This window comes from Acinetobacter rongchengensis, assembly GCF_003611475.1.
Lineage (GTDB): Bacteria > Pseudomonadota > Gammaproteobacteria > Pseudomonadales > Moraxellaceae > Acinetobacter > Acinetobacter rongchengensis.
In genome coordinates, this window is record NZ_RAXT01000003.1 from 115,344 (window position 1) to 173,014 (window position 57,671).

At 37.3% G+C, this 57,671-nt stretch carries 58 protein-coding genes (2 of these 58 cut by a window edge); 22 read left to right on the forward strand and 36 right to left on the reverse strand.

Annotated features, from left to right (window positions below):
* Positions 1 to 808, reverse strand: the 5' portion of a protein-coding gene (gene cysD / locus D7V20_RS02985) for a sulfate adenylyltransferase subunit CysD (RefSeq protein WP_029574630.1). 101 nt of this gene lie to the left of the window's left edge; 808 of the gene's 909 nt are visible here — the first part of the coding sequence; the start codon lies at positions 806 to 808; its stop codon lies off the left edge, out of view.
* 146 nt (positions 809 to 954) lie between these two features.
* On the opposite strand from cysD, the gene D7V20_RS02990 reads away from it, so the two are divergent.
* A complete protein-coding gene (locus D7V20_RS02990) occupies positions 955 to 1,398 on the forward strand; it encodes a GNAT family N-acetyltransferase (protein ID WP_120382854.1) in 444 nt (147 codons plus the stop codon).
* 481 nt (positions 1,399 to 1,879) lie between these two features.
* Here the strand turns inward: D7V20_RS02990 and D7V20_RS02995 are convergent, their stop codons facing one another.
* Positions 1,880 to 3,337, reverse strand: a complete 1,458-nt coding sequence (locus D7V20_RS02995) for a capsule assembly Wzi family protein (RefSeq protein ID WP_120382855.1) — start codon at positions 3,335 to 3,337, stop codon at positions 1,880 to 1,882.
* 291 nt (positions 3,338 to 3,628) lie between these two features.
* Complete coding sequence (lysS, locus tag D7V20_RS03000; protein ID WP_120382941.1) at positions 3,629 to 5,155, reverse strand: lysine--tRNA ligase; 1,527 nt, start codon at positions 5,153 to 5,155, stop codon at positions 3,629 to 3,631.
* Positions 5,156 to 5,352: 197 nt separating this feature from the next.
* Between lysS and D7V20_RS03005 the strand changes: the two genes are divergently transcribed.
* A complete protein-coding gene (locus D7V20_RS03005; protein ID WP_235831583.1) occupies positions 5,353 to 5,961 on the forward strand; it encodes a hypothetical protein in 609 nt (202 codons plus the stop codon).
* Between the two features lie 79 nt (positions 5,962 to 6,040).
* On the opposite strand, the gene D7V20_RS03010 is transcribed toward D7V20_RS03005, so the two are convergent.
* Positions 6,041 to 6,481, reverse strand: a complete 441-nt coding sequence (locus D7V20_RS03010) for an SRPBCC family protein (protein ID WP_120382857.1) — start codon at positions 6,479 to 6,481, stop codon at positions 6,041 to 6,043.
* A 298-nt stretch (positions 6,482 to 6,779) separates the two neighbouring features.
* Between D7V20_RS03010 and D7V20_RS03015 the strand changes: the two genes are divergently transcribed.
* Entirely contained in the window at positions 6,780 to 7,286 is a 507-nt protein-coding gene (locus tag D7V20_RS03015) for a YqiA/YcfP family alpha/beta fold hydrolase (RefSeq protein WP_120382858.1), read from the forward strand.
* Between the two features lie 127 nt (positions 7,287 to 7,413).
* On the opposite strand, the gene D7V20_RS03020 is transcribed toward D7V20_RS03015, so the two are convergent.
* Positions 7,414 to 7,959, reverse strand: coding sequence for an adenine phosphoribosyltransferase (locus D7V20_RS03020; RefSeq protein ID WP_120382859.1), 546 nt, complete (start codon positions 7,957 to 7,959; stop codon positions 7,414 to 7,416).
* 512 nt (positions 7,960 to 8,471) lie between these two features.
* Here D7V20_RS03020 and rubA point away from each other — a divergent pair.
* The 4 genes from rubA (at position 8,472) to oxyR (ending at position 11,965) form a co-directional block, all read left to right on the forward strand.
* Positions 8,472 to 8,636, forward strand: coding sequence for a rubredoxin RubA (gene rubA / locus D7V20_RS03025; protein WP_010116534.1), 165 nt, complete (start codon positions 8,472 to 8,474; stop codon positions 8,634 to 8,636).
* 211 nt (positions 8,637 to 8,847) lie between these two features.
* A complete protein-coding gene (locus D7V20_RS03030; RefSeq protein ID WP_120382860.1) occupies positions 8,848 to 10,038 on the forward strand; it encodes an NAD(P)/FAD-dependent oxidoreductase in 1,191 nt (396 codons plus the stop codon).
* Positions 10,039 to 10,101: 63 nt separating this feature from the next.
* Positions 10,102 to 11,040: an esterase EstB gene (estB, locus tag D7V20_RS03035; protein ID WP_120382861.1), complete on the forward strand. Its 939-nt coding sequence runs from the start codon at positions 10,102 to 10,104 to the stop codon at positions 11,038 to 11,040.
* Between the two features lie 13 nt (positions 11,041 to 11,053).
* Positions 11,054 to 11,965, forward strand: coding sequence for a LysR family transcriptional regulator OxyR (oxyR, locus tag D7V20_RS03040; protein ID WP_120382862.1), 912 nt, complete (start codon positions 11,054 to 11,056; stop codon positions 11,963 to 11,965).
* Between the two features lie 78 nt (positions 11,966 to 12,043).
* Here the strand turns inward: oxyR and ppk1 are convergent, their stop codons facing one another.
* Both ppk1 and mtgA read right to left on the reverse strand, forming a co-directional pair.
* Positions 12,044 to 14,122: a polyphosphate kinase 1 gene (gene ppk1 / locus D7V20_RS03045; protein ID WP_120382863.1), complete on the reverse strand. Its 2,079-nt coding sequence runs from the start codon at positions 14,120 to 14,122 to the stop codon at positions 12,044 to 12,046.
* A 127-nt stretch (positions 14,123 to 14,249) separates the two neighbouring features.
* On the reverse strand, positions 14,250 to 14,924 hold the full coding sequence (gene mtgA, locus D7V20_RS03050) for a monofunctional biosynthetic peptidoglycan transglycosylase (RefSeq protein WP_120382864.1): 675 nt from the start codon (positions 14,922 to 14,924) through the stop codon (positions 14,250 to 14,252).
* Between the two features lie 73 nt (positions 14,925 to 14,997).
* Between mtgA and D7V20_RS03055 the strand changes: the two genes are divergently transcribed.
* Complete coding sequence (locus D7V20_RS03055; RefSeq protein WP_120382865.1) at positions 14,998 to 15,810, forward strand: rhomboid family intramembrane serine protease; 813 nt, start codon at positions 14,998 to 15,000, stop codon at positions 15,808 to 15,810.
* Between the two features lie 256 nt (positions 15,811 to 16,066).
* Here D7V20_RS03055 and D7V20_RS03060 read toward each other — a convergent pair whose 3' ends face one another.
* The 4 genes from D7V20_RS03060 to D7V20_RS03075 all read right to left on the reverse strand — a co-directional run bounded on the left by D7V20_RS03060 (position 16,067) and on the right by D7V20_RS03075 (position 20,178).
* Positions 16,067 to 16,330 (reverse strand): Txe/YoeB family addiction module toxin, encoded by a 264-nt coding sequence (locus D7V20_RS03060; protein WP_120382866.1) that lies wholly within the window; start codon positions 16,328 to 16,330, stop codon positions 16,067 to 16,069.
* Positions 16,314 to 16,577 (reverse strand): type II toxin-antitoxin system Phd/YefM family antitoxin, encoded by a 264-nt coding sequence (locus tag D7V20_RS03065; protein WP_120382867.1) that lies wholly within the window; start codon positions 16,575 to 16,577, stop codon positions 16,314 to 16,316. The genes D7V20_RS03060 and D7V20_RS03065 overlap by 17 nt, the downstream gene beginning before the upstream one ends.
* A gap of 251 nt (positions 16,578 to 16,828) precedes the next feature.
* Complete coding sequence (locus D7V20_RS03070) at positions 16,829 to 19,420, reverse strand: ABC transporter permease (protein WP_120382868.1); 2,592 nt, start codon at positions 19,418 to 19,420, stop codon at positions 16,829 to 16,831.
* Positions 19,420 to 20,178: an ABC transporter ATP-binding protein gene (locus tag D7V20_RS03075; protein ID WP_120382869.1), complete on the reverse strand. Its 759-nt coding sequence runs from the start codon at positions 20,176 to 20,178 to the stop codon at positions 19,420 to 19,422. The genes D7V20_RS03070 and D7V20_RS03075 overlap by 1 nt, the downstream gene beginning before the upstream one ends.
* A 46-nt stretch (positions 20,179 to 20,224) precedes the next feature.
* Between D7V20_RS03075 and D7V20_RS03080 the strand changes: the two genes are divergently transcribed.
* Positions 20,225 to 20,839 carry an arylesterase gene (locus D7V20_RS03080; protein ID WP_120382942.1) on the forward strand — a complete coding sequence of 205 codons (615 nt, stop codon included), beginning with the start codon at positions 20,225 to 20,227 and terminating at the stop codon, positions 20,837 to 20,839.
* 94 nt (positions 20,840 to 20,933) lie between these two features.
* Here D7V20_RS03080 and thrH read toward each other — a convergent pair whose 3' ends face one another.
* A complete protein-coding gene (gene thrH / locus D7V20_RS03085; protein WP_010116018.1) occupies positions 20,934 to 21,551 on the reverse strand; it encodes a bifunctional phosphoserine phosphatase/homoserine phosphotransferase ThrH in 618 nt (205 codons plus the stop codon).
* A gap of 405 nt (positions 21,552 to 21,956) precedes the next feature.
* On the opposite strand from thrH, the gene D7V20_RS03090 reads away from it, so the two are divergent.
* Positions 21,957 to 22,688, forward strand: coding sequence for a phosphoadenylyl-sulfate reductase (locus D7V20_RS03090; protein ID WP_120382870.1), 732 nt, complete (start codon positions 21,957 to 21,959; stop codon positions 22,686 to 22,688).
* Positions 22,689 to 22,874: 186 nt separating this feature from the next.
* On the forward strand, positions 22,875 to 24,338 hold the full coding sequence (locus D7V20_RS03095) for a WS/DGAT/MGAT family O-acyltransferase (protein WP_120382871.1): 1,464 nt from the start codon (positions 22,875 to 22,877) through the stop codon (positions 24,336 to 24,338).
* A gap of 191 nt (positions 24,339 to 24,529) precedes the next feature.
* Here the strand turns inward: D7V20_RS03095 and D7V20_RS19825 are convergent, their stop codons facing one another.
* From D7V20_RS19825 to D7V20_RS03120, 6 genes are all read right to left on the reverse strand, one after another.
* Positions 24,530 to 24,703, reverse strand: coding sequence for a PA1571 family protein (locus D7V20_RS19825; RefSeq protein ID WP_171407744.1), 174 nt, complete (start codon positions 24,701 to 24,703; stop codon positions 24,530 to 24,532).
* Positions 24,704 to 24,834: 131 nt separating this feature from the next.
* Entirely contained in the window at positions 24,835 to 26,289 is a 1,455-nt protein-coding gene (rng, locus tag D7V20_RS03100) for a ribonuclease G (RefSeq protein WP_120382872.1), read from the reverse strand.
* 51 nt (positions 26,290 to 26,340) lie between these two features.
* Positions 26,341 to 26,907, reverse strand: coding sequence for a Maf family nucleotide pyrophosphatase (locus tag D7V20_RS03105; protein ID WP_120382873.1), 567 nt, complete (start codon positions 26,905 to 26,907; stop codon positions 26,341 to 26,343).
* A complete protein-coding gene (gene mreD / locus D7V20_RS03110) occupies positions 26,895 to 27,392 on the reverse strand; it encodes a rod shape-determining protein MreD (RefSeq protein ID WP_120382874.1) in 498 nt (165 codons plus the stop codon). The genes D7V20_RS03105 and mreD overlap by 13 nt, the downstream gene beginning before the upstream one ends.
* Positions 27,379 to 28,236, reverse strand: coding sequence for a rod shape-determining protein MreC (mreC, locus tag D7V20_RS03115; RefSeq protein ID WP_120382875.1), 858 nt, complete (start codon positions 28,234 to 28,236; stop codon positions 27,379 to 27,381). Before mreC ends, mreD begins: the two co-directional genes overlap by 14 nt.
* 29 nt (positions 28,237 to 28,265) lie before the next feature.
* The gene (locus D7V20_RS03120) at positions 28,266 to 29,306 is read right to left on the reverse strand and encodes a rod shape-determining protein (protein ID WP_120382876.1); all 1,041 of its coding nucleotides are present in this window, start codon (positions 29,304 to 29,306) and stop codon (positions 28,266 to 28,268) included.
* Between the two features lie 134 nt (positions 29,307 to 29,440).
* On the opposite strand from D7V20_RS03120, the gene gatC reads away from it, so the two are divergent.
* Genes gatC through gatB form a run of 3 tightly spaced genes read left to right on the forward strand, consistent with a single transcriptional unit; the run spans position 29,441 to position 32,764 of the window.
* Complete coding sequence (gene gatC / locus D7V20_RS03125; protein ID WP_120382877.1) at positions 29,441 to 29,755, forward strand: Asp-tRNA(Asn)/Glu-tRNA(Gln) amidotransferase subunit GatC; 315 nt, start codon at positions 29,441 to 29,443, stop codon at positions 29,753 to 29,755.
* A gap of 52 nt (positions 29,756 to 29,807) precedes the next feature.
* Positions 29,808 to 31,286, forward strand: a complete 1,479-nt coding sequence (gene gatA, locus D7V20_RS03130) for an Asp-tRNA(Asn)/Glu-tRNA(Gln) amidotransferase subunit GatA (RefSeq protein ID WP_120382878.1) — start codon at positions 29,808 to 29,810, stop codon at positions 31,284 to 31,286.
* Positions 31,286 to 32,764, forward strand: a complete 1,479-nt coding sequence (gene gatB, locus D7V20_RS03135) for an Asp-tRNA(Asn)/Glu-tRNA(Gln) amidotransferase subunit GatB (protein ID WP_120382879.1) — start codon at positions 31,286 to 31,288, stop codon at positions 32,762 to 32,764. The genes gatA and gatB overlap by 1 nt, the downstream gene beginning before the upstream one ends.
* 430 nt (positions 32,765 to 33,194) lie before the next feature.
* Here the strand turns inward: gatB and D7V20_RS03145 are convergent, their stop codons facing one another.
* Positions 33,195 to 34,658, reverse strand: a complete 1,464-nt coding sequence (locus D7V20_RS03145) for a DUF1254 domain-containing protein (protein WP_235831584.1) — start codon at positions 34,656 to 34,658, stop codon at positions 33,195 to 33,197.
* A gap of 529 nt (positions 34,659 to 35,187) precedes the next feature.
* Between D7V20_RS03145 and D7V20_RS03150 the strand changes: the two genes are divergently transcribed.
* Positions 35,188 to 35,649 carry a hypothetical protein gene (locus D7V20_RS03150; RefSeq protein ID WP_120382881.1) on the forward strand — a complete coding sequence of 154 codons (462 nt, stop codon included), beginning with the start codon at positions 35,188 to 35,190 and terminating at the stop codon, positions 35,647 to 35,649.
* Positions 35,650 to 35,833: 184 nt separating this feature from the next.
* Positions 35,834 to 36,625 carry a DUF4850 domain-containing protein gene (locus D7V20_RS03155; RefSeq protein ID WP_120382882.1) on the forward strand — a complete coding sequence of 264 codons (792 nt, stop codon included), beginning with the start codon at positions 35,834 to 35,836 and terminating at the stop codon, positions 36,623 to 36,625.
* A 59-nt stretch (positions 36,626 to 36,684) separates the two neighbouring features.
* Here the strand turns inward: D7V20_RS03155 and D7V20_RS03160 are convergent, their stop codons facing one another.
* The 4 genes from D7V20_RS03160 to D7V20_RS03175 all read right to left on the reverse strand — a co-directional run bounded on the left by D7V20_RS03160 (position 36,685) and on the right by D7V20_RS03175 (position 41,897).
* A complete protein-coding gene (locus tag D7V20_RS03160) occupies positions 36,685 to 37,203 on the reverse strand; it encodes a hypothetical protein (RefSeq protein ID WP_120382883.1) in 519 nt (172 codons plus the stop codon).
* Between the two features lie 191 nt (positions 37,204 to 37,394).
* A complete protein-coding gene (locus D7V20_RS03165) occupies positions 37,395 to 38,366 on the reverse strand; it encodes a hypothetical protein (protein ID WP_120382884.1) in 972 nt (323 codons plus the stop codon).
* A gap of 295 nt (positions 38,367 to 38,661) precedes the next feature.
* Entirely contained in the window at positions 38,662 to 40,734 is a 2,073-nt protein-coding gene (locus D7V20_RS03170; RefSeq protein ID WP_120382885.1) for a M13 family metallopeptidase, read from the reverse strand.
* Between the two features lie 278 nt (positions 40,735 to 41,012).
* Positions 41,013 to 41,897, reverse strand: a complete 885-nt coding sequence (locus tag D7V20_RS03175; protein ID WP_120382886.1) for a LysR family transcriptional regulator — start codon at positions 41,895 to 41,897, stop codon at positions 41,013 to 41,015.
* Between the two features lie 121 nt (positions 41,898 to 42,018).
* Between D7V20_RS03175 and D7V20_RS03180 the strand changes: the two genes are divergently transcribed.
* The 3 genes from D7V20_RS03180 to D7V20_RS03190 all read left to right on the forward strand — a co-directional run bounded on the left by D7V20_RS03180 (position 42,019) and on the right by D7V20_RS03190 (position 43,690).
* Complete coding sequence (locus tag D7V20_RS03180; protein WP_120382887.1) at positions 42,019 to 42,600, forward strand: chromate transporter; 582 nt, start codon at positions 42,019 to 42,021, stop codon at positions 42,598 to 42,600.
* A gap of 6 nt (positions 42,601 to 42,606) precedes the next feature.
* Positions 42,607 to 43,125 carry a chromate transporter gene (locus D7V20_RS03185; protein ID WP_120382888.1) on the forward strand — a complete coding sequence of 173 codons (519 nt, stop codon included), beginning with the start codon at positions 42,607 to 42,609 and terminating at the stop codon, positions 43,123 to 43,125.
* Positions 43,126 to 43,507: 382 nt separating this feature from the next.
* On the forward strand, positions 43,508 to 43,690 hold the full coding sequence (locus D7V20_RS03190; protein WP_235831585.1) for a hypothetical protein: 183 nt from the start codon (positions 43,508 to 43,510) through the stop codon (positions 43,688 to 43,690).
* Between the two features lie 95 nt (positions 43,691 to 43,785).
* Here D7V20_RS03190 and D7V20_RS03195 read toward each other — a convergent pair whose 3' ends face one another.
* The 4 genes from D7V20_RS03195 to pnuC form a co-directional block, all read right to left on the reverse strand.
* Positions 43,786 to 44,898, reverse strand: coding sequence for a GGDEF domain-containing protein (locus D7V20_RS03195; protein WP_235831586.1), 1,113 nt, complete (start codon positions 44,896 to 44,898; stop codon positions 43,786 to 43,788).
* Between the two features lie 700 nt (positions 44,899 to 45,598).
* Complete coding sequence (locus D7V20_RS03200; protein WP_120382889.1) at positions 45,599 to 46,102, reverse strand: DUF2505 family protein; 504 nt, start codon at positions 46,100 to 46,102, stop codon at positions 45,599 to 45,601.
* 124 nt (positions 46,103 to 46,226) lie between these two features.
* Positions 46,227 to 46,496: a hypothetical protein gene (locus D7V20_RS03205; RefSeq protein WP_120382890.1), complete on the reverse strand. Its 270-nt coding sequence runs from the start codon at positions 46,494 to 46,496 to the stop codon at positions 46,227 to 46,229.
* 20 nt (positions 46,497 to 46,516) lie between these two features.
* Complete coding sequence (gene pnuC, locus D7V20_RS03210; RefSeq protein WP_120382891.1) at positions 46,517 to 47,101, reverse strand: nicotinamide riboside transporter PnuC; 585 nt, start codon at positions 47,099 to 47,101, stop codon at positions 46,517 to 46,519.
* A 383-nt stretch (positions 47,102 to 47,484) separates the two neighbouring features.
* On the opposite strand from pnuC, the gene D7V20_RS03215 reads away from it, so the two are divergent.
* Genes D7V20_RS03215 through D7V20_RS03225 form a run of 3 tightly spaced genes read left to right on the forward strand, consistent with a single transcriptional unit; the run spans position 47,485 to position 49,810 of the window.
* Entirely contained in the window at positions 47,485 to 48,273 is a 789-nt protein-coding gene (locus D7V20_RS03215; RefSeq protein WP_120382892.1) for a crotonase/enoyl-CoA hydratase family protein, read from the forward strand.
* Between the two features lie 46 nt (positions 48,274 to 48,319).
* On the forward strand, positions 48,320 to 49,228 hold the full coding sequence (locus tag D7V20_RS03220; protein WP_120382893.1) for an alpha/beta hydrolase family protein: 909 nt from the start codon (positions 48,320 to 48,322) through the stop codon (positions 49,226 to 49,228).
* A gap of 18 nt (positions 49,229 to 49,246) precedes the next feature.
* Complete coding sequence (locus D7V20_RS03225; RefSeq protein ID WP_120382894.1) at positions 49,247 to 49,810, forward strand: TetR/AcrR family transcriptional regulator; 564 nt, start codon at positions 49,247 to 49,249, stop codon at positions 49,808 to 49,810.
* Positions 49,811 to 49,892: 82 nt separating this feature from the next.
* Here the strand turns inward: D7V20_RS03225 and D7V20_RS03230 are convergent, their stop codons facing one another.
* From D7V20_RS03230 to D7V20_RS03275, 9 genes are all read right to left on the reverse strand, one after another.
* The gene (locus D7V20_RS03230; protein WP_120382895.1) at positions 49,893 to 50,438 is read right to left on the reverse strand and encodes a hypothetical protein; all 546 of its coding nucleotides are present in this window, start codon (positions 50,436 to 50,438) and stop codon (positions 49,893 to 49,895) included.
* Between the two features lie 35 nt (positions 50,439 to 50,473).
* Positions 50,474 to 50,944: a hypothetical protein gene (locus D7V20_RS03235; RefSeq protein WP_120382896.1), complete on the reverse strand. Its 471-nt coding sequence runs from the start codon at positions 50,942 to 50,944 to the stop codon at positions 50,474 to 50,476.
* Positions 50,945 to 51,099: 155 nt separating this feature from the next.
* Complete coding sequence (locus tag D7V20_RS03240) at positions 51,100 to 52,239, reverse strand: acyltransferase family protein (protein WP_120382897.1); 1,140 nt, start codon at positions 52,237 to 52,239, stop codon at positions 51,100 to 51,102.
* A 56-nt stretch (positions 52,240 to 52,295) separates the two neighbouring features.
* On the reverse strand, positions 52,296 to 52,709 hold the full coding sequence (gene pgaD / locus D7V20_RS03245) for a poly-beta-1,6-N-acetyl-D-glucosamine biosynthesis protein PgaD (RefSeq protein WP_120382898.1): 414 nt from the start codon (positions 52,707 to 52,709) through the stop codon (positions 52,296 to 52,298).
* A gap of 26 nt (positions 52,710 to 52,735) precedes the next feature.
* Positions 52,736 to 54,001 carry a poly-beta-1,6-N-acetyl-D-glucosamine synthase gene (gene pgaC / locus D7V20_RS03250; RefSeq protein ID WP_120382899.1) on the reverse strand — a complete coding sequence of 422 codons (1,266 nt, stop codon included), beginning with the start codon at positions 53,999 to 54,001 and terminating at the stop codon, positions 52,736 to 52,738.
* A 7-nt stretch (positions 54,002 to 54,008) separates the two neighbouring features.
* On the reverse strand, positions 54,009 to 56,042 hold the full coding sequence (gene pgaB / locus D7V20_RS03255) for a poly-beta-1,6-N-acetyl-D-glucosamine N-deacetylase PgaB (protein WP_120382946.1): 2,034 nt from the start codon (positions 56,040 to 56,042) through the stop codon (positions 54,009 to 54,011).
* A gap of 503 nt (positions 56,043 to 56,545) precedes the next feature.
* Positions 56,546 to 56,884, reverse strand: a complete 339-nt coding sequence (locus D7V20_RS03265; RefSeq protein WP_120382901.1) for an FKBP-type peptidyl-prolyl cis-trans isomerase — start codon at positions 56,882 to 56,884, stop codon at positions 56,546 to 56,548.
* A 158-nt stretch (positions 56,885 to 57,042) separates the two neighbouring features.
* Positions 57,043 to 57,573, reverse strand: a complete 531-nt coding sequence (locus D7V20_RS03270) for a YaeQ family protein (RefSeq protein ID WP_120382902.1) — start codon at positions 57,571 to 57,573, stop codon at positions 57,043 to 57,045.
* Positions 57,574 to 57,633: 60 nt separating this feature from the next.
* Positions 57,634 to 57,671 carry the 3' portion of a CobW family GTP-binding protein gene (locus D7V20_RS03275; protein ID WP_120382903.1) on the reverse strand. 976 nt of this gene lie beyond the right edge of the window, so 38 of the gene's 1,014 nt are visible here — the last part of the coding sequence; the start codon falls outside the window, past its right edge — the gene reads right to left on this strand; its stop codon occupies positions 57,634 to 57,636.

A 57,671-nucleotide genomic window follows, 5' to 3' on the forward strand; every position in this document is an offset into this window, starting at 1 on the left:
GGATAATTTCAGGCAATGTTGTTGCAGTAGATTCCACCGCACCTGTCAATGGATAACAGCCTAAAGTACGGAAACGTACCGATTTCATTTGCGGAACTTCGCCTTCTTTTAAACGCATACGCTCATCATCCACCATGATCAGTGTACCGCTACGCTCAACCACTGGACGCTCAGCAGCTAAATATAAAGGAACCAAAGGAATACTTTCTTGGTAAATATATTGCCAAATGTCTAATTCAGTCCAGTTTGACAATGGGAATACACGAATACTTTCACCTTTATTCACTTTACCATTATAAAGATTCCACAATTCTGGACGTTGGTTTTTAGGATCCCAACGGTGTTTAGAATCACGGAAAGAATAAACGCGCTCTTTAGCACGTGATTTTTCTTCATCACGACGTGCACCACCAAATGCAGCATCAAACTGATACTTGTCCAAAGCCTGTTTTAAACCTTGGGTTTTCATGATGTCGGTATATTTAGAACTACCATAATCGAATGGGTTTACACCTGCATCACGACCTTCTTTATTTTGATGCACAATCAGATCAAAACCATGTTCTTTTGCCATGTTGTCACGGAATGTGATCATGTCTTTAAACTTCCAACCTGTGTCGACATGCAACAGTGGGAAAGGAAGTTTTGCAGGATAAAATGCTTTTAAAGCAAGATGCAGCATCACTGCTGAGTCTTTCCCGATAGAGTAAAGCATCACTGGATTTTCAAATTCAGCGGCAACTTCACGGATAATATGAATACTCTCAGCTTCAAGCTGTTTTAGATGAGTAAGTCTTTCCTCAGATATAGACATTGACAGCACCAGCTCACAAAAAAGTGTACTTATTACACATATTAAAATTTATATTCATTATAGTGATTTAACGAGAATTCTTTTGCTTGTTTTTTTATATTGATATATAAAAACATCATAAACAAAATTTAGAATTTGCAATGAACACACAAATTTTCGCATTAGAAGACATTACTTTTGAACAATGGCTTCCACTTTGGCAAGCTTACTTAACTTTTTATAAAACACAATTGAGTGACGAGCAAATAAGATTATCTTGGAAGAGAATCACAAATCCTGAACAAACCGATATCTTTGGTTTTGCAATAAAAATTGATGAGAATGTGGTTGGATTTGTCCATCTAAATTCACATATAAGCACATGGACAAAGTTACCTTATTGTTATTTACAAGATTTATATGTTGATGAACAGTTTAGAAATCAAGGATTAGCACGAAAACTGATTGAATATTGCTATGAATTTTGTACTGGTAAATTTGATCGAGTGTATTGGTTAACCCATGAAACAAATACCGCCGCACAATATCTTTATGACCGTATTGCAAGTAAAACAGGGTTTATTCATTACAAGAAAACCTTGTAATCCTTTATTGATATAGCGTTAAACAACATAAATAAATCATAGACAAAAAAAAAGCTTACTCTCTCAAGTAAGCGATCAATCGCACATAAAGCACAAAGTGGAGGTCTTGTACTTAAAGTTGGAGTACCCTTCTTTATTCTAATTAAAGTCATACTAAAGAAGTTGTTTAATCATAGTTAAAAAATTCATGAAAAAACATCCCTAGAATTGGGTATTTTTTTATAAAAAAATTGCATTAAAATAGTAAGTTTTATCTTTCAACTAAAACAAACTGCACATTTTAAAATTAATTTTTAACAATAAAAAAAGACTTATTTTATTCAAAATAAGTCTATAAAAGTTCAAAGCAAGTCTTGTAAAACAATTCAAGCTTTGAGGGTAGGAATAACTTCTTTAATTAAGGTTGATTAAAGAAGTCAATTCATCCTAAGCTTTGAATAGCATCGTGTATATACCTACAATTAGGTATTTTTTTACTTACTTAATAACCAATTAATGATTTATCTAAAGGGATTTCAACACCCACAGAAACACCACCATCATTTCCATGTACATCGGAATCACTCACCCAACCATTAATTTTCAAAGGAAGTGTTGGCTTGATATAATGCGTCCAAGTCACATCAAGTGCTTTAATTTTGTCATTTTCAGGAAATGCTAAATTAATTTGATCCGCACCAAATTGGCTTGAAGATTGGTTTACTTTGGCATACATCATACGACCTGATAAACGGTTCATTAAGTCAAAGCGAATATCTCCACCGACTGAAACCATTTCACCATCCCCCCCGATTGCATGTCCTAGTGGAAAGCCATGTTGGTAGTATCCATCTTGATAAATATAATGATTATATGAAACACCTTTTACATCACCATTGGTCGTTGTATCTGCCCATTCTGCATAAAGTTGGTACGGTAAATTTTTAAAACTTGAAGAATAATCTACACCAGCCAAATACATTTTTTTCGATGGTAATAATCCTGCTTCATCCTCACCGACATATTGCCCATAAAAACTAACAGGGATATTTAGTAGTTGCTGAAGATTTAATCGTGCATCAAAGCCAGCGATTTGATTTGATTTATCTAAATCACCATTTTCAAAATTATCATTACCTTTAATCGCATTCCACAGTGAATCTAAACTCTCAGAGCGGCCTTCTCCCCCCCACTGTAAGACCCGAGATGCGCCCAACTCAAGATATTCTAAAGGTTGGGCTGTTAAACGGAAACCTAATAATTTTGTATCAGGCACGGCTGTATAATCATCCAACTGACCACCAAAAGCTTGATATTGCCAAGGGCCAATCCAAGATAACCACGGTGTTTCAAATGCTTTTTGCTCAGCACGTTGTACAGTGAATCCATAGACAGGGCGACTCGCATCACCACGGATTAAACTGCCATCATGTCCTGGCCCCCAATAGGTAGGGATTTGACCTGCGATCACCCATTGATTCCAAAGCTTACCCGCAATGTATGAACCCTCAACATTGACATCATGACCATTGTCAATTAATGGGTCTTTTTCACCATTTACACGAAGCTTAGCGTCCCAATTCGTACCGCCTGCATTGAACTCTAAAGAACCCACATATTGCGCCTTGGTATCATCACCAAATGCTTGGGGAATATTTTTTTGATCAGACTCTGCAAATAAACCTAACTTTGCAGTTTGATTATCCGTTTTTAATGCATTTTGAATCGAATCTATGACTTTTTGTTGTGTGTTATTAGCAACTTTTGCTTGAGATAAAGCACGTTGAATTTCATCACCACTCATTGGCCAAGTCGATGTGCTGATTTGAATCACACCTTGCTGATTTAACCAATTTAAATCTGTACGAATGTCTTCATTATTCAGCACAATACCTTGCGCAAAAACAGGAAGAGACATTCCCAATAATACAGCGGCGTAAAGTGATTTTCTTAAATACATGCACTTATTTCTCAAATTTAATTAACCGTGACACATTAATTTCTTTACACACATTTTGCAATGAAGAAATTGTGTTCTTATTTCCTTCATCAAGACTTTGAATGACGAAAATCAGCCTCTTTTTATTTTGAATGTTTAAAGACGAAAGCCGTTAAGCTAAAGAATGAAAATGACTAGAGGAAAACTGTATTTATGAATAACTACACACTAAATACAAGCAATAAAAAACCGAGTCCATGAATGAACTCGGTTTTATATATATATGAATCTATTTTTAAAAATAGAAAAATATTAATTTTTATGACGCATATGCGGGAACAAAATAACATCACGAATACTTGGTGCATTGGCAAATAACATCACCAAACGATCAATACCAATACCTTCACCCGCTGTCGGTGGTAAGCCATATTCTAAAGCTTCAACAAAGTCTGCATCATAATGCATCGCTTCATCATCACCTGCATCTTTTTCTTCAACCTGAGCTTGGAAACGCTCTGCTTGGTCAATTGGATCGTTTAACTCTGAGAAGCCATTGGCAAGTTCACGACCACCAATGAAGAACTCAAAACGATCTGTAATATGTGGATTGTTATCATTACGACGCGCCAATGGAGAAGTTTCCGCTGGGTATTCAGTAATAAATGTTGGCTGACGCAGTTTAGTTTCAACTGTTTCTTCAAAGACGATAGTTTGAAGTTTACCCAAGCCAAAACCTGGTTTGACCTGTTCTTTCAATTCTTCTTTAACAAACTTTGCCAAGAATTCACGATCTGAAACATTTTCAGGTGTAAAGCTTGGGTTATTTTCAAGAATTGCATCAAACATTGAAATTTTCTTATATGGCCCTTTGAAGCTATACACTTCATCACCATACGGCACATCTGTAGAACCTAAAATATCCACAGCCAATTTCTCAAGCATGCTTTCAGTTAAAGCCATTAAGTCTTTATAGTCAGCATAAGCTTGGTAGAATTCAATCATAGTGAATTCTGGGTTATGACGAGTTGAAACACCTTCATTTCGGAAGTTACGGTTAATTTCAAAAACACGTTCAAAGCCACCCACCACTAAGCGTTTTAAGTAAAGCTCAGGTGCGATACGTAAGAACAATGGCATATCTAATGCATTATGATGCGTCTCAAACGGACGCGCAGAAGCCCCACCTGGAATCACATGCATCATTGGTGTTTCCACTTCCATAAAACGTTCATTGCTTAAATATGCACGAATACCAGACACCACTTTTGCACGAATCTCAAAAGTTTTACGTGTTTCTTCATTCACAATTAAATCTAAATAACGTTTACGATATTTCACTTCAGTATCATTCAAACCGTGGAATTTATCTGGAAGTGGGCGTAAGGATTTAGTTAACAATTCAAAATGTTCAATATGCACATAAAGATCGCCTTTGCCTGAACGGCCAAGATAACCTTGAACAGCAATAATATCACCAAGGTCTAAACCTTTAATCGTTTCAAGCACTTCAGGAGCAAGTTCTTTACGTGGAACATACAACTGAATACGGCCTGTCATGTCTTGGATCACGATAAATGAACCACGGTTCAACATCACACGACCCGCGACGGAAACATGAACTTGTTCACCAGCTTCAATTTCTTCTTTAGATTTATCAGCAAACTGTTCTTGTAAATCTTGCGCATAATGCTCGCGCTTAAAGGTGTTTGGCCATGGGCTAACACCGGTTTGTTTGGCTTGATCTTGTATTTGCTTGAGCTTGGCATGACGCTGCGCAATTAAATCGTTTTCGGAAATGTGTTGTTCAGAAGTCGATTGAGCGTTACTTTGCGCCATCTCTGCCTCGATTAAATTAAAAAACGGAAGTTGCATAGCATAGCAGATTTACAACATAATGCGTATGCATATAACACAACGATCAATGTAAAAATTAAAAAATCATGAATAAATACTGGCAAGGATTCGCTCAAAGTATCATTTTCACTCATATTTTTTTGTTTTCCACAGCAAGTACTGCGGAGAAACGTATCGTCATGAGTAATACTCGAACAGACTTACCCACTCAAATAGAAACCACCAATATTAAAAATCAGGGTTATATTTGGCAATTGGAGATCACGCCAAATCAGAACTCTCGACAAGTACATGTCAAATTGATGAACCCTAATTCTAAGATAGATATTCTGAATACCAGAGCATTGGAAATTGCTAAAAAAATAAACTTAGAAAACTTACCTCTTGTCACCGATGATTTTAAGAACAAATCCTTGAATCTAGATGAAGAACAAATCGCTTTAACAAAATATTATTATGGTAAATACATACTTTTTATAAAATTTCCAGAAACAGTACTCTATGCGGTCAAGCCTAATTTTTCACAGTTACAAAGCGAATTAGAACCCTTTTGTTTACAAAAAAATGAAGCACAATTGGAAGCTCCAGAAAATATCAGCATTCATGCTCATTTTTCAGTCGATTTTAATGGCAATATCCAAAGCATTCGCTATTCCCCTACGATCAATAGCAAAATGCGCCCAATCTTAGAGCCCTTATTGAAAAAAATTCGTTTTTATCCTCGAAATGAGAATGGGAAACCTAAATCATTTTCAATAGAACAGCCAATTATCATCCAATGCCAATAAGTTGATCATCTTTTTTAACCAAAGACCCACTTTTAATATTTACCTATGTTAATTCGTCCGTTAAAACTCGAAAAAATTCTTATTTTTCTTCCGCCAATTGCTTAATCACTGCAAAACCTTGCTGAAAACCTTGATCCATAATCGTTTTATATTGCTCTGAAGTATCAACTTGAGCGAATAAATGTGTCACACCATTATGTTCACTTAAAAAATATTGTTCTAAACTACCACAGCACTGTTGCGCATCCTCACTGCTACGATCAACAACACCATTCTTTAACATGCCTTGATGCTGAAATACCACCTTTTTGAACTGCTCTAATTCAGTGATCGTTGCAAGCATGCCATCACCACTTGCATCTTGAAACAAGGTTTCACCACCAATTTTCCAGTCAGATTGCATACGAGAACTGGGTGAGAAGAAGCGCGTCCATTGTGAATAAGTATGTGTATCCCACATCACATTCCACACTTTTTGCGCATTTGCATCAATATCAATTTCATATTGTAGCGTGATCATCAATTCACCTATGAATAATACTGCTGTAGTTATCGAGATTAACCTATTCGGTATACAGATTGATTATTTTTTGTTAAAACAAGATAAAAAGAGTTGATAAAATTAAAAAATATCAAATTAAATTAGATACTTAAAATATAAATAGAAATACTTAGACCAAAAGCTAAGTTATAAAAAGCTCATAGCTCAGTACAATAAGCTGAGAACAAAATAGTTGAAATGTAAAGTTTTTCACATTTCTTAAAGGTGACTATTTCACTCTTGACGTAATAAATAAAGACACTATGAAAGCGATAAAATGATGAGTAGCCATTCAAAGATTTTATTTTTACATGGATTAGATTCTTCCAAAGAATCTACCAAGTTCCATGCCATAGATGCTGAAAAAAAGTATTGTATAGAAGTCGATTATCGAAACCTGAATTTTAAAACTGTTGAAGATTTTTACCATGACACGATCGACAAAATAAAACCTGACTTGCTGATTGGGCATAGCTTAGGCGGCTATTGGGCATTGAGAATGTCTCAGTCTCATCGTATTCCAACCATTATCGCCAATCCAAGTTTAAGTCCAGATTTTCGGGCAGATTATCCAGCCATCAATGAGCATGATTTAGAACATGACATTCCACAAATTGCTTATATTGAACTGGGTGATGAAATTCTAGATATGTATGCAGCAACTTCACTACTTGAAACATATATGCAAATCGACGCAGTTGAAGGTGGACATCACCGTTTGGCACAGCCAGAAAATTTAAATCGGCTGATTGAATATATGGAACAAACCTTTATTTCACGATAAAATTACATGATAACTAAGTTCTTTTGAAAATCACTTCCTATAAATAAAAAACCACTTAATATGCTCGATATAAGTGGTTCTTCATTAAAAAATCTATTTTCAAACGATTAATCAAATATGAAGCGTTTTAAGCAACAGCTTGCGCTACAGGTTTAGAATTTTCATCTAAAACTGACCAAACGTTCATACCTAAATCTTGATGTAAATCAGGTAAATCTAGAAAAATACTTGCACCAAGTACGGTATGTTCACATTTGTGCATCAACTGATTGACAGCTTTTAAAGTACCGCCTGTCGCCAAGACATCATCCACAATAATAACTTTTTGTGGCTGAATATCCGCCGATATTTCTAAACGATCCATACCATATTCTAAACTATAACCAACACCAATCACTGGCGGTGGCAACTTGCCTGCCTTACGTACCAACAGTAAGCCTTTACCTGTGCGTTGCGCGAGTAAGCTTGCCAAAACAAAACCACGTGCTTCAACTGCAACAAAACTTTCGACTTCAGCTAATTGTTCTGCTGGTATGCTTGCAATTAAGGCATCAGTCAATTCAACAAGATTGTTCATAAACAAAGGTGTTAAATCATAAAAACAAATACCAGGTTTTGGGAAATCTTGGACAGTACGAATACCTGACCACAATAAAGTAGACATTTTCATCATTAAGGGAGATTGGAAGAGAAAGATAATATGTGAATTTTAACGCTTTCCCAGTTAAAAAAACAGCAACTCTTTTAACAGAGCTTTCATGAAATGATTTAAGTACTTGAAAATTCATGACACATTTTTAGATAAAATAATGGGTATATAAAGTATGCATTCAAAAATCTATTTTCAATTCGCTGAGGTAGAAATCATCTTTTTGAAAATGTTTTAAAATCAAATCATTTATCATAGAGCTTTAATCTTTTTCACTCAAAGAAGATCAAGTATCAGATAATTGTCAGACAATTATTTGCAAAATTAGCCCAAACAACACAGCTTTTGTCCTTCTGAGCCATTCAGCTTTGCGCTTAGTGAGATAAACTCCGATATTTACTTTACTTTAGACACATAACTGCGTAAAAATTTAGAAAAATATGTACACCTATGAATTGCATATTATTTGAGTCAAGCAGTAGATGGAATTTTACTGGCAGAATAAACAAATTACCTGTCAGATATCGGAGAGTCAGATGAAAAAATATCAGTGCATCGTTTGTGGTTGGATCTATGACGAAGCAGCAGGTTGGCCACAAGATGGCATCGCAGCAGGTACCAAATGGGAAGACATCCCAGATGACTGGACTTGTCCCGACTGTGGCGTTTCTAAAGCCGATTTTGAAATGATAGAAGTCTAAAAAATGAATTTGAGACCATGTTTACATGGTCTTTTTTTACGAGTCATTCTAAATTCATTTTTTATTCACCCCTCAAGACTTCTTTGCTTGAAATAGATTGAACAGCCGATCTGATAAGATCATCCGCGATTAAATTCTATTTAAAATATTTTTGTGAATATAAAGCGAAGAAGTCAATCATAATAACCATTTAATCCGCATGGAGAAAAATATGAAACCGATCATCATCGTAGGCTCTGGCATGGCAGGCTATACCCTCGCAAGAGAATTTCGTAAATTAGACGCTGAACAAGAATTGGTGATGATTTGCGCTGATGATGCGGTGAATTATGCTAAACCAACTTTATCCAATGCATTAGTGGGAAAAAAAGCACCTGAACATATTGGTTTAGGTGATGCTGAAAAAATGAGTACGCAATTAAATATGCGTATTGAAAAAGATACATGGGTAAAATCTATTGATGCAACCAACCACCAATTGGTTATAGAACAACAAGGTCAAAGTTCAACACAAGAATATTCAAAATTAATCCTTGCTGTAGGTGCAAATCCAATTCGTTTGGCCATCGCAGGCGATGGGAGTGATGATATACATGTCGTCAACTCGTTGATGGACTATCGTGCATTTAGAGAAACGTTAGACAATTGTACTACGGGTGAATGTGATGATAAACGTGTGGTCATCCTCGGTGCAGGTTTGATCGGTTGTGAGTTTGCCAATGACTTACAAAATACAGGTCATCAAGTGACAGTCATCGATTTAGCACCACAACCTTTAGGTCGATTACTACCAAACCATGTTGCTCAAGCCTTTCAAGAAAATTTAGAAGAATCTGGGATTAAATTTGTATTGGGTACAACTGTAGAAAAAGTCTCTAAATCTGATCGTGGCTATATTGTTTCGCTGGCAAGTGGTCAATCTTTACAGGCAGATGTGGTGCTATCTGCAATTGGTTTACAACCCAACACGGCATTGGCAAAGCAAGCAAATATAAAAACCAGTCGTGGTGTGATTACCAATACTTTATTGGAAACCAATCAAACTGATATTTTTGCAATTGGGGATTGTGCAGAAGTGAATGGAACATTGTTGCCATTTGTGATGCCTATTATGCAACAAGCACGTGCTTTGGCAAAAACATTAACTGGTCAAACCACCAATGTACACTACCCTGCTATGCCTGTTGCTGTGAAAACACCTGCTGCCCCACTAACCGTTCTTCCCGCACCAATCGATGTTGAAGTGACTTGGGAAAATGAAGAATTTGATGATGGTATGCTATCTAAAGCAATTGATGCAGACGGTACGCTACGTGGCTTTGTACTTTTAGGTGCAACCGCCGCTAAACAACGCTTAGCGTTGACTAAACTCGTTCCTGACTTGATTCCTGCATCAATTTAAGGTTTAAATAGGAAAGGATATTTTTTAAACAAAATATAATCCTTGTTGAATAGGAAAATAACAATGAATAGCGCGCTTCAATTTCAAAGCTCACCGTATACCGCATTTATGCAAGAATCCACGGTGGATTTAGGTAACGGTATTCAATTACACATTGAAGCAGGTGGTAATCCAGATCATCCAACAGTGATCTTGATTATGGGATTGGGTGCGCAAATGTTATTTTGGCCAGATTTTTTTTGTAAATCGCTAATCGATCATGGTTTTCGTGTCATTCGTTTTGATAATCGTGATATTGGATTATCATCAAAAGTTAGGCACAAAGGTCCTCGCCTAAATGCTGTTAAATTGATGGGTCGTTTTGCCTTAGGTTTACCTAATGATGGTGCACCTTATAATCTATATGACATGGCCGATGATGTTGCACTACTGATTGACCGCTTGGGAATAGAAAAAGCACATATTCTCGGTGCTTCGATGGGCGGTATGATTTCACAAATTCTTGCAGCAAAGTATCCTGAAAAAATTGAGAAACTCGGTTTATTATTTACCAGTAATAACCAGCCTTTACTCCCCCCTCCTTTTCCAAAACAACTGTTTAGCCTGATTGGCAAGCCCGAATCACGAGATGAAGATGGAATTGTGAACCATTCATTAAAGGTATTTCGCCTGATTGGTTCGCCAGGTTATATCAACCAAGTCGATGCAATTCAGACGGCGCGTAAATTATATCGTCGTAGTTATCATCCAGCGGGTGTACTTCAACAGTTTTTAGCAATATTATGTACAGGTTCCTTACTTAAATTGGATAAGCAAATCGAAAAACCTACTTTAGTGTTACATGGCTCTAAAGATCGATTACTCCCTCCAAGCCATGGTAAGGCAGTAGCAAAAGCAATTTCAGGTGCTAAATTTGAATTAATTGAAGGAATGGGGCATGATATGCCACCGCATTTTATTCCTCAAATTAGCGGATTATTTGCACATCACTTTAAATCATAAGCATTAGGACACTATGGCTGCATTACCATCCCTAAGACAGCTGTCATATTTGGTGACATTGTCTGAGACGTTGCACTTTACTGAAGCAGCGCGCCGTTCGTTTGTCACTCAATCCACTTTATCGGGTGGAATTATGGAGTTAGAACGTTTATTGGGTGGCGTACTCGTTGAACGTGATCGCCAAAATGTACGCTTAACACCGTTAGGTGAACAAGTTGTTGCCCGAGCCCGTGTTCTACTCGCCGATGCACAAGACTTAATGCGCTTAAGTCGTGAAATGAGTGAACCCCTCACTGGTGATTTACACTTAGGTATTATTCCAACGATTGCGCCGTTTCTTTTGTCTAGACTTTTGGAAGAAGTGCATAAGCAATTGCCTAAAATTCAATTGCATTTACATGAAGCTCAAAGTGAGAAAATTGTAGAAAAGTTAGAGCATGGTAATCTTGATATGATCATGCTTGCACTACCCTTCGACACACGTGGTTTAAAAGTTGCTGATATTGCAAAAGAGCATTTATTTTTAGTGTGTAATAAAGCAGATCAAAATGCTGTCAATGCAAAAAGCTTAGATGATCTTGATTTGTCACATCTAATGTTGCTTGAAGAAGGACATTGTTTACGTGATCATACTTTAAGTGTTTGCCCAATTGGTGAACGTAAAAACGATCATCGTTTAAAGGCAAGTTCTTTGCCAACACTTGTGGAAATGGTGAGTTCTAACTTAGGTTATACCTTACTTCCTGAAATTGCTTTACATGCACATATGCTCAAAAGTAATGATCAGTTGGTCATTAAATCTATTGAAAATGCGCCAACACGTACTTTAGCTTTAGTGACACGTAAAAGTACACCACTACAAAGTGAGTTTGATGTACTGGTACAAATTCTGCAAAAAATTACTGCAAAATTGGGTCAATACTAAGCTTTGCATGCAATAAAAAAAAGGAGTCGCGATTGACTCCTTTTTTATTTTAAATCAAATACTTGATTTCTGAATGTATTATTTATAATACTCAATCAACGTTTGTTGTGCATTATGCGCAACTTCTCCATCTTTTAACTGAGCACGTACCCAAGTGCCATCCCCTTGCAACAACCAAGCTTGGGTATTATCTTTTAAATAATTCACGAGACCTTGCTGATAAATTCGCTTCTTCAACGCAGGATCTTCAATCGGGAAGCAAACCTCAACACGATTAAATAAATTACGATCCATCCAGTCTGCACTTGAACAATAAATACGTGAATTACCATTATTTGCAAAATAGTAAACACGCGTATGCTCTAAAAAACGCCCAACGATTGAACGAACACGGATATTTTCAGAAAGATTAGGTAAACCAGGACGTAAACAACAAATTGAACGAATAATTAAATCAATTTGCACACCCGCTTGAGATGCCTCGTACAACTTATTGATCAACTGAACTTCAGTTAGAGCATTGACTTTGACAATAATCTGCGCAGGTTTGCCAGCTTTTGCATTGGCAATTTCATCATCAATAAAAGAAATGAGTTGGGCATGTAGCGTAAAAGGTGCATGTAGAAGCTTTTTCAACTTCGCCATTTTCCCCATGCCTGTTAACTCTTGGAAGATACGGTGCACATCTTCACACAGTTCTTTATCTGTAGTGAGTAAGCCATAATCGGTATAAATACGTGCATTGGTCGCATGGTAATTTCCTGTACCCAAATGCACATAACGCACTAATTTATTGTTTTCACGGCGTACCACTAAAATCATTTTGGCATGGGTTTTATAACCCACAATACCATAAACCACCACAGCCCCAGCTTCTTGTAAAACATTGGCAACTGCGATATTCGATTCTTCATCAAAGCGAGCACGTAATTCAATGACAGCGGTGACTTCTTTACCATTACGTGCTGCTTCAGCAAGGACTTGAACGATTTCTGAATCTGCACCACTACGATAAAGGGTCTGCTTAATCGCTAAAACTTGCGGATCACGTGCAGCTTCACGCAGCAAATTAATCACAGGTGCAAAAGATTCAAATGGATGATGTAAAAGAATGTCTTGCTTTTGCATTGCTGAAAAAATATTTTCAGTCTTTTTTAATACTTTTGGCAATGAAGGTACATGGGAGTCATAACGCATATGCGGACGTTTAAAGTTGGAGACCAAACGTGCCAAATTCACAGGCCCATCCACTTTATAAAGCTGTTCGTGTTCTAAATCGAACTCTTCAAGCAAATACTCATAAATATGTTTTGGACAATTCTCAGTCACTTCCAAACGAACTGCACGACCAAAGCGGCGAGAACTCAATTCACCTTTGAGTGCTTTGGCTAAATCTTCAACATCTTCATTTAATGCCAAATCAGCATTACGAGTTACACGGAACTGATAACAGCCTGTTGCAGTCATGCCAGGGAAAAGATCTGAAACATGTTCGTGAATGATTGCAGAGAGCATCACAAAATGTTCTTTGCCCCCTGTTAATTCATCTGGTAAACGCACTACACGTGGTAATGAACGTGGTGCAGGAACAACGGCGAGATCAATTTGACGACCAAACGCATCTTTACCTTCCAAAGTCACAATAAAGTTTAGGCTTTTATTGACCAGACGCGGAAACGGGTGCGCAGGATCTAAACTGATCGGTGTTAAAACTGGTGCAACTTGTTCTTGAAAATATTTTTTAATCCAAACAGATTGCGCAGGTGTTAATTCACCACGACGTAGAAAGCAAATATCTTCTTCACGCAGTTTAGGGAAAATTTCTTCATTTAAAATACGATATTGGCGCTCTATTGCTTCATGCGCAGTTTTGGAAATTTGCTCTAAAACTTGTTTAGGTGTGAGACCATCTGGCGTACGGCTTTCATTCCCTAGCGTTAATTGCTCCATCATTCCGGCAACACGAATTTCAAAAAACTCATCCATATTACGAGAAAAGATCAATAAGAAATTCATGCGTTCCAATAAAGGATGTAAAGGATCAACGGCTTGTTCTAAAACACGTAAATGAAAATCTAAAATAGACAATTCACGATTTATATATCGTTCGTTATAAGCATATTCTGTAGGTGTCGTGGTCGCCACTGCGCTGTTCATGCAATAAACCTGCATCAATAAATGTCATAAAACTAGTATGCTTCAAATTTATGACAATTTCATAAAAAAAGCACAAAGATTTGTGCTTTTCTTGCTTTGAAAATAAATATTTGTGCGTGAAAAGACGCTAATCTGGAATACGTGTATAGCGCATATATTTTAAAACCATACGTTTACGATATTGTAACTTAGCGTCATCTCGATGATCTTGATAGTACTTAGGATTGGGTAACAGCACTGCTAAAAATGCAGCTTGTTCACGACTTAAACTCTTGGCACTTTTTCCAAAGTAATGTTGTGCTGCGGCTTCGACACCGTAAATATGATCCCCAAACTCAACCGAGTTCATATAAACTTCTAAAATGCGTTGCTTGGTCCACATGCGTTCCATCATAGTGGTTGCAATGGTTTCCTGACCTTTACGCAGAAATGAACGACGATTATAAAAAAATAAATTCTTTGCTAATTGTTGTGAAATGGTTGAACCGCCTGCAACAACTTTATCTTTCTTTAAATTTCGTTGTAATGCATCTTCAATACCATCCCAATCAAAACCATGATGATCGATAAATTTTGCATCTTCAGCAGCAACAATCGCATGTTTGAAATTATCACTAATCTCATCATAATCACGCCATTGATGTTTAATCGGTTTAAAATCGGACAAATATGTCCAACGCATAAACATCGTTGTTTCAACATCATGGGTACGCCAGTACACCAAACTAGAGAAAATCCACAGCTGAATTATGATCAAAAGACTGATAATAATTAACAAACCACGAACAATAAAAGCTTTCATGTCAGCTGGTTACTCCGAAAAATTTTAAATTTCATGTTAAGCTAAATCGATCTATAAAAAGCACAGAAATTTCATGTCTGATTATCAACAAGGTTCATCCTACGTACAAACACCAAATAAAATAGAGAAAATAACCTTATTACTCATTTCGATCAATGTGGGATTATTTGTATTGCAGGTGTTGTCAGGTGTCAATATTACCGACCCAAGCACTTTAGATGCATTACGTTGGGGAGCTGATTATGCACCTTTAACCTTTTTAGAGGAACCTTATCGCTTATTGAGTAGCATGTTTTTTCACTTTGGTATTCTCCATTTAATGATGAATATGTGGGCACTCTTCGTCTTTGGCAATGTTGCAGAACAAACTTTCGGTCGTGTTTATTATTTAAGTCTTTATCTGCTTGCTGGATTAATGGGTAGTTTACTCAGTGGTTATCTTGATATTCGCAATAGCTATGAACTACTTCAAACTTTTGATCCTAAACTGATTCCTCATGTATCTGCAGGAGCATCGGGTGCAGTCATGGGCTTAGGTGGTGCTTTGGCCATACTTTCACTATTCCCACCGACCAAAAATCAAAGATTTATTTTAGATAAAAAATCACTTTTAACCATTCTTGCAATTAACTTGGCTTTTGGTTTTTTTGCAACTGGCATTAATAATGCAGCGCATATCGGTGGTATGTTGATGGGCGCAGTCATGGCACTGGTTTGGTATATCGCTCAACGTATCAACGCAGGACAGATTGCCAATATCATGATTATTTTATTTGGTATGGGTTTAACTTATACCGTGTATTTGTATTGCCAGAATCTAATTGAACCAATTACCCCACTTTGGCAAGAAGCGATTTCACAAATGCGTAGTCAGTTGAAGTTTTAGAAAGCTTAAAATTCTTAGTTGTCAAAATTCGTGAATGTGTCAAAAAAATATACTCTCTATTTTACTCACAGCCTGAGTATCATAAAACATTGAAAATATAGTGAGTTTTTACTATTTATTTTCAGCGATTCTATTCACCATTGAAGCCAGCATACTACATACTATTTAGAACACTGCCTATTTTTGATTACACTAAAAAAGATGATATTGAGTACAATTTAAAAAGCTCCTACTGTTTAAGGTAAGAGCTTCTACTTCATTCGTAATGATAACGGCAAGATACTACTGTTATCGCTGCATCTGTTACTTCATAGACTAGTCGATTTTTCTCATCTATCCGTCTACTCCAAAACCCTGATAAATCACCGAGCAATGGTTCAGGTTTTCCAATACCTTCAAAAGGTGTTCTAAGACATTCCTTGATTAAAGTATTGATTCGTTTGAGCGTCTTTTTATCTTGGCTTTGCCAATAAACATAAGTTTCCCAAGCAGTTGGGGTAAAACTAATCTTCCGTATCATCTAAAAGCTCTCTTTCAATTGCTTTAGATGCTCGCAACTCTGCAATTGATTTTGCTAAATGCGCTGCATTACCTGGAGAAGACATCAGATGTAATGTTTCCATCAAGCTATTGTAATAGTCTTGCCCCATTACAACGGCATGTTGTCCTTCTTTACGAGTAATTACAGCTACATCTGCATCATCTATAACTTTATCTAAAACAGTTTTTAGATTGTTACGTGCATCTGTATATGTAAATACATGCATAGTGTTTTCTCTGTTTTAGGTATCTATTTAGGTCTATACTCTGTACAGTTTTCTGTACATAAATAATGTACAATTTTCTGTACAATAAGTAAAGGCATTTTTTCTTGTGGAATATTGAATATAGCTACATCCCTATAAGCTTTAAATTTTTGATTTAAGCTGTGGCTGTATTAATATTATTTCAGTTTTTATTTTTGCAATTTAATACAGCCACATGGACATTACTCATATCCAAATCTATTCAACACTGATCAATTCAACTCCCTTAAACTTTGTAAAGGAGGAATTTCCGACAAATAACTGAGGCGATAGCGACCAATCAATGCACATAATAGCGCCATCAGTACAGGTAAAATAATCCAAATTTCCCAATGCAACTGTACCACCATGTCCATTCGATAACTTGCAATCGCACTAATCACTTCAGCAAAGAAACACGATACGATGCCTGCCAATAAGCCAATAAAACCAATTTCCAAACTCATCATATTTTTTAATTGACGTTTAGAACTACCAAAAGACCGCATTAGAGCAACTTCTCTTTTACGCTCATCCATCAACAAATTAATACAAGCGATCAGGACTAAAAAGCCCGATAGACTGACCAACACTGCAAGTACCGTGACGATCTGTACCAACACCCCAACTAAGCGTTTGATCTCTTCAAAAATTAAAGATACATCAATAAAAACCGTATTTGAAAATTGCTGAATCAAATTGATCATTTTCACTTTTTCAGCAGCTGGTACGTAGAAACTACCTAAATAGCTTCCTGCATTTTCATCCAAAGTATTTGGGGTAAAAATAAAGAAAAAATTTGGACTAAAACTTTGCCATTCAACCGTTCTTAAATTTACCACCTGCGCCTGTAACCGCCCTTCTGGCAAACTAAAAGTCAAACGATCACCAATTTTGATCCCTAACTCATTTGCCAATTCAGCTTCAACAGAAACTTGTCCGACCTGCGTCAATTTGGCATCCCCTGCAACAATCACATTGTCTTGCGGATATTGATCCGTTTGAGTCAGATTCAGTTCACGGCGAAGCGAATTACTCTTTTTGATCAAATCCGCTGAAAAAGCTTGATCATTTTTGGCAATGAGTCGACCTTTGACATTGGGATATAAAGGAGTGCTTTTCCAATGTTGCTGTTCAAGTTGTTGCTTAAATGCATCAAGTTCAAAAGGGGGTAATCCATAGATAAACTGGTTCGGTGTTCCTTCAGGGAGTTGTTGCTGCCAACGCTCCAATAAATCTGTACGTAATACCGCCAGAACTGTAATTAAGCTCAAGCCCAAAGCCAATGCTGTAATTTGTAATGCCGTTTGTGATGGTGTGCGTACATAGGCTGAAAGCTGATTCCGCATTGATTTTAAAGTTTTTAGAATCAACCAAACAATACCAAATAATAAAGCTGTAAGCACAATCACAGCCCCCATGACCAATGTCGTAAGAACGATATTTTCAGTTAAAACAAGACTAAAAATAATCAGACTAATCAGTCCTGCTGACATCATCCACACAATTGAACGTGCAGATTTTTCTTGCTGACGAATCACTCGAATTGGTGGTGTACTGAGCAATTGCCATAGACTTGGGAAAATAAACCCAATCAAAACAATTGCACTGGTGAAAGTCGCAATCGGTAAAGGGCCAAGTAACATTTCAAATGCTGAAAAACTTAATTCAAGATTTGGAATCATCTGCAGCATCAGTTGAAGCAAGGAATAACCGAGAACCAATCCTAAAATACTTCCAATCACGATTGCGATCACAATTACCACAGCAAGCAATCCCAAATACGTTTGGAAAATTTGCTGTTTGGTTGCGCCCATACAACGCATCAAAGCAATATGATCTTGGTTTTGCTGTACATAACGCTGACTGGTCAAAGCAATTGCTAAACCACAGAGTAAAATGGTTAAAATATTTGCCAATTGTAAAAATATATCTAAATTTTCAATCGGTTTTAATAACCGAGAATTTCCATCATTGGCATTACGTAATCTCAAACTGGTTTGATCTTCCAAATCCGATTCTGCACTTTGCATTGCTTGAGTAGATTGATCCGTTGCCGCATGATTGGTTGGCTGATCCTGCTTTTGATTAACACCTTGATCATTAGCAATCTGATCCTGTTCTAAAGACTTTGTATTTGCCTTTAGATCATTCAGTTTTTTTTGTTCTTTAAAGGCTTTAAATACACGCTGATATTCCATTACAGCTTGAGGCTCACCTGCCATCAATAAACGATATTCAACACGGCTACCGATTTGAATTGCATTGGTTTTAACCACATCCGCTTGAGAAATAATCACAGTTGGCGAAAATGCAGAGAAGCCTAATTCTTGATTTGAATCTTGTTGAATAATCCCCGTCACTTTAAATTGACCATCGGCAATTTGAACAGAATCACCCACTTTTAGTTTTAATAATTCTTGAGCACGTTGACTTAACCACACTCCACCACTTTTTAATTTTTGCTTAGGTGAAATCTGCAACTCGCCTCTGAGCGGGAAAGCATCATCAATTGCTTTCACATTCACCATAACAAATTGATCATGGGTCGATGCCATAGAACCAAACATAGTAACATGTGACTGTTTTAATTGAAGTTCATCCGCCTGCGTTAACCACTGCTGTTCTATTGGATACTGATCACTCAGCACTAAATCGGCCGCCTGCATTTTAGCAGCTTGTAAAGTCACAGCGTGTTGCACTTGATCATTACTAAACTTGAGTGCTGTGGTTGCACTAATCGCCAAACTTAACGCAATAATCAGTAAATAAATACCTGAAGTTGCAAAACTTTGCCTGAATAATGGCTTAAACAAAGTAAACATTACACAACCTCACCCACTTTAGACGACTGAGAGCGCTGCGAATGTTCAATCAATACCCCATCTTTCAACTCATAATGGCGTTGGCATTGTTCAGCCAGTTGCGGATCATGTGTCACCAAAATTAAAGTTGTGCCGAGTTCTTTATTCAAATCAAACAGTAATTGTTCAATTTCATGTGCCGTATGACCATCAAGATTGCCTGTAGGTTCATCTGCAAAAATAATTTTAGGATCAGAAATCAATGCTCTAGCAATTGCTACACGTTGCTGCTCACCACCCGATAATACTTTAGGCGTTTGCTGGCTTTGACGTTCCAAACCAACTTTTGCCAATAATTTTAAAGACTTCTGTTCAGCTTCCAAATAATTAAAATCTTTCTGAATGCGCAATGGCAACATGACATTTTCAAGCGCAGATAAATGTGGAAGCAATTGAAAAGATTGGAATACAAAACCAATATGTTTTAGTCGCACTAAAGCACGTTGTTCCTCGTTGAGTTTTTCAATCGCTTCACCGCAAACACTGAGCTGTCCCGAACTGGCTTGATCTAAAGTAGCAAGAATACCCAATAGCGTCGACTTTCCCGAACCTGAACGACCTGTGATCGCCACTTGCTCACCTGTATAAATATTGAGATTTAAATTTTCAAAAATTGTAAGCGTTTGATGTGGTAGTTCTATCTTTTGTGTCAGTTGCTGTGCAGCAATGATCACTTGTGGCATGATGGGAGAGATTGAATCATCCTGAACCTTAGACATCTGAAAGTACCCTACTATGCAAATCAAAATATGGTTAAATTTGAAAATGATGAAAAATTTTATTCATTGTTTAATTTTTAGCATGATCTGTCTGTTGCCTGTTAGTAGTTTTGCAAAAACTATCATGATTTTAGGTGACAGTTTGAGTGCAGGTTATGGTATAAATCCTCAACAAGGTTGGGTCACTTTATTACAACAGCGTTTAAATCAACAATTCCCCAAACAGCACAAAGTTGTCAATGCCAGTGCCAGTGGTGAAACCACCAGTGGCGCTTTGGCACGTTTACCAAAATTATTACAAACCTATAAACCTGATGTCGTGGTGATTGAGTTAGGTGGAAATGATGGTTTACGTGGTCAACCACCACAAATGATTCAGAAAAACCTTGCACAATTGATTCAACAAAGTCAGAAAGCTAAGGCAAAAGTGGTTTTATTGGGGATGAAAATACCGCCAAACTACGGTACAGCATATAGCAAGGCGTTTGAAAATAATTACCAAGTTTTAAGCCAACAGTACAAAGTTAAAATGCATCCATTTTTTATGAATGGTATCGCAGGAAATAAAAACTTAATGCAAAAAGATTTGATTCATCCGAATGCAACAGCACAAAAGCTTTTATTGGACAATGCTTATCCATTAATTCAAGGAGCGCTGTAGTTGCAGAAGCTTTATTCTATTTGCCTCATTTGTCCCATCCTAAAATAGAAAAAGACGCACGAAGCGTCTTTTTCACAATGATGATTCTACAAAATTACGCAGGAATATCACGTACAGAAGCGTTACGAATCGCCTCTTTCAATGCCTCATAGCCATGGATAGGTGGGAATTGAGGAAATTCACGGATTACATTTTCAGGTGCATCAAATAAGAAACCTTGATCCGCTTCACCTAACATGGTTGTATCGTTATAAGAATCACCTGCTGCGATCACACGATAATTTAGACCATGTAGAGCTTTTACTGCTTCACGCTTTTGATCAGGTTGACGTAATTTATAGGCAGTGATCATACCATTTTCATCTGTTTCCAACTTGTGACAGAAAATCGTTGGCCAGCCTAGTTGCTTCATTAAAGGGTGAGCAAACTCATAGAATGTGTCAGAAAGAATGATCAATTGAAAATGTGTACGAACCCATTCAACAAACTCTTTTGCACCTGGGAATGGTCCCATATCTGCAATTACAGCCTGAATATCATTCAAACCCAAACCATGTTGTTTAAGAATATTCAAACGTTGAGTCATCAACACATCGTAGTCTGGAATATCACGCGTTGTTGCTTCTAATTCTTTGATTCCTGTTTTTTTAGCAAAATTGATCCAGATTTCTGGTACCAATACCCCTTCCAGATCAAGACATACGATTTCCATGGGTTCTCCCAAATGTCGGTTTAAAATTTTGGCGCTATGATAGCATTAAAGTTTTAAATTTAACGGAAAGTTTCTGTGTCATTTCATTTTTCATTACAGATTTACTAAAACAAGCGGGATTTGGAATAAACTTGAATACAATCTTTTGAAAAAACAGAATATCTGTATTGAAAGTTTGTAATTTAAAAATACTTTTTAACCCTATAAATCTATTTTATTCATAAGTATTCAAGTTAATCTGCTAAGCAGTTTATTTCATTTACTTTAAAATAAAACGAATTTCAAATGACTATTTCGTCTGATTCAATCATTTTTAAGCTGATCTATATTTAGACAACATTAAATTTGCTAGGATTAAAGTCGTCGACATCGAACATAGCTTCAAGCTAACTGCCAGGAGCAGATATGACCACCATTGCAACGATTGATCTTGTTGATGCACTTGCTGCTGAATACGCAGATAAATCTCCATCTGAAATATTAGAACTGGCACTGTCACAACAAGGTGAAATTGCGATTTCATTTTCAGGTGCTGAAGATGTTGTCTTGATTGATATGGCGCATAATCTTGGCAAACCCTTTCGTGTCTTTAGTTTAGATACAGGGCGCCTTCATCCTGAAACATATCAATTTATTGAAACAGTCCGTAAACATTACGGCATTCAAATTGAAATCTGTTTCCCTGAAGCTGAAGCTGTACAACAACTGGTTAATCAAAAAGGATTATTCAGTTTTTATCAGGATGACCATAAAGAATGTTGTGGCATCCGCAAAGTACAACCTTTACGTAAAAAGCTTGCGACTTTAGATGGTTGGATTACTGGGCAACGTAAAGATCAAAGTCCTGGTACGCGTACCGAAATTCCAGTAATTCAAGCTGATCCTGGTTTTTCAGGTGTCGGTAAACAACTCATCAAATATAATCCGCTTGCAAATTGGTCGAGTGCAGATGTTTGGAACTATATCCGAATGATGGAAATTCCATACAATCCTTTGCATGAAAAAGGTTTTATTTCGATTGGTTGTGAACCTTGCACACGTGCCGTTTTACCCAATCAGCATGAACGTGAAGGCCGTTGGTGGTGGGAAGAAGCAACCCATAAAGAGTGTGGACTGCATGCTGGAAATTTAAAATAATCTAAGCAATTTATTTATTTGAAAAAGTCACTATTTATAGTGACTTTTTTCTAGACCTATCATTCATCGAAATGCTTGGATTTTAGCATTGAAATCGTTTTATACTCGTATCAAGTTTTATAATTCTAACAACACAACACTCAGACACGAGTTGTTGTAGAAATTGCAGTGAGGCAATCTAAAATCATGCGCCCATTACACCCAATCGATTTTATTTTTCTAAATTTAGAGAAACGGCAACAACCCATGCATGTTGGTGGGTTATTCTTATTTGAAATTCCCGAACATGCACCTTCTACTTTTATCCAAGATTTAGTTGCAGATATTCGTAACTCAAAATCAATTCCTGTTCCTCCCTTTAATAACCTTTTAAATGGTTTCTTTTGGGATGAAGATGAAGAGTTTGATATCGATCATCATTTCCGCCATATTGCACTGCCTCATCCGGGACGTATTCGTGAATTATTGGTCTATATCTCGCAAGAGCATAGTGCATTAATTGACCGCGCCAAACCACTTTGGACCTGTCATATCATTGAAGGGATTGAAGGCAATCGTTTTGCCATGTACTTTAAAATCCACCACGCCATGATTGACGGTGTGGCAGGTATGCGTTTAGTCGAAAAATCTTTCTCGAAAGATCCAAATGCTAAAACCATTATTCCACCTTGGTGTGTCGAAGGTAAACGTTCTCAACGTTTCAAAGAACCTAAAATCAGTAAAGTAAAGAAAATACTCAGTGCATTGAAAGGGCAAGTTGAAGCTGCGCCTAAAGTGACCCAAGAACTTTTCCAAACTGTTTTTAAAGAAATGGGGAAAAACCCCGACTATGTATCAAGTTTTCAAGCACCAAGTAGTTTATTTAACCAACGTGTGAGTTCTTCACGTCGTTTTGCTGCGCAGTCTTTCGAACTTGATCGTTTTAGAAATATCTCTAAAGCGCTTGGTGTCACCATCAATGATGTCGTTTTAGCTGTCTGTTCAGGTGCATTACGTGATTACTTAATTACGCAAGACGCTTTACCGAAAAAACCCCTAATTGCCATGGTTCCTGCCTCATTACGTGATGATGACTCAGATATGAGCAACCGAATCACCATGATTCTTGCCAATCTAGGAACGCATAAAGAATTACCAGAAGAACGTTTAGAAATCATTCGTCGTAGTGTGCAAAATTCAAAAACCCGCTTTAAACGCATGAATTCAGATCAGATCTTGAACTACAGTGCTTTTGTTTATGGTTTGGCTGGTTTAAATATTGCTTCTGGAATGATGCCGAAACGCCAAGCATTCAATGTCATCATTTCTAATGTACCTGGACCACGTGAACCACTGTATTGGAACGGTGCGAAGTTAGATGCTCTCTACCCAGCTTCGATTGTGCTAGATGGACAAGCCCTGAATATCACCATGACCAGTTATTTGGATAAATTGGAAGTGGGCTTAACAGGTTGCCGTAAATCATTGCCAAAATTGCAAAATCTACTCACCCATTTAGAAAATGAAATTCAGAAGTTTGAACAATTGATTGCGGAGAAAGAGCCAAAAAAAGATGCTGCAAATGAAACAACTGATGTAAAGCCATCAAAACCAACAACACATACCAAACCAGTGCTTGTAGAACCACCTGAAATACAAAAACCTGCTTAAAACCAATACGCTAAGCCTTCTTATCAAAGAAGGCTTAGCGATGACTTTAAATTTATCGTGGTTTTTTTCAAAGATGGAAGAATTGGTCTGTCATAGATTAAATGTTGAATGTGTCATCATTTAAATCAATTCAAAAAAATGTTCTCGATACAACAAATTTCAGAAAAAATTAAGGGGCTTAAATTGGCCCCTTAATTTTTAACATTACGGCATTGTCTCAGAAGCTGATGACAAACATTAACCACCATATCTTTGGTGATGTTTACCTCTTTACCATCATCATCCAACATTACACATGTATTTTTAGGCTGTGACTCTAATACATGCTGAATACCGCTTTTTATTATTTGTTCACTTACGCTCATTTTAACCTCACTTGCTAAGACGATTTAAAGGGAGAAATGTCTTTGGCTACCTTTATGTCTAGTATTGTGAAAACAGAGCACAAAGTAAAATTTTAGATGTAACAACTGTTTAACGATATTCTGTTACAATTTTAACTTAAAATGATATCGTATTGCTCTTGCGTATATAAATTTTCAACTTGGAATTTAATGACGCGATGCACGAAATGCTCTAAATCTGCGACTGCTGGCGCTTCTGCAGTTAATAGCCGATCAATAACCGAAGGATGAGCAACGACTGTAAAGCCACTCTGAGATTCATAAGCTCGAGCATAGCGAAGTATTTCTCGAAAAATTTCGTAACATACTGTCTCTGCAGTTTTAATATAACCACGCCCCTGACATGCTGGACATGACTCACACAGTAAATGCTCGAGCGACTCACGTGTACGCTTACGTGTCATTTCAACTAAGCCTAGCTCTGAAACTTGGGTAATCTTCGTTTTTGCATGATCTCGTTCGAGCATTTTATCAAACTGATTCATCACTTCTTCACGATGTTGCGCTTCTTGCATATCAATGAAGTCGATAATGATAATACCGCCTAAGTTGCGCAGCCTCAGTTGGCGAGCGATCACCTGCGTCGCTTCCATGTTGGTTTTAAATACTGTGTCTTCTAAGCTACGCCCACCGACATAAGAACCTGTATTCACATCAATTGTGGTCATGGCTTCTGTCTGATCAATCATCAGATAACCACCAGACTTTAAAGCAACGCGTGTTTGTAATGCACGTTGGATATCTTCTTCAACATTGTACAAATCAAAAATTGGACGCTCACCCGGATAATGAATCAAACGATTGCTCATACTGGGCACAAATTCACAAACAAACTCTTGTAGCTTGGCATGAATTTCACGTGAATCGACTGAAATTTTGGCAGTATCCTCATTTGCCAAATCGCGAATGACCCGTTGTGGTAAAGGCAGTTCTTCAAAAATTAAAGATGGAACAACCACGCTCTTTTGCTTATCTTGAATGTATTGCCATAACTTCGCCAAATAAGCCATGTCTTGTGCAATCGCTGCTTCTTCAATTCCTTCAGCAGCAGTACGCACGATCACTGAACCAGGGAGTTTATGCTCTGCCTGAATGCGTTCAATCATCGATCGTAGTCGGTCACGCTCTTCTTCTGATTCAATCCGTTGAGAAACCCCAATATGATGACCATAAGGCATCAACACTAAATAGCGAGAAGGAATCGAAAGATCGGTACTCAGACGTGCGCCCTTAGTGCCAAGCATGTCTTTCATGACTTGAACTGTCAGAATTTGTCCGGGTTGTAAGAGCTCAAAAACGTTGGGCGTTGGTTGGTTACGTGTCCAAACCATATCATTAATATGTAAAAAAGCAGTTCGAGATAGTCCAATATCTACAAAAGCAGCCTGCATACCCGGAAGTACTCGGACGACTTTACCTTTGTAAATATTTCCAACCAATCCACGCTTAACAGTACGTTCAACAAATAATTCATTGACCGTACCATTTTGAATTAAGGCCACACGACATTCCATAGGCGTGACGTTAATCAATAACTCGTCAGACATAACAAAACTCAAAACATTATAAAAATTCTTTTTAGCAGTTAATTTAGTGCGTCAACTGCCCTGCTGTATTTGATCGAGTAACTGTATTGTTTCATGTAACGGTAGTCCTACAACGTTACTATAACTACCATTGATATGTTTAACATACTTTGCAGCAAAACCTTGGATTGCATATCCCCCAGCTTTGCCTATCGGTTCACCAGTAGCCCAATATTCATCCATATCCTTAGCGCTGAAATATTGAAACTCAACTTCTGTACGAACCACAACACTCAATAATTGTTTGGCATTTGCAACACAAACACCTGTTAGTACTTCATGCTTTTGACCCGACAATAATCTCCAAATATCAAAAGCATGTTGTTTAGATTCTGGTTTACCAATAATTTGATTGGCAAAAACCAAACTTGTATCCGCAGCAATCACCGTGCTACTAGGATACAAAGCCAAAACGGCCTGAGCTTTTTGTCTTGCTAAACGCTCGACATAGCCATCAATCTGTTCATGTTTTAAAACAGATTCATCAATATCAGGGCTACAGACCGTAAAGTCTAAACCGACCTGCAATAACAACTCTTTTCGCCGAGGTGAACTCGACGCTAAAATTAAATGCGCCATCTTTTTAATAAATAATAAAGAATTGGCCAGCACAAAATACTAGACACTAAAGGTTGCCAATGTCGTGCCAATGAAAAATGCACACCCGCCATCACCTGCCCCGCAAAAATAAGGATCAAATGTGCCAATATGGCAAACATGCTAATGATCCAAATATTGCTAAAAGTCAGTATACGTCTTTCACGAATAAAATAACGGGTCAGAAAAGCGATTAATACATAACTTAAAGCATTCATGCCCAAGGGTGCATCTAAAAGTAGGTCTGTAAATATCCCCATGGTAAATGCAAACCAAACCCCACACCAAGTCGGCTGACACAGCACCCAAAACAACATGATCATAAACATGTATAAAGGTCGCCAACCAGCAAACACATATGACATTGGATAAACGACTAAAATCGAACAAATAATAATTGAAACGACAATAATAAATAAGGGGTCTTTACGTTGCTTTTCTGAGCGTAGTTTTTTAGCGATCAACATTTGGCTGCTCCATCGCTAATGAATCAGAAAACAATACCACCACATGATGACCACCTGCCAACTGTGCAGCAGGTACAACCTCAATTTGAGCAAATTCACCCGTATTATGACGCATAACTTTAGACACTGAACCAACCAAATACCCAGCAGGAAAATGCTGACCTAAGCCTGAACTATAGACTTTATCACCCACTTTGATATTGGCACTGGTCGGAACATATTCCATTTTCAAACGCCCTAAATCGCCCGTACCCGTCACAATGGCACGCATACCTGAACTTTCTAAACGTACAGATAGAGAATGCTCTTTATCGGAAAGTAGCATAATACGACTACTGTGTGGATAAACACTGATCACTTGTCCCATGATCCCTTTATCATCCAAAACGGTTTGACCCACTTTGATTTGATTGGCTGAACCACGGTTAATGATGATGATATGACGTAAAGGATCTGCATCTGTACCAATCACTTCGGCAATTTCCATACGTCCATCAATAATTAATGGAGTATCAAGTAAACCACGTAAACGGGTATTTTCAGCAGAAAGTTCAGAGAGTTTTTGCAGACGCACTTGTGCTTGAAGCAATTCAGCCTGCATCGCTGTATTTTCACGACGCAGTTGCGCTTCAGATTTAGTTTGCTGATTAAGCCATTCTTTCGACAATACAGGATAACTTGCTAAAGCATAAATCGGGTTATATGCCGCATACAAGACATCTCTTGCAGGTTGAATCACTTGTGGCATGCGCCAGTTAAAAAACAGCACTACCAAACAAGTGATGACCGCAATGATGAACGAGCGAAAAGATGGCGGTTGTCTTGAAAAGAGATTCGGTTGCACCGCCTCGTCCTTAAACTTAATCTACGAATTTAGCCTACAAACAGCATATCATGGTTTGGATTATCAAAGAATTCTAAGACTTTACCACCACCACGCGTTACGCAAGTTAAAGGATCTTCAGCAACAACAACAGGTAATCCTGTTTCTTGAGCAAGTAATTTGTCTAAATTACGAAGCAATGCTCCACCACCAGTTAACACGATACCACGCTCTGCAATATCTGAAGATAACTCAGGAGGTGTTTGTTCCAATGCAGATTTCACTGCTGAAACAATACTTTGTAATGGATCAGAAATCGCTTGGGTAATTTCATCAGAGGTTACAGTAATCGCACGCGGTACACCTTCAGCAAGGTTACGACCACGAACTTCAATTTCTAAAGTTTTACCATCAGAAATTGCCATACCCACTTCTTTTTTAATGTTTTCAGCAGTGGTTTCACCAATCACACAACCATGTGCTTTACGTACATAATGAATGATTTGTTCGTCAAAAACATCACCACCGATACGTAAAGAATCTGCGTACACACAACCTTGTAACGAAATAATCGCGATTTCTGTGGTACCACCACCGACGTCTACAACCATAGAACCACAAGCTTGCTCTACTGGCATACCAGCACCAATTGCAGCAGCCATCGGCTCTTCAATCAAACGGACATCACGAGCACCTGCATTAAATACAGCTTCACGAATAGCACGACGTTCTACCAAAGTTGATTTACATGGTACGCAAACCACTACACGAGGTGCAGGTGGAATTAAACGCTTTTCATGCACTTTACGAATAAACGCATTCAACATTGTTTCAGTGATTTCAAAGTCAGCAATCACACCATCCTTCATTGGACGGATTGCAGAAATATTTGCTGGTGTACGGCCAAGCATTTGCTTAGCATCTAAACCTACAGCTGCAACAATTTTCGCCGAACCGCTATGACGAATTGCCACAACTGTCGGTTCATTTAATATAATGCCTTTACCTGGCATATAAATTAAAGTGTTTGCAGTACCTAAATCGATGGCTAGATCTGGAGAAAACAAGCCAAATAGTCGTTTTGGAATCACGGGTCGTTCTCAGTTTTAACTTTATATGGACGCAAGATGGCAACTTTAACTAAATGTGATGATTTGAACAAGTCAATCGCTTATTATAACGCACGATATTTTGAATTTTTTTGAAACTAATTAGGTGAGACATCATGTCAACTTCAGATGCTCAGCACACAGCAGAGTTAAATGCACAAACAGTATCGCAGATCGCCAACCTTGCTCGATTGTCGTTAAATGATACGCAATCTGCTGAATATGCTCAAAGTTTAAATAAAATCTTGGGGATGATGGAAACATTAAAAGGTATTGATACCGAAGGTGTTGAGCCACTTAAAAGCCCATTTGATCACCCACAGCCACTTCGTCCAGATGTTGTGACAGAAAGCAATCATCGTGAGCAATATCAAGCGATTGCCCCTGCAACACAAGATGGCTTATACCTTGTACCTCGTGTGATTGAATAATATTCAACCAATTAAACCTAATTTATAAAATTAATCGTAAAGAATTGTACTCATGACTGATTTACACCGTTTATCGATTCGTGAAATGACTGAAGGCTTAAAAACTGCTCAGTTTTCATCTCGTGAATTGACTCAACACTATTTAGACCGTATTGCAAAAATTGATGACCGTGTTCAATCGTACGTCACGGTAACTGCTGAACAAGCACTCGCTCAAGCAGATGCGGCGGATCATTTACTCAAATCTGGTACAGCAGGCATTTTGACTGGTGTTCCAATTGCGCATAAAGATATTTTTTGTACTCAAGGAATTCGCACTTCCGCAGGTTCAAAAATGCTGGATAATTTTATCTCACCTTATGATGCCACTGTGGTTGCAAAAACCAAAGCAGCAGGCTTGGTCACTTTGGGTAAAGTGAATATGGATGAGTTCGCTATGGGCTCAACTTCTGAAAGTTCATTCTATGGTGCGACTAAAAACCCTTGGAATTTAGAACACGTTCCAGGGGGTTCATCAGGCGGTTCTTCAGCTGTGGTTGCTGCGGATTTAGCCCCAATTGCAACAGGTACAGATACGGGTGGTTCAATTCGCCAACCAGCATCATTCTGTGGTTTAACAGGCTTAAAACCGACTTATGGGCGTGTATCACGTTTCGGGATGATTGCATTCGCATCGTCACTTGACCAAGGTGGCCCAATGGCACGTTCTGCTGAAGATTGTGCTTATTTGATGAACACCATTGCAGGACATGATGCCAAAGATTCTACTTCTGTCGAGAAAGAAGTAGATGATTATGTTGCAAACTTAAATGCAACAAGTGTAAAAGGCTTACGTATTGGTATTCCTAAACAATACTTTAATGTTCAAGGCTTAGACGCTGACGTTAAAGCACGTGTTGAAGAATCATTGAAAAAGTTAGAGGACATGGGGGCAGCATTAGTTGAGGTTGACCTCAACATGACTGAAGCTTATGTACCAACCTATTACCTCATCGCACCTGCCGAAGCATCATCGAACTTGTCACGTTATGATGGCGTACGTTATGGCTACCGTTGCGAAAACCCTACGGATATCTTAGACCTGTACAAACGTTCTCGTTCAGAAGGTTTTGGCGCAGAAGTTCAACGTCGTATCTTGATTGGTACGTATGCATTATCGGCTGGATACTACGATGCTTATTATGTCAAAGCACAGAAAGTACGTCGTTTAATCCAACAAGATTTCTTAAAAGCCTTTGAAAATGTAGATGTGATTGCTGCACCATCTGCACCAACCACAGCTTACAAAATCGGTGCAAACCTTAGCCCGACTGAAATGTATTTAGGCGATATTTATACACTGGCTGTGAACTTGGCAGGTCTACCCGCAATCAACGCCCCTGTTGGTTTTGATGCAAATCAACTTCCTGTAGGCTTACAGTTGATTGGTAACTATTGGTCAGAGTCTCAATTGTTATCGATTGTCCATCAATATCAACAAAATACAGATTGGCATACCAAACGTGCGGCAATTGCTGAGGAGAACATCTAATGGCTCAAGCTCAAAAAGCACCGAAATCAAACTTGATTGATGGATGGGAAGTCGTTATCGGGATTGAGATCCATACGCAGTTGATGACCAATTCTAAAATTTTCTCAGGTTCTTCAACAACTTTTGGTCAAGACCCAAATACGCAAGCCAACCTTGTAGATTTGGCAATGCCAGGGGTTCTTCCTGTTTTAAATAAGGAAGTGGTCGATCTTGCGATTCGCTTTGGCTTAGGTATCGATGCTTATATCGATCAAGCGTCTGTGTTTGCACGTAAGAACTATTTCTACCCTGATTCGCCTAAAGGCTACCAAATCAGCCAAATGGACAATCCAATTGTGGGCTTGGGTCATATCGACATTCAGCTTGAAGATGGCACAGTGAAGCGTATAGGCGTAACCCGTGCACATTTAGAGGAAGATGCAGGTAAATCAATCCATGATCAATTCGAAGGGATGTCAGGTATCGATTTGAACCGTGCAGGTACACCTTTACTCGAAATTGTCTCTGAGCCTGATATGCGCTCTGTGGAAGAAGCTTTGGCGTATATCAAAGCAATTCACACTTTAGTACGTTGGTTGGGGATTTCTGATGGTAACATGGCAGAAGGTTCTTTCCGTTGTGACTGTAATGTGTCTTTACGTCGTCCGGGGGATGAATTCGGTACACGTTGTGAATTGAAAAACATCAACTCTTTCCGTTTCATTGAACAAGCGATCAATGTTGAAATTGAACGTCAAATGGACATTTTGGAAGATGGTGGCAAGATCGATCAAGAAACGCGTTTGTTCGATACAGTGAAGATGGAAACGCGTTCAATGCGTTCGAAAGAAGAAGCGAACGACTATCGTTACTTCCCTGATCCTGACTTGCTTCCTGTAATCATTTCAAATGAACAGATTGAAGCAGCTAAAGCTGTACTTCCTGAATTACCGAAAGCTCGCCGTGCTCGTTTTATCGCTGATTTTGGCGTGACTGAGTATGATGCGCATGTATTGACGCTTTCTCGTGAAATGGCAGACTTCTATGAAGCTGTTGTGGTTGCTGCGGGCGGTGCTGCTCAAGGTAAAGTTGCTGCAAACTGGGTGATGGGTGAATTCTCTGGTGCTTTAAACAAAGCCAGCTTAGAGCTTCAAGACTCGCCTGTTTCTGCTGAGCAATTGGGTGGCATGATTGCTCGTATTGTCGACAACACCATTAACGGTAAGATTGCTAAGCAAGTGTTTGGCTTTATGTGGGAAGCAGAAGGAAAATCTGCGGATGACATTATTGCTGAAAAAGGCTTGAAACAAGAAACCGATACAGGTGCAATTGAAGCGATTATCAAAGACGTACTTGCAGCCAATGAAAAAATGGTCGAAGAGTACAAGTCTGGTAAAGAAAAAGCCTTTAATGGTCTCGTTGGTCAAGTCATGAAAGCTGCAAAAGGTAAAGCCAACCCTGCGCAAGTGAATGAATTGATGAAGAAATTGATTGGTTAAGACTGATTGGTTTTGGAAAACCCGTCTTAGGACTAATTTCAGCAGTTAAGCATTTTAATCCTCCCCCAACCCTCCTTTGAAAAAGGAGGGAGTATCTTGGATTTAATACTGTATTGGATTCCTTGCACAGCAATGCTGTTCATTCCCTCTTTTGTAAAGAGGGGTTAGGGGAGATTTATCAATCAGTAATAATAAAATTACTCTTAACCGATCAATATTAGCCTTAGGACGGTTTTTTACTAAATCCTGAAAACCATCTTCGTCTAAACCTTGTACGCCCCTAAAGCAATGCAGGACAGTAATAACCACTCTTTCCTTGAAATCCCGCATCGTCATATCCACACTTATTTCTTACCATTAGTAAGAAATCTGAATCATAAACCTGCCTCCAAAGAAACATGTCAATGATTCAGTTCATATGGAAACTGCTCTAATTTACCAATTCGAAATCAGAAAGTTTGAATGTTTTATTGTTAAACTCTTCCGTTGGACCATAGAAACGAATAGCAGGAATAGGTCGTTTACCCGCTGTAGGAATCCAGTTTGACTCTAAGCCTTTTGGCGCTTTGGGGCCAACATAAAGTGTTACGCCACCATCCGCATTCTTTTTCATTTTATCTACATCATAAGACGACAAAGTGGTGCGGTTAGAATCGCTATAAATAAAGGCCATGGTCGCATGGTCGTATACCGTCAATGCCCAGAATTGTTTTACTGGCATTTTTGCAGGAATATCTATTTTATAGAGTTTCCCAGCTTGTAAAGGATTACCCTCTTTATCTGCCATCGCCATCATGTATTGAGTAGCAGGATCATCACTTAATTTTTTTGGAACATTGGTGCACCAAAATGATTGGGCAGCTCTTGGCACTAGATCAATGTAATTAGGATACACCCAAGTGAACGTCTTGTTTTCATCGGTCATCAACAATGAGGCATAATGTCTATCTGACCAGTAGTATTTATCCTTCGGCATATTATCGAACCAATGCTGCATGTAATACCAAGCATCAATCGCAGCCTGTCTCATAATTTTCAGTGTTTTTTCATCTGGATTGTAAGGCTTACCTTTTTCAATGCCGAGTGTTTTCAGCATCCCCATCATGACTTTATCTTGCTCTCGTACAGGTTCTGCATTAATTACATCATAAATGTCTTTAAACGCCCTTTCATCATAATAAGGCAATGCTGGAATCCGAACCTTTAAAATATCTACGTAATTTTGTTTTGGAGGATTAGCGGCTTGATCTAAGTTATAAACCTTTAGATTTCGAATATAGGCGATGGCATCTTTTTCTGTTTTTCCAGGTGCCACAATCGAACGAAAAGCAAAGAACAAACGATTGCTTGTAGACGCAACGTGAAAATATCCAGGAGGAATGGGTTTGTCATAGCCTGGAGGTGTAAATAAATATTTTCCGCCTTTACCCTTGTCCTCACCCGAAGGCCCAATATCTGCAATCGTAACCTGCCAAGCATCGGTTACCTGCCCATAAATACTTCCATTCTTAGAAGCAGGAGGGATCTCCAGAATTACTGGATTTTTTCGTAAATCAACAAACGCAGCAATATAAGGAGTAGTACTATTCGATGTAGCAGTTTCCATTAGCGGCGTTGCTCCGCCCGACATATAAACGATGTCGTTGTCTTTGTAACCAATACTTTCAACCACACCTCGTCTATAACCATAGCCAGCAGCCATAGGCATTGACCAAATCATCGCCTCAAATGCTCGCTGGTATTTGATTTGCGACTCGAAATCCGTTATTGAGGCTTTAGATCCTGCAGGTGGCTGCCCGCTCAGCGGTTCCTTACCGTCTTGTGCTATCGCGGAATTGAGTAATGCCATATTTACACAAGCCACGAGCCCTAGCGTTTTAAAGATTTTTTTCATATAACCACCCCTTATGATTAGAAAATTCAGAAAACTATTGCATTATTAACGTCCTTTATTTATAAAAAAATAGCACAAAATTTTAGCAATATCACCATAAACTTGGCCTATCATTCATTGATCCTATATAGCGTAAGTCCCTCTAAATTCTTAAAATATTTTTGCTCAAAAAACTTTTAATAATTGCTCTTTATACTCCCATAAGTTTCTGATCCATAGATTGAAATATCTCTTAATATTATTTCTGTAGTTATAGCTAAAACATGCTGCCTAACGCATTCAGCTACACTCAACCCATTTCCAAAAACACTTACGCATCAAACCTTAGCTCACTCCACCATCATCATATTCCAATACACTGACCGATCTTCAACCCAATGACTTGGCTATACAGACAAACCTTAAATGACAAGCGGCATTGTCAAAAATATAAAAATCAAAGAATATACCCAATACCAATATTAAATAAATTTAATACTGTCTTAATCAAATTTTAAAATACATAAAAAACAAGAGGATTACCTTAAATATGACAACGCAGATTGATTCTAAAATCTCTTTATCAGAACTCAGACAACGCTTCCAGCAAGGTCAACTATTATCCGTTGAACAACGACAGGGATTTTGGCATGCACGTTTTGTTGGCCCTTTATGGCTACGTCTAAGCGGTATGCCCAGCTGTTATCTTTCAGGTTTATGGGGATGGCAAGGTAAAAAGTTTACTGCTGAAAATGCTGCAACCAATGTACTTAAGCGTGGCGATCATACGATTGATGCGCTACACATGAAAGTGACTGAAACAGTATCAAAAATAGACAGTAAACCTGTCATCACCTTAAGTTATCCTGCTCCAAGTCCTATCCCTTGGCGCTGGGTTACAGATGAACTACGTGTTATTGATGACCACACATTACTTGGTATGACCCGTCTTCATCTACCGATACTGCGTTATTTTACCATTCCGTTTCTTTTGGAAAAAAAGCCTTCATGAACTCAGTTTTAGATTAAATTTCATGTGAGATACTCGTTTTTTAAAAATGCTCTGGACGAGCAGAAGAATAGATATGTTCGTCTAGAGTCTTAAAACTTTGGAGATTCAACTGCTAAAATCACAACCGATCTTGAAACTTTTTTGAGTTTTCCTAAAGTTCTAACAATAGCTTTGCACCGCCAATATGTTATTTTTAAATCATCAAAATCAGCGTATTTTAAAAATGAAAAAGCAAATTATCGGTTTTAGCTTAGTATTATCCACTTTTACCATAACCACACATGCGCAGAATATACAAAGCTTTCAGCCTACTTTTCCGAAGTTTTCAAACTCAGATGTTCAAAGAAAAAAAATCAACCAATTCTATCCTATTGGACAAGCAACATTTTCCAATCAAGTCAAAATTCCTGCTTATGGCGTAACGGTAGAAAACCCTGTTGAGGATGGTTTACTTAAAAAGACAGAACCTTGCACCAAAAGCAATTGCACATTCAACTTTAAACTAGATGCCAAACAGGCTGAAAAACTCAAACTCGTTGTAATTCCAAGTCTTGGTTATATTCTTGTTCCAAAACATTGGACAGATATCTCTGCGGCAACAGGCGCCAATGGAACAGGCTCAGTTTTAATCATGAGTCCAAATCAAAAGGAAGCGATTACAGCCTATGACTCCTCTTTCTGTGTGGGGTGTGGCTTACCCTATGCGACGTTGTATTTTCCAAATTTATTAAAACAAAGTCTTGATTCAGAATTTGGAGGCTATAAAGATCCCAATAAAAAATTAAAGTTGGTTTATCCATCCAAAACCACAGCATTTTTTAGTTATCAAATTCCCCATTTCAATAGCAAAACACATGGTATTGCGAAATATAAATATGACGGCGATTTTAACTTTATGAATATTCACGTTACTTTAGACCAAGCCAACCAAAACTTAGCAACACCAATTTTAAATTTTTATAATGCAATGCATTGATCACTAAAGATAAAAACCCTCTCCTGCGTCAAGGAGAGGATTTAAAAATAAAATTAAAACTATCGGGTAATGCCTAATTTATTAAAAATATCAGGTGTTAAAAAAGTCGTGACCAATTTATTCAAATCCACATAACGAATGACACCTTGTAACTGCTGTTTCACTTCTGGATTTTGAATAATAGCTTCGCCCGTACTGCGTCCTAACGCTTGAAAACTATCACCAACCGCTTGTAGACCTTCAGTTTGAATCACTGCCTTGGTTTGGGCAGCGCATTGCTCCACGATGACACGTTGCAAAACCTGAGCAAACTTTTGATCGAGTTGTTCTCGTTGTGCATCTGTCACATTGCTCAAAGCTTTTAAATCGGGATGTGCAGACAAAGCAGAGAAAGTCCATTGCAACACAGTGGTTTTATCGGTGGCTGTGGTGGCTTTGACTAAACAATCACTCAATTGATCAACCGTTTGCCCTGCTGTAGCAAATTGCGTGGTTCCAAGCAAAGCCACGGCGAGAAAAGCAGACTGAATACTACGGGAAAAGCGTTGACCAATAGGTGAAAATACTTGGCTTAACATAAGCAATCTTCTAATACAAAATAATTTTCTTTGTATCATGAAAGCCAATAATTCACCTGTTATGACTCTGTAAACGAAACTTCATATTCTGACAGGCAGAATATGGATAAAAATACGATAACTTCAGACCACTAGCGTAAAACACCTATTGGTCATCGAAAATTCATTTTTAAATCTAATCATATCAATCATTATTTCATCTGTTTCAACATATACTTAGCAACCGCATGATTCTGATTGGTGGATAGATTTTGTAAAATACGTTTTGCTCGATCTTGCGGATTCGAAAAACGACGACTATAACTCGGTATACTGGTTAAACATTTTGCAACCAAAATACCTGACTCTGCATAAACATTGATTCCACTAGCTCCACGCAAGCGCCCATATCCATAAGCGCGCTCTGCATTATTGCATGCGTTAATTTGGTTCTGCCCTCGCCCTAAATCTTTACGTGCAGAAGCATACAGTTGCATCTGTTGCAGTTGTGGCGATAAAACAACTTTCTCTACAGGTGGTTTTTCTTCTTCAACAGGTGGAAGAACTGGCCTTTTCTCTTCAACCACTTTTACTGGTGGCGGTGCTTTGCTTGAAGCCGTATTTTTAGCATTATTTACAGTTGGTTTTTTCTCTTGTACCGCTGGAAGTGTATTGGTTTTCGCATACAGTTTTTTCAGCTCATCCAAAGATACCAGCTTGGTTTGTAAATGAACGACTCGAGTTTCAGTATGATCCAGTTTACGTTCAGAAATAGGCTCAATCGACACATACCATTGCTGACCATCGCTTTGTTTACACTGATACCCACCAATGCCTTGTTTCACACTGCTATATGTATTGAGTAATTTTTTTGACCAAATGTCTTTCACCAAACTCATTGAACTTTTTTGAACTTGAGAAAATTTTCCACCTTTGGCCGCACAAAACCGACTTAAATACTGCTTAGGTAATAAAGATTGAATTTCCTTGTCGCCTTGCTGAGGCCCCCAATAATAGACATACTCTTTCGTTGAACTGTTTTTGTCATTGATATTCTTTTTATCAATCACTTCTTGTGGCGAAGTGTACTGATTAAATGATTCCGAGGTTAATCCATTGATACTGGTACAACCATGCAAACCAAAGCCAACCCCACCCAACAATAGAAATGTTTTGAAATTCACGTAACAATTCTCGATTATATTTTTTAAATGAAAATATATGAAATCACCAAAAATAACAAACTTAATCTATTGATTTTATTATCCATTTATCAAAATAAAATAGCAAATAAAACACACAACTCACATCACTTTGAGACTTAATCAAACAAAATTCAGATTCCTAATGTCTAATTAACTATTTTTTAACTTAGATAATAGAGTGGCTAATAACGATAACGCATAAAAAACCGAATTTTAACCTTGGCTAATATTCGGCAAAAAATGAATTAAAGAATGTTTTAAAAAATAAAATCACTTACCAAATGGTCACACGCTTATTGCTTGGTAAGTACATTTTATCGCCTTGCTTGATTTTAAAGGCGTCATAAAACGGTGTTTGATTCAGCAATGTCGCATTACCACGAACTTTATCGGGCGAGTGAGAATCAGATTTTAAATACACAATTTGCTGAGCATCTGTAATTTTAGAACGCCATGCTTGTGCCCACCCCAAATAAAAGCGTTGTTCACCCGTGAAGCCATCTAAAATAGGCGCAGGTTGACCATTTAAAGACAGTTGATAGGCTTTATAAGCAATCGCAAGTCCCGAATTATCGGCAATATTTTCACCCAAGGTTAACTCACCATCGACATGGTAGCCTTTCACAGGTTCATAAGCGGCATACTGTTTCACAAGAACTTCGGTTTTTTCTTTAAATTTCTTACGATCCTCATCTGTCCACCAATTTTTCATATTGCCCAATTCATCAAATTCACTACCTTGATCATCAAAACCGTGACTGATTTCATGCCCAATAATCGCACCGATTGCACCGTAGTTTGTGGCGTCATCTGCATCCATATCAAAAAATGGCGGTTGCAAAATTGCAGCGGGGAAAACAATCTCGTTTAAAGAAGCATTGTAATAGGCGTTGATGGTTTGTGGTGTCATGCCCCATTCATCACGATCGACAGGTTTACCCAACTTATTCAATGCATATTGATGTTCGAACTCACGTGAGCGGATCACATTTCCAACTAAATCATTATTTTTAATCTCTAAAGCGGAGTAATCACGCCATTTATTTGGATAACCAATTTTCACAGCAAAACTGGCTAATTTCTTCTGTGCCTCAACTTTGGTCGCTGGACTCATCCAATCCAACCCATCAATACTCTGTTGATAAGCTTTCATTAAGTTTTGAACCAATTGTTCCATGCGTTGCTTTTTCTCAGCAGAAAAATGTTTTTTTACATAAATCTGCCCCAAACTTTCACCAAGCGTACCCTCAACTAACTGTACCCCACGTTTCCAACGTGGTTTTTGTTGTTTAATCTCTCTAAGCTGATCACTATAAAAATTAAAACTGTTATCGACAAAAGCTTTGCTAAGTAGCGGAGAAAAATCACTCACGAGGTGAAACTTATAATAGGCTTTCCATGTTTCCAAACGATTATTTTCTACGATCGGACTTAAATCTTTAAAGTAACTTGGTTGAACCACTTGAATGGTTTGAATTTTATCTGCTAAACCCTGCCCTTTTAGATAAGCTTGCCAATCCACTTGTGGACTTAACTGAGCTAAATCTTCAACTTTATAAATATTATAGAGTTTCTGTACATCACGATTTTGTACATTGCTCCATTGTGCTTTGGCAATTTGCGTTTCTAATTTTAAAATGTCTTTGGCATGTTGTGCTGCCTGTTTATCACCTGCCATTGCGAGTGTTTTTTCAATATACGTTAAGTATTGCGAACGGATTTTTTTGAATTTTGCATCATCTTTTAAATAATAATCACGATCTGGCAGACCTAAGCCACTTTGAGCAAGTACAGCACGCATTTGTGTGGCATCTTTCATATCTTGCCAAATGTCCACATCAAACGGACTACTTACACCAATTCTGGAAAAATGTGCAGCCAATTGTGCCAATTGCTGTTTATTTTTAATAGAATCAACGTTATTTATTTCCGCTTGGATCGGTTTTATACCCAATGCTTCAATACTTTTCTCGTCCATAAAATTAGCATATAAAGTCGCAACTTTTTGCTCCGCACTACCTTCTGCCAATTGTTGTTTGGATAACTCATCAACAATATCATGCAACTGATTAACCGAATCTTCATGTAAAATATCAAATGTTCCCCAACGTGATTTATCAGCAGGAATCACCGTATTTTTTAACCACAACCCATTTACATGGTCATAAAAATCATCTTTTTCACTCACACTTGAGTCAAAGTATTGTGTTTCTATCCCTGATTTTTTTTGAGCTTGTTGTGCCGATGATGTAGTTTGTACAGGTTGTACTGTCGTACCCGCCCATAATGACGCTGATGCTGAGATGATGGCTGTTGCTAGAACACTTTTTACAAATCCAAATTTCAAAGATCTATCCTCTATTTTAATTTTTAAACGTATGCAGTTCATTTTCAATCTTGTACTTTTAAGCAAGTTTAATCTGTTGCGAAAATGCAATTTTCACAGCATTAAATTTGAATAACCGTTTCATTGTGAATGATTCATGGCACTTCAATGAGTGTTCTTAACCCAGCTAAATAAATTGAAAATCAATCTGTTATAAATAGCAGCAACAATTAAGCCAAAGCAAGCTGAATTGCATATCATTGGATAATTTTGATGAAAATCAAAACACGCTGATCAAATCACTTGAGTAGATTCAACACATGTGCCAAACGGATATTATGATCATTGTGTTTGTACACTGCATAAATCGGCGCAATACTCGGTATTTCTGCTTTTAGATCTTTATAAACAATTTGCTTATTCCAAAAATCACGAATCGAAGCAGGTACAATCGACAATCCAATTCCCGCTGCGATCAGATTCAGACTTGAGGTCAAACGAGGCGCTTCTTGTACAATTTTGGGGCTGAATCCAGCCTGATAGCAACTGGCCAAGATATTATCAAACAGGTCTTGTCCAGCTAAACGTCGATAAAGAACAAAATCATAAGTCTCTAAATCTAAGATATGAATCGCATCTGTTTGGTTGGCTAAAGGATGATTATTGGGCAATGCGACAATAAGCGGCTCATCCAAAACATGCAAGCTTACCAGCCCAAAACCGATAGGTGCAGGCTTACGTAAGAACACGATATCGTTTTTATCATTGATGATAGAATCAATCAATGAGCTACTTCCATCTTCTTCTAACTGAATAGAAACTGCAGAAAAAGCCTCTCGAAAATTACGCAACAATGCAGGTAAAAATGGATGTAAACCGACTGAATTGGTAAAACCAATATTGATCTGCCCTTCCAACCCCATTGAAATATTTTGCACACGTTTTGGAATCGCTTGCGCATGTGCAAGTATGGTCAATGCTTCTTGATATAAAGCTTTGCCTGCTTCAGTAACTTCAACACCCCGAGGCAAACGCTTCAATAAATCAGTCGATAATTCATTTTCTAAGCTTTTAATCATTCTCGTAAGGGGCGGTTGTTGCATATTGAGACGTACCGCTGCACGTGAAATATTACTTTCCTCTACGACGGCGACAAACGCTTTGAGTTTATGAATATCAATCATCACTCCACCTTAAAGCATACTTTTTTGATATATCTAACAGCAAAAATAGCATTTTTCATTATATCTAAACAAGTAGATAATGACCTCAAGTCAAGCAGTACAGCAATTCAAAGAGGTCTAAATGAATACTGAAGCCATGCCATTAGAACAACATTTGGCAATACCCAATTGCAAAGCGTTATTCCTCGGCTTTAGCAAACTCGGTTTAATGGGCTTTGGTGGCGTTTTACCCTTGGCACAACGTTTGATTGTTGAAGATCAAAAATGGCTTACTGCTGAGCAATTTACAGATTTATTAGGGGTTTGTCAGATCTTACCAGGGGGGAATATTGTCAATATGGCAGTTGCGATTGGGTATGATTTTGCAGGACTAAAAGGTGCGATAAGTGCCGTATTTGGTTTGATGCTCGCCCCGACCATCATTGTGATTTCACTGTATCAGCTTTACGCACAGTTCCAAGAAATTCCAATGGTACAACACATGATTCAAGGTTTAGCCGCTGCGGCCGCTGGGCTGTTGTTCGCAACAGGTTTTAAAATGCTTAAACCCATGATGAAAAGTAAATTGACTTATTTCACTATTCTGTTAACCATCATTTTCATGCTATTGATCAAATTACCATTGGCACTGACCTTATTGATTTTAGTGGCAATCAATATGGTGGTTTTAACCTTTAAACAACGTCGAATGGATCAGGAGTAAAACCGCATGTATGTACTTTTAGCACTAATACTGGTTTTTACTCAATTGTCTTTATTGGCTTTCGGTGGCGGCAATGCAATTTTGCCTGAGATGCAACATCAAGTGGTCACAGTACATCAATGGATGACTGCGGAACAATTCAGTTCAATGTTTGCCATGGCGCAAGCCGCACCAGGCCCCAATATGATGATTGTACCTTTAGTTGGTTGGCATGTTGCAGGGCCGTTAGGTTTGTTTGTGACGTCATTGGCAAAGTTCGGCCCCTCTTCGATTATCACGGTTTATGCTTTAAAGTTTTGGAATAATTTTAAAGATCATCCATTTAGAGCTAAATTTGAAAAGGCACTAAAACCCATCACTGTCGGTTTAGTTTTAGTCAGTGCTTGGATTATTGCGCAAGCTTCTGCACAAAGTATGCTGTTGGTCGCTATTGTTATTTTGACAGTGGGGCTAAGCCTATTCAAAAATATACATCCTGTCTGGTTAATGATCATTGGTGCGAGTGCGGGCGTAGTCTTGTTATAAGATAAGCACTTAGAGTGCCTTAAACTTAACAAGCTAATCAAAATCTATTTCTCGCAATAAATTTAATCACCCCACCATTTATCGCCATTAACTTTGCTAAGAGCTTTCAAAATCAAGCTATGCTGAGTACCTTAGCCAAAGTTTTTAGCTTTAAAACAGCAATAGCTTACTCAAATACCCACCATATTTATGTGTAATATGTCGTAATACAGATAAATCATAATTGAAATGTATTCATTTCAAGGCTTTAGACATTTAAATATTGAAGTATTCTTGTTACACGATACAAAAAAATTGTAATCAATAGATAATATACAACAAAAGTTGGATTTTATTGTGTAATAATTGGCTTTAATGTTTTACAAATGATTTGGAAATAATTGTGATTGAATTACTTGAACCCGTGACACTAAAAAAAGATGATTTAGAGCCAATAACGATTGAAGCAGGAACGCTATTAAGAATATTGATGACAAATCCATCTTCATATTTAGTCGGAGATGAAAAAGGTTTTTCCTTTCTTATCAATTTCAGCGATGAAAATATTCTGTGGAAAAAAATATAATTTATTATTATAAAATAAAAATAATGCTCTGCTGCACGACTATAGAATAAAGCGTCTAATCAATTAGGCGTTTTTTTATGAAAAACTTCAACAAATTAGTTCAACTCTGCAAACTGCCGAACCTGATTTCGTCCACTCAATTTTGCAAAATATAAGGCTTGATCAGCTTGGCGTATAAACATTTCCTTGGTTAAATCACCAGTGAACTCAGATGGCATAGATACCCCAAAACTTGCGGTGACCCTGATGTTATCTACATTATTTAAACAAATATGATTTTTTTCGATTTCAGCCCGACATCGTTCTGCAATTTCAAATGCTTGCTCCAATTCAAGATCGTTTAATATAAAAATAAATTCTTCACCACCAAAACGTCCAACATAATCATTCTTACGAATATTCTCCATCAATATCTGTGCAACTTTTATGAGGACCCGATCTCCTATATCGTGTCCATAGGTATCATTCACTTGTTTAAAATGATCAATATCTAAAAGAACAATAACATAGTCCTGTTTTTTCTCATGATTTAAGCTTAAAAAATCGGTAATACTGCGACGGTTATACACCAACGTTAATGGGTCGATCTTACTCATTTTATCGACATACTCTTCTCTATATTTCCATTGAATCAATAAAATAATAAATAAAATGATACTGATTAAGAATATTGGAATATAGAAATACAGCATACTACTCACCCAAAACACATTATTATGTAAGGGAAGTTCTTGAAGTTTTTGACTATAAATAGGTGCGTAAGCAATTTGATCAGTTGCGCTAAGATATCCAGCGATCAATATAAAAAAAGTAATAGGGATGACAGCCGTATACACTTCTCTGGGTTGAAAAAGCACTAAACCAACCGTAACTAAACTCACAAAACCAGCGATTGAAGCAAAACTAATAATACCCGTACAGTAGGCACCATATATAAGCGTTATGCCTAAATAACACGTTGTAAAATATGGAATATACTTTTCTACAAAGAGATTTTTACGTAATAAATAGGCAATCACGATTAAAATCAAATAGCCCACTAATGACAGTACATAAACCGTAATAAGATTGGGATAGAAATCAAAATTAATCCAAACCTGAAAATCAGGTAGAGTCGCCCATAAGAGCCACCACACAATCCATAGTAATGTAATTACCGCACACAAACTAAATGCTAAGATACTTTTATTAACGTTACTCCAATTCATGATGACACTGTCTTTCATGAATTTTGAATATTCGTTTTTAACAACCTTAACAAAATGAAGCTTCATGGGAAATTACTACTCAATATACTTATCTCTTGTTAATTTAGAAACTTTCTATTTGAATCATTAAATAAAACCAATCAAATAAGAAGTCTCAACATTTATAATAAATGTGATATGGTTATCATTTTATACGTTTGATTTAGTACATATGTCAAGTTTCACCTTTAGTTTAATTATTAGTCTTTAGTATAAGTAAAGATAGATTTAAAAGTAAGTATGATATCAATAATCAAAAAAAACTGTTTCTTAATGTTATCATTTTAATAAGTCTACAGTTTAATAAATTACGATTCAACGATCATTATATAAATTAAAATACTTATTATATAAACTTAATAGTAATCAAGATATTGGTAAAATATTCTGTTTTTCAATCATATTTATTTAGTAAATCTTTAACCTATACTGAAATAAATTCAGTAAGATATTTAAATATTCTCAATTTTGAAATTCGCAACACTGTGTTAATCATGAATATTGAATGAAAAATTAAAAATTGATTTAGTTCATTTCTTTATTTTATTGCTATAAAATGATGATTTATAGAAACTTATGATATTTATTCTTCTCTATAACGCTCTTTAAACGAAAAAAACAAGGCCTCATTGAGGCCTTGCGATATTCAATCTTGTATGCATTAACTCTGATTTGCCAAATTTTTCTTTAATTCATCTTCAATGATTTCAATTTCTAAATCTGTGAATTTACGAATTTCGCCTTCAGCATGTTTTTCAAGTAAACCACCAATAAGCGGTACTTTAACTTTCACATCCCAATCAAGCTTAATATTCACTTGCTGGTCATCACCTGTCACAGAACGGCTACAATTTGCAACTAAAGGTAAGTTTGCACCTAATTCGACTTTAGATGTCATGGCTTCTAAATTGGTAATATCTGAACGCTTTAAACGAAACGCATCTTTTAAAAGTTTTTTTGCAATATCTGGAATATTTACATCTAAATTATAAGCTCGGCGTAAAGTATATGTATTCCCTTCAATTTTAGATTCAATAATTTCTAAGTTTTCTCCTGGAATCCTTTTGCAAACAGCTTCATGCAATGAGGTATCTGCTGCTAATCGTTTGAAATCATTGAGCGATACACCTGATATGGTTGCATTTACAGTAAATTGGTGTGCCATATAAAACCCTTTCCTCGTTTTTTTAGTCCATAAACGCTGGCTCAATTATTTTGATTAGCGTCAATTAAACCCCACTATATATTTTAATTTTGACTTTTGATTGACTGCGCGCGACTTGTTTTTGTTATTTTGTGCCATGCGATAGTGTGATGACGTCTTGAATGTGAATAGACAAATAATGGTTTCTGTATTCAATATAGATATCAAACTGTTCTGCCCCATTATCTAAACCTGACACTGTCCACGTTGTTCCCTTGGGTAAATCATCCAACCAAGTAGATTTATAAAAGTCTGAAACAATTTCAAAATCTAGATATTTTTGAGGTTCTGCCATGATTTTCTGCACAACTTGATCAAACTTATGCTTTTGTATTTCAATAAAATCGATCATCATGGCGTTGATTCTGCTATCCTTTAAATACCATTCAATACTTTATCTTGCTGTTGCTTCTTCACCTGTTCCCATTGCCACCAACCAAATGCAGCCATCCCCACAAAAGCTGCATATAAACCTGCTGTTAGAAATAAGTCTTTATAGATAAACATTCCAACATAAACAATATCAACAAAAACCCAAAGTACCCACGTCGCAATATGTTTACGGCTGGTCCAATAGGTTGCCAATAAACTAAAAGCAGCCAATTGCGAATCTAACATCGGCAAAGCAGCATCTGTAAAATAGTGTAAAGATAGGCCAAATAAAAGCCCACCCACTGCAGCCAAAGCCATTTGCAAGATCACCATTTTTAATGCGATCGGTTCAATTCGAATCTCATGGTCTTGCTGCTTTCCCTTTAACCAATGATAAAATCCGTAGAAATTCATCACCATAAAAAATAACTGTAAAATTGTTTCCCCATACAATTTAAACTCAAAGAATAGATATGCATATAAAACAAAAGCGAAAAAGTTAAATAACCAGCACCACATATTCCGCTGAATGGTGAGTGCAACACCAATAATACTAATAATCACGGCAAATATTTCTAATGGCGACATGGCTAGACGATATATTCAAAGAAGTGCCTATTATGAAAAAATATGCACCGAATGCAAGCGGAACCATTCCCTTGTTATGTAAAGCAGAATGACACATATTCTAAGCACATGTTATAAATCAAAATATTCCTATTCTGGTCAAAAAATGCCTTCAAAAATAAGTTAGACAAATACGAAATAATCAAAGCATTACTTCACCAAGCAAAGAGAAAAATATGGAATAGCCAAGATATTATTGAAGATCTAACCCTCCCCCATAGCATTCAATTCAAATTTGTTCGAATCTCGAATGCAACTGAATACGATCTAATCATAATTATTGATTTGACAGTTTTCTAACGATCGTTTAAAAATATAAATAACAACCCAAAAGGAAAAAAACAATGTCGAATAATCAAGGAAAAGTCAGTCGTGAAATCCGTGGTCATGTTTATTTAATAGGATTAGACCGTGCAGATAAACGCAATGCTTTTGATAGTCATATGATTCATGACTTATCACTCGCTTTAACCGAGTATGAAAATAATCCTGAATTACGTTGCGCCATTATTTTCGCACATGGTGACCATTTCACTGCCGGACTAGATTTAGTGGAATTACAACCGAAACTCGCTGATGGTGTATTTAATTTTTCCGATGAAATAGTCAATCCGTGGGGAACAGTCGGTCGCCAGCGCACTAAACCACTTATCACTGCTGTTCAAGGCTATTGTTATACCGCGGGCATCGAACTGATGTTGAATTCCGATATGGTGATTGCAAATGAAAATACTCAATTTACGCAAATCGAAGTACAACGTGGAATCTTGCCTTTTGGAGGAGCGACTGTACGTTTTGTCCAAGCTGCAGGTTGGGTAAAAGCCATGAAATATGTGTTAACTGGTGATTTATTTTATGCACAAACAGCTTATGAAATGAATTTAGTCACTGAAGTCGTTGAAGGGAATAATCAATTGATCCGTGCGATTGAATTGGCCGAACGTATTGCCCAAGCTGCACCACTTGCCGTGCAAGCAACCTTGCATTCAGCACATCAAGCCTTTTTACACAGCCCTGAAGTTGCTTTTGGTAACCTACAAAGTTTGCTCAGCCCATTACTTGCATCTGAAGATGCGCAGGAAGGAGTAATGGCGATGATTGAGCGAAGAACACCGAACTTTAAAGGTAAATAAACCATTCCACACAAGTATAGATGCTACCAATAATAGAGCAATGACGATGCAAAACTTAAAGCAACCCGCAAATACACAAGACATGGATATACAAGCGTTTAAAACTGAAACCATTTCATTTCAAGCTTTGGATGGTTATCACCTGATTGGTACTTTATACACACCCAAAGAACACACGAAAGCTCAAATAGTCCTTTCATCTGCGACAGGTGTGCCGCAAGCGTTTTATCGTCGTTTCGCTGAATATGCAGCACAACTAGGTTATCAAACCTTTACTTTTGATTATCGAGGTGTCAGTCAATCCGCACCTAAAACTTTAAAAGGCTTTCAAATGTCTTATCTCGATTGGGGGAAATTCGATTTAACTGCTGCAATCGATTATTTAGCACAAGATGATTTACCTCTATTTCTCGTAGGGCATTCTTATGGAGGTCAAGCTTTAGGATTGACGACAAATCATCATAAAGTCACAGCTATGTATTGTTTTGGCACAGGTGCAGGTTGGCATGGCTATATGCCATTGAAAGAGAAAATAAAAGTGCAAGTGATTTGGAATATTGTTTTTCCACCTATGGTCGCTGCTGTGGGTTATTTACCTTGGAGCAAGCTTAATATGGGAGCAGACCTTCCCAAAGGCGTTTATTCACAATGGCGTAAATGGTGTAAAAATCCAACTTATTTCTTTGCAGATCCCGAACAACACCATTTGCATGATCAATATGCACAAGTCACAACACCCATTTATGCTGTAGCAGCACTGGATGATGATTGGGCTTTACCTCGTTCACGCTACGCTTTTATGCAGCATTATCGTCATGCACCCATGAACTTCATCAATATTTCAGCTGATGAGTTTGGATTAAAAAAAATCGGTCATATGGGCTATTTTCGAAAAGGTTCAGAAGCGATTTGGGATAAAATGCTCAACACTTTTGAAGATTTACTTCACCCCTAAATAGTTAGGTGAAAATACATGCGCCCACAAAAATTACCCCCTGAACACATTCTCAATATCTGCGCTTTACAATTTAAAGCGCACGGATATGCAGGAACAAGCATGGATATGTTGGCAAAAGCATGTGGGCTGAGTAAAGCTGCATTTTATTACTACTACCCCAATAAAGAAGCCTTATTGCTCAAAGTGTTAGAACATACTCATGCTTATCTAAAAGTATCTGTATTTGCTTTTGCTTACTCAAATGATCTGAATAACTTTGACCCTTTGCTGCACTTTAACCAAATGCATGACAAAGCTGTAGACTTTTTTAGTTATCAAATTAAAGGCTGTCTGGTTGGTATCCTGTCTATAGAGTCAGAAAATATCTCAGAACAAATTATGCAAAAAATACGTGAAATCTTTCAGGATTGGCAACAGGCTTTTTATCAATTATTCCGTCATCGGCTAGATGAAGATTCAGCACAAGCCTTGGCTAAAATCAGTATTGCCGATTATGAAGGTGCTATTCTGATGTATCGATTGAATCATGATCCTTTCTATCTTGACCAAGTCAAAACTAGAATTTTACAGGCACTGTAATCTTAAATTTGTAGATGTGTAATATTGGCAGTAAACGTTGTTATTTGAACATAGTTTAACATTCTGAAAGTGGGTTAGGAAACTAATAACGGTCTTTAAATTCAGCCTTATGTTCTACCCCTTCACGATCAACATGCGCATAAAAAACACCATAACGTCCGACGTAATATTCCAGTGATTGATCATGATAACTCCAAAATATTGACCATTCACCAAAGTCAAAACTTCCCGTTTGGCTTTGCGTATTCATCGGCATTTTGTTTAAAAATTCTTGTTGAATTTTTTCAGCTTGTTGAATGTCTTTGGCTTGAATTGCCTGATCAAAAAATAATTGTGCAACTTCATCAAATAATCGTTGATCTTGTTCTTTGACAGGCATTTCGACAACAGAAACTTGCGCAGCTAATTGATCGACGTCTTCAGTCGTTTTTAAACGCTCAGCATCTAGAGCTTGTTTAATCGCTTTAGATTTTTCAGGTAACTCATCACCCTCTTGTTCATTTTTTACCAGTTGCGATAGTGCTTTATGTTGTTCGTCAAATAATGCATTGATTTTATGTTTAGCACCCCATCTCCAAAGGATATAGAGCGTGGCAATGATTAAAATCAAAAAGATAAATTTCATCATGCCACTACTCCCTCATATATTCATTTATTAACGTATTAACAATCATCAAAATTAAACTGGTAGTAATCCAAATGACCATTCTTAAAATAAAATGTTACAGAATCGTTTGAATCTTTCGCTATTTCAAGATCATAAACATGTGGTTCTAAATCAAAAATAAACGGTGAAAATTTCTTTTTGAATTGTGTTTCCGTTATTTTACCATCTATTTTTATGTTGTTTATTTTAACAGCATTATTCATTTTCAAATAGACTTTATCTATACGCCCATTTTCTAACACGATAAAACTATCATAGACCCATTGGTCAGGGAAATGTCCACCATTACACTCATCAACTTCACCTTTGACAATTTTTAATGGTGCTCCGAATGTTTTCTTAGGTGTCACATGGGTGATTTGAAAACGATTATAGCTTTTTCCTTGAATCACAGGTTGAACCACTGGATTGGCCAAACTTAATGAAGCAATACAACTGAGTACACTCAGCATCAATATTTTTCGCATTTTAATTGACTCATTTATTTGTTCTAAATTAAGTGTAATCACAAAATATTCAGTTATTTATTATTGAAGTATCAATATCTTGAATGATTATTTATTAAATTATACGCTGAACAATGCATAAAAAGTAGTTCGATTTTAAAAATAAATAACTCAAATTATTTAGAATCTTTGCGCAACACTGTATTTGCAAGCCAATTACTGACCTTAATCGCAAACTGATCTACATAACGACTATAGCCTTGCGCTACCCATAAAGTCATTAAAATCGCAGCAATCGCTGAAACAATAACGGACAGTGAATAATTCCACTGCCAACCTAAAAAAAGATTAAATAGCGGAATACAGATGAGATATAACATCAAAAGATGCAGTAAATAGATTGAAAATGAAAGCTTTCCAAGCCAAACTAAAACAGGATGATCCAGTCGTTTAGACAACAGCGGATTCATTAAAATACTATAAACAATCAAAACACCTGCAATAAAGTTGCAGTAGTCATAGGTTGCATCACCTAAAATGTGATGAATCCAAGAATAAGCATTACTGGTATTATGCGCCCCAGCAAAATACAAACCGATCAATAACATGATTACTGCGCTATAGTTTTTGAGAGGTTGAGCATAAATGTAAATATACATCCCGAAAATAAAGCTCGATATGCCAAAACAAAAGCCTTGCCCACGCCAAAAATATGCCAAACATGGGATTAATAACGAAGCTAGAAAAAATGCAATTTTTTGATAATGATAAAGGTAGAGTAAAAGAAACAGTATAAATGATCCCATCAACTCGATGGTCATGGTCCAAAGCACCCAATTAATATTGCTGTCAGAAAATAAAAATGCACCGACTGTGCCTTCATAGAAGGCTTGCTTTAAACTAAAATTTTGTGCTGTAAATGCCTGTAACCACCCTCCGACAAGATGATGATCAATATCAACGACTTTAAAAACCGACCAAATCAATAAACATGAAATAAGTGCAGGAATCATCAAACGCGGATAGCGTTTAATCATCATACTTTTAATTTTATCATTCACTTGATCAGGGCTTTTTAAAATTGCATAACTCAACACAAAGCCACTCAGCACAAAAAATACAAAAACAGCAGCATCCCCTGAATATAAAAAACCAAATGGAGAATGATGTAGTGCATTGACCCATGCCAGCTCTGTCGTGTCATTGGCATCGAAATGGTGTAGATATGGAAAAAAACTCATCGCCAGATGTGAAAATACCACAGCAAGACAGGCTAAACCTCGTATGCTTTCTGCTGAGTTAATCTTAACTGACATCTATTTTTCCTAACAAAACAAAGTCCCAACCTGTGGGACTTTTGCACATCAAACGTTTAGTGAATATGCGTAATTCGACCATTTGCATCATGGTGTACAGTCGCAACTTTTTGTAAACGCGACATTTTCAGTTCATGGGTATCTAAGTTAAATGACCGAGCATATTCTTCAATACTTTTATCTTTGGCTTGTGCTTTGGTTTTTGATGGAATGAAATGACTCCATAGCCATAAAGAAACAGCACAAGCCAATAAGGCGGTTAAACCATTCTCTAGCACATGCGCAAGCGTACCAAAGAAATATTTGATTAAATGTGGTTTTTGAATCGCAATAAAGCTAATCAAAATGACTAAAGGGCGCCATAAAAACAGCCAAAAACCCCACAACATTGCTGTACTGGTATTAGATAAATAGCGTTTGTGCCAAGGCAACTGATTACGCATATCTATAATTAAAGTTTGAGTCTTCATCATTGTTTCTCTATGACGTATATGGTTTAGCCATCATGTCGCATACCACGATCAGGACTGACCCATCGTGCTCTCTTACCACTACCACGCAGCAAAACCTTTGGAAATGCGATGATGCTTGCAGTCACTGTGATTAACCAAAACACGATCGGATACCAAATCATCCAATAAAAGTTTTTGGCTAAATTGGATTCGTAACGACTATCCATCCATTTACTAATCGCAAATTGCAGTAGACAAGTCGTACCGAGTAAAATTCCTGTTCCCATTGGAAGTAAAGGTGAAGTTACGATCGGAAAACCTGCATAAGGCAAAATCCAATGCAGCATCCATAAAATCACCATAAACAACATTAAATATGACCAAACCAGCGTGAGACATAATTCAATAATCAGTGGCCATAAAAAATTCAATTTCGGTTTAACAAGCACATCAATATTTTTGATTAATACTTGTGCCCCACCCATCGCCCAACGCAGACGTTGTTTCCATAAACCATTCAAGGTTTCTGGCATTAAAATCCAAACCAAAGCGTTCGGTTCAAATCTTACCTCCCAGCCAGCACGATGTAACTTCCAAGTGATATCAATATCTTCAGTCAGCATATTGGGTGACCAATAGCCCACCTCATGTACAGCACTTTTACGAAATGCGGTAATCACACCCGATACTGTAAACAAACGACCAAAGGTTCTTTGGGCACGTTTGATCATGCCCACAATCGAAGAAAACTCTCCAACCTGAATACGACCAAGTAAAGTTGAACGTGTTCGAATACGTGGATTACCCGTAACCGCTGCTACAGATGGATTGTGTAAAAAATGGCGAATCATCCATTGCGCAGCATGCTGATCTAACAAAGCATCACCATCGATACCGATTAAATATTCTGCATCGGTTAAAAGACTACCTGCCTGTAAAGCCATTGCTTTACCTTGGTTTTCAGCTAAATGAACCACACGTAATTTGTCATGTTGTTCACTCAAGGCATTGAGAATTTCTGCTGTTCGATCCGAGCTTCCATCATTGATTGCAATGACTTCAAAGTTTGGATAATTCAGATTCAGTGCATGCGTAATCGTTTCGACAGCATTATCTTGTTCATTAAAACAAGGAATTAATACCGCAACCAAAGGATATGCAGACAATGGCTCTGGTTGTTGATATGGAGGCTCTTTACGCTCTTTCCAATAGAAAATCAGTGCGCCGATCATCCACAAATACGACATGAACAGTGGATAATAAAATATAAAATTCAGTATGGATTGCCACAGATGCTGAAATGAGTGCATAGGTCGCCTACGGAATCAAACGTGATGATTTAGAATCGAATACTTTACGCATTTCAGTGGCATCAGGATGGTCTTGAATCGGGTCATCTGGATAATAACCAACATGAATTACACCTTGTTGATACAACGATTGTATGGTTTGAGTTAATTCTGTTGTTGGAATTTTCTCATTGTTCCGCCAATTCACCGCTTGCAGTTCAAAAACTGTTTTCTTCATTCCATTCGGCTGCTGTTTCACTCGTTGCACCAAATCTCGATAAAATTTATCTTTATCAGGTGCTTGCTCCATATATGGCATTGCCATAATGGCAGTAAAATCATAATTCTTAATCGATTGCTCTAAAGATTGCGCATACCAATTTTCAGAATACGCTGATAAAGCAACTTGTGCGTATAAATTACGTGCAGTTAATAAGAAGGGTTGGTAATAACGTACTTTTTGCGCTAAATCCAATGCAAAGGAATCGATCGTTTGCGTTTTAAACGCCGTCCATTTTTGTAGTTTGGCATCATCATTACGGATTTCAGCAAGATCTGCGGGTAAACCAATCTTTTGATAGGCTTGAAGTGCTTCAGGACTCGCATCTTCATAATCCGACAATGTCGCATCATCATGGAACAAGATTCCATCAAAAGTCGCCGACTTGGCTAAATCCTGATAAATCCCTTCTATAGTTTTACGTGCGTCTGCTGAATATGGGCTTAAACGATGATATCCCATATTTAAGTGATCCCCAGCTTTGGCTTGTTGAGTCACGACGAGATCTTTTGAAACCGGATTGGATTGTGGCAATTCCCAAGCCAATAATGGCATCCAAGCATATAAACGACTGACTTGTGTACGCGTTTGAATTTGCCAAGCCACTCGGTTAAATAGATCTGCACGCATAGGTAAATAACGATTAGGGAAATACACCATATCGGCAGAGCCATTCGCATCAGGGTCAGAGAAAGCTTGTAAATAAACCGTGGTGACATGCATTTCACGGATACGATCTAATAAATGTCCAAGATTACGTTCCTGCTGCGCTGGATTTGGGTCGTAAATATAGTCCAAATCAACATGCATAATTTTTTGTGGACGATTGTTATCGGTTAGCCCCATTTGACGACTTTGAATCTCTTGCGCCAAAGCATCAGTGGTCATACCACCTTCAACCAAAATTCGATTGAGATGCCCTAATGACTTTTCGATATGATCTGGACCATCATCCAAACTAATCGTAATTGGCATGCCCGCTTTTTTGGCGATCTCTACAGCCTGCATATTATAGCGACCATAAGGCCAAACCATAATACGTGGTGCTTTTAAACCATGGGCTTTTAAAAGCTGATTATTTTTCTTTAAATCATGATAAATACGATCTGTATAAGCTTGGTCAGATTCATATTGTTTGGTTTTAGGATCGTACTCACGTGTTGTTGCAGCAGGTTCGGAGTTACCTTGTGGATTCCCCATAATCCCACGGTGCAAATTATAACTATGGCTACCAATCTCGACCAAACCACTATTTTGCATGGTTTTCAGTTCTTCCCATGTCAATAATTTACTGCGATCTAGCTTTTCATCACCAAACTGCACCAATTGATTGGGTTTGGTTTCTAACCAGCTTCCAACCACAGATAAAACCACAGGGATTTTTCTTTGCTTGATAATCGGATAAGCATATTGATAAAAGGATTGATAACCGTCATCGACAGTAAGCAATACAGGTTTGGTTGGTAATTTAAACTTACCTTCTTTGGCCCTAATGATTTGATTGACTGTCACAAAATGATAGCCATTTTTAATCAACCAATCTAAATGCAATTCAAATTGTTTTGTCGTTACGGCATAGTCTGGAATAACTGCGTTTTTTTCAGCTGTGATTTCATGGTAACCAATAATGGTCAACGTATCTAAATTAACTTTAGGCGCATCCTGCTCAACAGCTGTGTCTGGCAGTGTTTGGTTTTCTTCAGCAAAGGCACTATTTAAAAAGGATGAAAATAATAGTGATGCGCACAACATTGCTGTAGCAGGAAAGTAACGAGTTACCATAAATTTTAATACTCTATCATCATTGTTTAGACCTGAACTCATCTATAGCATTCCATGATTGAAATACTAAAAATCCTTTTTCTAGACGAATTGAATCAAGTGTTTTACAACGATGATTTAAAAGAATAAAGCTGAAACGAATCTTAAAAAACAACTCTGAACAGAATTATTTCTTCGCGACATTTAAACACTTTTAGAACAAAAATATTGTAGATGATTGTTAAATTATGCGCATTTTATACACATAGAAAAAACCATACTGTGCTATGTTTCACGTTATGTTTAATAAGTTATTATTAAATGACAAAATAAAATAATCAAAATAGAATGATTGAGTTAAACACTTTTATAATATTGAATAATGAAAAAGAATTAAGAGTGAAAAACAACTGGAATATAGATTTCCACTTTTTTAATTTACAAAAAATAGAGACCACTATGACCTCTATTTTTAAGATTTTAATGCTATTTCAGCATAATAATCGATTCAGTATAGAAACAGATTAATCACGTGTTTTTACATCAAACAATTCAATTTCAAAAATGAGGTTTGAGTTCGCTGGAATAATTTTACCCATTTTGCGTTCACCATACGCCAAATAAGCAGGAACGATCAGCTTACGCTTACCGCCTACTTTCATTCCCATAATGCCCTGATCCCAACCTTTAATCACACGACCAGTACCGATCACTATTTCAAAATAATTGCCACGATCGATAGAAGAATCAAATTTTGTACCATCTTCTAACCAGCCAGTATAATGGGTCGTGATTAAAGCACCTTTTACCGCTTCTTTCCCTTCACCAATTTTTAAATCAATGATTTCTAATTCATTAGACATAGAGCTTACCTAAATTTTCAATTTCTAACGTGGATTATAAACAGGTCCAATAAAAAGTGCTGAATTCTGTGATTGTTGCACCTTAAATTTTCAACAATTGAAGTACAAACTGATTTAAAAATATCAACTAAACCCACACTTTTTAAATTTTAAAAGCCTTATTGTAACTGCGTCCACTCAATAACGGCTTGAGCTTGATCACCAATCAATGTCCATTCACCATCCATAACGTTCAATTGTAATTGCATCGTTCTTTCACATAATTGTTGAATGGCAGCAGTCGTCTGCTCAGACAATTGCCAAACTTCAACATTGGATAATGTTTTAAGCTTTGAACTACGCTTATACCATTCTGCAACGGCTGAACCATAAGCAACGACAGCAACGCGTTTACAACGTGCAGCGGCTTTTTTAACTTTATCTTCATCTGGCAAACCGACTTCAATCCATTTCACCAATTGACCCGTTAAATCTTTTTCCCACAGCGCAGGCTCATCGGTTTCAAATAAATCTTTGGTAAATTCCAACTGCTCATCTGCAAAACGTGCATACGCTAAAATTCGAACCATTAAACGTTCAATGGTTTCAGAGGGATGCAAGGCCATGGTCAATTGATAATCACCATATTGATGCACATCCATATTGGCGATATTTAAATCTGCTTTATAAATCGTTGCTTTTAAAGCCATCTCTAATCCAAAAAATAAGTACGAAAATATGCCGCTCAGTCTATAAGATTTTCAATCGAATTACTGAGAATTTTCAGACCGATCAATTCGACATTGTA

Coding starts and splice junctions, on each gene's coding strand:
- D7V20_RS03070 (WP_120382868.1), bottom strand. CDS start 19,420: ATGTTTACTTTGTTTAAGCCATTATTCAGGCAAAGTTTTGCAACTTCA.
- D7V20_RS03155 (WP_120382882.1), top strand. CDS start 35,834: ATGTTATTTTTAAATCATCAAAATCAGCGTATTTTAAAAATGAAAAAG.
- pgaC (WP_120382899.1), bottom strand. CDS start 54,001: ATGCACTCATTTCAGCATCTGTGGCAATCCATACTGAATTTTATATTT.
- D7V20_RS03220 (WP_120382893.1), top strand. CDS start 48,320: ATGCAAAACTTAAAGCAACCCGCAAATACACAAGACATGGATATACAA.
- D7V20_RS03235 (WP_120382896.1), bottom strand. CDS start 50,944: ATGCGAAAAATATTGATGCTGAGTGTACTCAGTTGTATTGCTTCATTA.
- D7V20_RS03215 (WP_120382892.1), top strand. CDS start 47,485: ATGTCGAATAATCAAGGAAAAGTCAGTCGTGAAATCCGTGGTCATGTT.
- D7V20_RS03055 (WP_120382865.1), top strand. CDS start 14,998: ATGTCTGATTATCAACAAGGTTCATCCTACGTACAAACACCAAATAAA.
- D7V20_RS03205 (WP_120382890.1), bottom strand. CDS start 46,496: ATGATGATCGATTTTATTGAAATACAAAAGCATAAGTTTGATCAAGTT.
- pgaD (WP_120382898.1), bottom strand. CDS start 52,709: ATGAAGACTCAAACTTTAATTATAGATATGCGTAATCAGTTGCCTTGG.
- D7V20_RS03095 (WP_120382871.1), top strand. CDS start 22,875: ATGCGCCCATTACACCCAATCGATTTTATTTTTCTAAATTTAGAGAAA.
- D7V20_RS03240 (WP_120382897.1), bottom strand. CDS start 52,239: ATGTCAGTTAAGATTAACTCAGCAGAAAGCATACGAGGTTTAGCCTGT.
- D7V20_RS02995 (WP_120382855.1), bottom strand. CDS start 3,337: ATGTATTTAAGAAAATCACTTTACGCCGCTGTATTATTGGGAATGTCT.
- rubA (WP_010116534.1), top strand. CDS start 8,472: ATGAAAAAATATCAGTGCATCGTTTGTGGTTGGATCTATGACGAAGCA.
- D7V20_RS03180 (WP_120382887.1), top strand. CDS start 42,019: ATGAATACTGAAGCCATGCCATTAGAACAACATTTGGCAATACCCAAT.
- mtgA (WP_120382864.1), bottom strand. CDS start 14,924: ATGAAAGCTTTTATTGTTCGTGGTTTGTTAATTATTATCAGTCTTTTG.
- D7V20_RS03080 (WP_120382942.1), top strand. CDS start 20,225: ATGATGAAAAATTTTATTCATTGTTTAATTTTTAGCATGATCTGTCTG.
- D7V20_RS03105 (WP_120382873.1), bottom strand. CDS start 26,907: ATGGCGCATTTAATTTTAGCGTCGAGTTCACCTCGGCGAAAAGAGTTG.
- D7V20_RS03090 (WP_120382870.1), top strand. CDS start 21,957: ATGACCACCATTGCAACGATTGATCTTGTTGATGCACTTGCTGCTGAA.
- D7V20_RS03145 (WP_235831584.1), bottom strand. CDS start 34,658: ATGAAAAAAATCTTTAAAACGCTAGGGCTCGTGGCTTGTGTAAATATG.
- gatC (WP_120382877.1), top strand. CDS start 29,441: ATGTCAACTTCAGATGCTCAGCACACAGCAGAGTTAAATGCACAAACA.
- D7V20_RS03065 (WP_120382867.1), bottom strand. CDS start 16,577: ATGCATGTATTTACATATACAGATGCACGTAACAATCTAAAAACTGTT.
- D7V20_RS03270 (WP_120382902.1), bottom strand. CDS start 57,573: ATGGCTTTAAAAGCAACGATTTATAAAGCAGATTTAAATATCGCCAAT.
- D7V20_RS03005 (WP_235831583.1), top strand. CDS start 5,353: ATGAGTAATACTCGAACAGACTTACCCACTCAAATAGAAACCACCAAT.
- D7V20_RS03185 (WP_120382888.1), top strand. CDS start 42,607: ATGTATGTACTTTTAGCACTAATACTGGTTTTTACTCAATTGTCTTTA.
- gatB (WP_120382879.1), top strand. CDS start 31,286: ATGGCTCAAGCTCAAAAAGCACCGAAATCAAACTTGATTGATGGATGG.
- thrH (WP_010116018.1), bottom strand. CDS start 21,551: ATGGAAATCGTATGTCTTGATCTGGAAGGGGTATTGGTACCAGAAATC.
- D7V20_RS03195 (WP_235831586.1), bottom strand. CDS start 44,898: ATGAATTGGAGTAACGTTAATAAAAGTATCTTAGCATTTAGTTTGTGT.
- D7V20_RS19825 (WP_171407744.1), bottom strand. CDS start 24,703: ATGAGCGTAAGTGAACAAATAATAAAAAGCGGTATTCAGCATGTATTA.
- lysS (WP_120382941.1), bottom strand. CDS start 5,155: ATGGCGCAAAGTAACGCTCAATCGACTTCTGAACAACACATTTCCGAA.
- D7V20_RS03060 (WP_120382866.1), bottom strand. CDS start 16,330: ATGATACGGAAGATTAGTTTTACCCCAACTGCTTGGGAAACTTATGTT.
- D7V20_RS03160 (WP_120382883.1), bottom strand. CDS start 37,203: ATGTTAAGCCAAGTATTTTCACCTATTGGTCAACGCTTTTCCCGTAGT.
- estB (WP_120382861.1), top strand. CDS start 10,102: ATGAATAGCGCGCTTCAATTTCAAAGCTCACCGTATACCGCATTTATG.
- D7V20_RS02990 (WP_120382854.1), top strand. CDS start 955: ATGAACACACAAATTTTCGCATTAGAAGACATTACTTTTGAACAATGG.
- D7V20_RS03020 (WP_120382859.1), bottom strand. CDS start 7,959: ATGATGAAAATGTCTACTTTATTGTGGTCAGGTATTCGTACTGTCCAA.
- D7V20_RS03015 (WP_120382858.1), top strand. CDS start 6,780: ATGATGAGTAGCCATTCAAAGATTTTATTTTTACATGGATTAGATTCT.
- pnuC (WP_120382891.1), bottom strand. CDS start 47,101: ATGTCGCCATTAGAAATATTTGCCGTGATTATTAGTATTATTGGTGTT.
- oxyR (WP_120382862.1), top strand. CDS start 11,054: ATGGCTGCATTACCATCCCTAAGACAGCTGTCATATTTGGTGACATTG.
- D7V20_RS03200 (WP_120382889.1), bottom strand. CDS start 46,102: ATGGCACACCAATTTACTGTAAATGCAACCATATCAGGTGTATCGCTC.
- ppk1 (WP_120382863.1), bottom strand. CDS start 14,122: ATGAACAGCGCAGTGGCGACCACGACACCTACAGAATATGCTTATAAC.
- D7V20_RS03075 (WP_120382869.1), bottom strand. CDS start 20,178: ATGTCTAAGGTTCAGGATGATTCAATCTCTCCCATCATGCCACAAGTG.
- rng (WP_120382872.1), bottom strand. CDS start 26,289: ATGTCTGACGAGTTATTGATTAACGTCACGCCTATGGAATGTCGTGTG.
- D7V20_RS03225 (WP_120382894.1), top strand. CDS start 49,247: ATGCGCCCACAAAAATTACCCCCTGAACACATTCTCAATATCTGCGCT.
- D7V20_RS03230 (WP_120382895.1), bottom strand. CDS start 50,438: ATGATGAAATTTATCTTTTTGATTTTAATCATTGCCACGCTCTATATC.
- mreD (WP_120382874.1), bottom strand. CDS start 27,392: ATGTTGATCGCTAAAAAACTACGCTCAGAAAAGCAACGTAAAGACCCC.
- D7V20_RS03150 (WP_120382881.1), top strand. CDS start 35,188: ATGACAACGCAGATTGATTCTAAAATCTCTTTATCAGAACTCAGACAA.
- pgaB (WP_120382946.1), bottom strand. CDS start 56,042: ATGGTAACTCGTTACTTTCCTGCTACAGCAATGTTGTGCGCATCACTA.
- D7V20_RS03030 (WP_120382860.1), top strand. CDS start 8,848: ATGAAACCGATCATCATCGTAGGCTCTGGCATGGCAGGCTATACCCTC.
- gatA (WP_120382878.1), top strand. CDS start 29,808: ATGACTGATTTACACCGTTTATCGATTCGTGAAATGACTGAAGGCTTA.
- D7V20_RS03175 (WP_120382886.1), bottom strand. CDS start 41,897: ATGATTGATATTCATAAACTCAAAGCGTTTGTCGCCGTCGTAGAGGAA.
- D7V20_RS03265 (WP_120382901.1), bottom strand. CDS start 56,884: ATGTCTAATGAATTAGAAATCATTGATTTAAAAATTGGTGAAGGGAAA.
- D7V20_RS03010 (WP_120382857.1), bottom strand. CDS start 6,481: ATGATCACGCTACAATATGAAATTGATATTGATGCAAATGCGCAAAAA.